51 protein-coding genes, 1 tRNA gene, 1 pseudogene and 1 riboswitch are annotated in these 53,094 nt (G+C 65.1%); of the genes and pseudogenes, 15 read left to right on the top strand and 38 right to left on the bottom strand.

The annotated features are described in order from the left end of the window. Positions 1 to 352: 352 nt before the first annotated feature. A complete protein-coding gene (locus AC0L3K_RS32900; protein WP_473367588.1) occupies positions 353 to 2,335 on the top strand; it encodes a carbohydrate porin in 1,983 nt (660 codons plus the stop codon). Positions 2,336 to 2,342: 7 nt separating this feature from the next. Here the strand turns inward: AC0L3K_RS32900 and AC0L3K_RS32895 are convergent, their stop codons facing one another. Next, entirely contained in the window at positions 2,343 to 3,074 is a 732-nt protein-coding gene (locus AC0L3K_RS32895) for a sulfite exporter TauE/SafE family protein (protein WP_354200109.1), read from the bottom strand. Between the two features lie 117 nt (positions 3,075 to 3,191). After that, entirely contained in the window at positions 3,192 to 5,267 is a 2,076-nt protein-coding gene (locus AC0L3K_RS32890; RefSeq protein ID WP_354200110.1) for a methyl-accepting chemotaxis protein, read from the bottom strand. 241 nt (positions 5,268 to 5,508) lie between these two features. Between AC0L3K_RS32890 and AC0L3K_RS32885 the strand changes: the two genes are divergently transcribed. Continuing rightward, the gene (locus AC0L3K_RS32885) at positions 5,509 to 6,804 is read left to right on the top strand and encodes a hemolysin family protein (protein ID WP_473367587.1); all 1,296 of its coding nucleotides are present in this window, start codon (positions 5,509 to 5,511) and stop codon (positions 6,802 to 6,804) included. A 74-nt stretch (positions 6,805 to 6,878) separates the two neighbouring features. Here AC0L3K_RS32885 and AC0L3K_RS32880 read toward each other — a convergent pair whose 3' ends face one another. The 3 genes from AC0L3K_RS32880 to AC0L3K_RS32870 form a co-directional block, all read right to left on the bottom strand. Beyond that, complete coding sequence (locus tag AC0L3K_RS32880; protein WP_219679104.1) at positions 6,879 to 7,121, bottom strand: PilZ domain-containing protein; 243 nt, start codon at positions 7,119 to 7,121, stop codon at positions 6,879 to 6,881. Positions 7,122 to 7,220: 99 nt separating this feature from the next. Beyond that, entirely contained in the window at positions 7,221 to 8,942 is a 1,722-nt protein-coding gene (locus tag AC0L3K_RS32875) for an FMN-binding glutamate synthase family protein (protein WP_473367586.1), read from the bottom strand. Positions 8,943 to 9,316: 374 nt separating this feature from the next. After that, the gene (locus AC0L3K_RS32870) at positions 9,317 to 10,090 is read right to left on the bottom strand and encodes a ferredoxin--NADP reductase (RefSeq protein ID WP_473367585.1); all 774 of its coding nucleotides are present in this window, start codon (positions 10,088 to 10,090) and stop codon (positions 9,317 to 9,319) included. Between the two features lie 400 nt (positions 10,091 to 10,490). Here AC0L3K_RS32870 and AC0L3K_RS32865 point away from each other — a divergent pair, with 400 nt between their 5' ends. Next, positions 10,491 to 11,294, top strand: a complete 804-nt coding sequence (locus tag AC0L3K_RS32865) for an ATP-grasp domain-containing protein (RefSeq protein WP_473367584.1) — start codon at positions 10,491 to 10,493, stop codon at positions 11,292 to 11,294. Positions 11,295 to 11,313: 19 nt separating this feature from the next. On the opposite strand, the gene AC0L3K_RS32860 is transcribed toward AC0L3K_RS32865, so the two are convergent. From AC0L3K_RS32860 to AC0L3K_RS32825, 8 genes and pseudogenes are all read right to left on the bottom strand, one after another. Continuing rightward, entirely contained in the window at positions 11,314 to 12,162 is an 849-nt protein-coding gene (locus AC0L3K_RS32860; RefSeq protein ID WP_354127000.1) for an amidohydrolase family protein, read from the bottom strand. A 99-nt stretch (positions 12,163 to 12,261) separates the two neighbouring features. Continuing rightward, a pseudogene (locus tag AC0L3K_RS32855) lies at positions 12,262 to 12,516 on the bottom strand (aldo/keto reductase); the annotation flags it as partial. Between the two features lie 102 nt (positions 12,517 to 12,618). Then, positions 12,619 to 13,551 carry a sugar-binding protein gene (locus AC0L3K_RS32850; RefSeq protein ID WP_247426944.1) on the bottom strand — a complete coding sequence of 311 codons (933 nt, stop codon included), beginning with the start codon at positions 13,549 to 13,551 and terminating at the stop codon, positions 12,619 to 12,621. 94 nt (positions 13,552 to 13,645) lie between these two features. Further along, positions 13,646 to 14,728: an ABC transporter permease gene (locus AC0L3K_RS32845; protein ID WP_354127001.1), complete on the bottom strand. Its 1,083-nt coding sequence runs from the start codon at positions 14,726 to 14,728 to the stop codon at positions 13,646 to 13,648. Beyond that, the gene (locus AC0L3K_RS32840; protein ID WP_354127002.1) at positions 14,728 to 15,486 is read right to left on the bottom strand and encodes an ATP-binding cassette domain-containing protein; all 759 of its coding nucleotides are present in this window, start codon (positions 15,484 to 15,486) and stop codon (positions 14,728 to 14,730) included. The genes AC0L3K_RS32845 and AC0L3K_RS32840 overlap by 1 nt, the downstream gene beginning before the upstream one ends. A gap of 12 nt (positions 15,487 to 15,498) precedes the next feature. Continuing rightward, positions 15,499 to 16,821 carry a xylose isomerase gene (xylA, locus tag AC0L3K_RS32835; protein WP_354127003.1) on the bottom strand — a complete coding sequence of 441 codons (1,323 nt, stop codon included), beginning with the start codon at positions 16,819 to 16,821 and terminating at the stop codon, positions 15,499 to 15,501. Next, a complete protein-coding gene (gene xylB, locus AC0L3K_RS32830) occupies positions 16,822 to 18,276 on the bottom strand; it encodes a xylulokinase (RefSeq protein WP_354127004.1) in 1,455 nt (484 codons plus the stop codon). It abuts the gene before it with no gap. An 83-nt stretch (positions 18,277 to 18,359) separates the two neighbouring features. Beyond that, positions 18,360 to 19,418 (bottom strand): LacI family DNA-binding transcriptional regulator, encoded by a 1,059-nt coding sequence (locus AC0L3K_RS32825; protein WP_219679087.1) that lies wholly within the window; start codon positions 19,416 to 19,418, stop codon positions 18,360 to 18,362. 112 nt (positions 19,419 to 19,530) lie between these two features. Between AC0L3K_RS32825 and AC0L3K_RS32820 the strand changes: the two genes are divergently transcribed. Then, entirely contained in the window at positions 19,531 to 20,058 is a 528-nt protein-coding gene (locus AC0L3K_RS32820) for a DUF1003 domain-containing protein (protein ID WP_007597837.1), read from the top strand. A gap of 1 nt (position 20,059) precedes the next feature. On the opposite strand, the gene AC0L3K_RS32815 is transcribed toward AC0L3K_RS32820, so the two are convergent. After that, positions 20,060 to 20,527 carry a GNAT family N-acetyltransferase gene (locus AC0L3K_RS32815; protein WP_007597839.1) on the bottom strand — a complete coding sequence of 156 codons (468 nt, stop codon included), beginning with the start codon at positions 20,525 to 20,527 and terminating at the stop codon, positions 20,060 to 20,062. Between the two features lie 10 nt (positions 20,528 to 20,537). Next, positions 20,538 to 21,119, bottom strand: a complete 582-nt coding sequence (locus AC0L3K_RS32810; RefSeq protein ID WP_219679084.1) for a helix-turn-helix domain-containing protein — start codon at positions 21,117 to 21,119, stop codon at positions 20,538 to 20,540. 169 nt (positions 21,120 to 21,288) lie between these two features. Here AC0L3K_RS32810 and AC0L3K_RS32805 point away from each other — a divergent pair, with 169 nt between their 5' ends. Beyond that, the gene (locus AC0L3K_RS32805) at positions 21,289 to 22,281 is read left to right on the top strand and encodes an alpha/beta fold hydrolase (protein WP_473367583.1); all 993 of its coding nucleotides are present in this window, start codon (positions 21,289 to 21,291) and stop codon (positions 22,279 to 22,281) included. Positions 22,282 to 22,285: 4 nt separating this feature from the next. Here the strand turns inward: AC0L3K_RS32805 and AC0L3K_RS32800 are convergent. Then, positions 22,286 to 22,359, bottom strand: a tRNA-Gly gene (locus tag AC0L3K_RS32800). Positions 22,360 to 22,530: 171 nt separating this feature from the next. On the opposite strand from AC0L3K_RS32800, the gene AC0L3K_RS32795 reads away from it, so the two are divergent. The 5 genes from AC0L3K_RS32795 (at position 22,531) to AC0L3K_RS32775 (ending at position 25,549) form a co-directional block, all read left to right on the top strand. Next, positions 22,531 to 23,109, top strand: coding sequence for a methylated-DNA--[protein]-cysteine S-methyltransferase (locus tag AC0L3K_RS32795; protein ID WP_354200141.1), 579 nt, complete (start codon positions 22,531 to 22,533; stop codon positions 23,107 to 23,109). A 9-nt stretch (positions 23,110 to 23,118) separates the two neighbouring features. Further along, positions 23,119 to 23,958 (top strand): helix-turn-helix transcriptional regulator, encoded by an 840-nt coding sequence (locus AC0L3K_RS32790; RefSeq protein ID WP_219679077.1) that lies wholly within the window; start codon positions 23,119 to 23,121, stop codon positions 23,956 to 23,958. Between the two features lie 56 nt (positions 23,959 to 24,014). Next, positions 24,015 to 24,374 carry a VOC family protein gene (locus AC0L3K_RS32785; RefSeq protein WP_007597847.1) on the top strand — a complete coding sequence of 120 codons (360 nt, stop codon included), beginning with the start codon at positions 24,015 to 24,017 and terminating at the stop codon, positions 24,372 to 24,374. Positions 24,375 to 24,564: 190 nt separating this feature from the next. Next, a complete protein-coding gene (locus AC0L3K_RS32780; RefSeq protein ID WP_473367582.1) occupies positions 24,565 to 24,966 on the top strand; it encodes an SRPBCC family protein in 402 nt (133 codons plus the stop codon). A gap of 100 nt (positions 24,967 to 25,066) precedes the next feature. After that, on the top strand, positions 25,067 to 25,549 hold the full coding sequence (locus AC0L3K_RS32775) for a hypothetical protein (RefSeq protein WP_007597850.1): 483 nt from the start codon (positions 25,067 to 25,069) through the stop codon (positions 25,547 to 25,549). Here the strand turns inward: AC0L3K_RS32775 and AC0L3K_RS32770 are convergent. The 4 genes from AC0L3K_RS32770 to AC0L3K_RS32755 form a co-directional block, all read right to left on the bottom strand. Beyond that, positions 25,546 to 26,991 (bottom strand): MATE family efflux transporter, encoded by a 1,446-nt coding sequence (locus AC0L3K_RS32770; RefSeq protein WP_354127008.1) that lies wholly within the window; start codon positions 26,989 to 26,991, stop codon positions 25,546 to 25,548. The genes AC0L3K_RS32775 and AC0L3K_RS32770 overlap by 4 nt on opposite strands. 321 nt (positions 26,992 to 27,312) lie before the next feature. Then, the gene (locus AC0L3K_RS32765; RefSeq protein ID WP_354162294.1) at positions 27,313 to 28,365 is read right to left on the bottom strand and encodes a hypothetical protein; all 1,053 of its coding nucleotides are present in this window, start codon (positions 28,363 to 28,365) and stop codon (positions 27,313 to 27,315) included. A 118-nt stretch (positions 28,366 to 28,483) separates the two neighbouring features. Beyond that, the gene (locus AC0L3K_RS32760; RefSeq protein WP_354127010.1) at positions 28,484 to 28,894 is read right to left on the bottom strand and encodes a PAS domain-containing protein; all 411 of its coding nucleotides are present in this window, start codon (positions 28,892 to 28,894) and stop codon (positions 28,484 to 28,486) included. Between the two features lie 177 nt (positions 28,895 to 29,071). Continuing rightward, complete coding sequence (locus AC0L3K_RS32755) at positions 29,072 to 30,208, bottom strand: 2'-deoxycytidine 5'-triphosphate deaminase (RefSeq protein ID WP_376707474.1); 1,137 nt, start codon at positions 30,206 to 30,208, stop codon at positions 29,072 to 29,074. Between the two features lie 80 nt (positions 30,209 to 30,288). Further along, positions 30,289 to 30,368, top strand: a riboswitch (SAM riboswitch). A gap of 70 nt (positions 30,369 to 30,438) precedes the next feature. Between AC0L3K_RS32755 and AC0L3K_RS32750 the strand changes: the two genes are divergently transcribed. Further along, on the top strand, positions 30,439 to 31,635 hold the full coding sequence (locus AC0L3K_RS32750; protein ID WP_219679065.1) for an O-succinylhomoserine sulfhydrylase: 1,197 nt from the start codon (positions 30,439 to 30,441) through the stop codon (positions 31,633 to 31,635). Positions 31,636 to 31,757: 122 nt separating this feature from the next. Here the strand turns inward: AC0L3K_RS32750 and AC0L3K_RS32745 are convergent, their stop codons facing one another. The 3 genes from AC0L3K_RS32745 to AC0L3K_RS32735 are packed head-to-tail and all read right to left on the bottom strand — an operon-like array spanning position 31,758 to position 34,807. Continuing rightward, the gene (locus tag AC0L3K_RS32745) at positions 31,758 to 32,750 is read right to left on the bottom strand and encodes an SGNH/GDSL hydrolase family protein (protein ID WP_354127012.1); all 993 of its coding nucleotides are present in this window, start codon (positions 32,748 to 32,750) and stop codon (positions 31,758 to 31,760) included. 12 nt (positions 32,751 to 32,762) lie between these two features. Further along, entirely contained in the window at positions 32,763 to 33,542 is a 780-nt protein-coding gene (locus AC0L3K_RS32740; RefSeq protein WP_007597862.1) for an SGNH/GDSL hydrolase family protein, read from the bottom strand. Continuing rightward, positions 33,542 to 34,807, bottom strand: coding sequence for an OpgC domain-containing protein (locus tag AC0L3K_RS32735; RefSeq protein ID WP_007597863.1), 1,266 nt, complete (start codon positions 34,805 to 34,807; stop codon positions 33,542 to 33,544). Before AC0L3K_RS32735 ends, AC0L3K_RS32740 begins: the two co-directional genes overlap by 1 nt. A 193-nt stretch (positions 34,808 to 35,000) precedes the next feature. Between AC0L3K_RS32735 and apaG the strand changes: the two genes are divergently transcribed. Beyond that, the gene (gene apaG, locus AC0L3K_RS32730) at positions 35,001 to 35,405 is read left to right on the top strand and encodes a Co2+/Mg2+ efflux protein ApaG (protein ID WP_088941063.1); all 405 of its coding nucleotides are present in this window, start codon (positions 35,001 to 35,003) and stop codon (positions 35,403 to 35,405) included. Positions 35,406 to 35,454: 49 nt separating this feature from the next. Here apaG and AC0L3K_RS32725 read toward each other — a convergent pair whose 3' ends face one another. The 3 genes from AC0L3K_RS32725 to AC0L3K_RS32715 form a co-directional block, all read right to left on the bottom strand. Continuing rightward, positions 35,455 to 36,474, bottom strand: a complete 1,020-nt coding sequence (locus AC0L3K_RS32725) for an Hsp33 family molecular chaperone (protein WP_035993783.1) — start codon at positions 36,472 to 36,474, stop codon at positions 35,455 to 35,457. 215 nt (positions 36,475 to 36,689) lie between these two features. Then, on the bottom strand, positions 36,690 to 37,637 hold the full coding sequence (gene argF / locus AC0L3K_RS32720) for an ornithine carbamoyltransferase (protein ID WP_354200145.1): 948 nt from the start codon (positions 37,635 to 37,637) through the stop codon (positions 36,690 to 36,692). After that, positions 37,637 to 38,839, bottom strand: a complete 1,203-nt coding sequence (locus AC0L3K_RS32715; RefSeq protein WP_354200146.1) for an aspartate aminotransferase family protein — start codon at positions 38,837 to 38,839, stop codon at positions 37,637 to 37,639. Before AC0L3K_RS32715 ends, argF begins: the two co-directional genes overlap by 1 nt. 455 nt (positions 38,840 to 39,294) lie before the next feature. Between AC0L3K_RS32715 and AC0L3K_RS32710 the strand changes: the two genes are divergently transcribed. Then, complete coding sequence (locus AC0L3K_RS32710) at positions 39,295 to 39,807, top strand: GcrA family cell cycle regulator (RefSeq protein WP_007597869.1); 513 nt, start codon at positions 39,295 to 39,297, stop codon at positions 39,805 to 39,807. Positions 39,808 to 40,026: 219 nt separating this feature from the next. On the opposite strand, the gene phoB is transcribed toward AC0L3K_RS32710, so the two are convergent. From phoB to AC0L3K_RS32670, 8 genes are all read right to left on the bottom strand, one after another. Further along, on the bottom strand, positions 40,027 to 40,734 hold the full coding sequence (phoB, locus tag AC0L3K_RS32705; RefSeq protein ID WP_007597871.1) for a phosphate regulon transcriptional regulator PhoB: 708 nt from the start codon (positions 40,732 to 40,734) through the stop codon (positions 40,027 to 40,029). A 23-nt stretch (positions 40,735 to 40,757) separates the two neighbouring features. Further along, on the bottom strand, positions 40,758 to 41,474 hold the full coding sequence (gene phoU / locus AC0L3K_RS32700; protein WP_007597873.1) for a phosphate signaling complex protein PhoU: 717 nt from the start codon (positions 41,472 to 41,474) through the stop codon (positions 40,758 to 40,760). An 11-nt stretch (positions 41,475 to 41,485) separates the two neighbouring features. Beyond that, the gene (gene pstB / locus AC0L3K_RS32695; RefSeq protein ID WP_007597875.1) at positions 41,486 to 42,307 is read right to left on the bottom strand and encodes a phosphate ABC transporter ATP-binding protein PstB; all 822 of its coding nucleotides are present in this window, start codon (positions 42,305 to 42,307) and stop codon (positions 41,486 to 41,488) included. Then, positions 42,304 to 43,149: a phosphate ABC transporter permease PstA gene (gene pstA, locus AC0L3K_RS32690; protein WP_007597877.1), complete on the bottom strand. Its 846-nt coding sequence runs from the start codon at positions 43,147 to 43,149 to the stop codon at positions 42,304 to 42,306. Before pstA ends, pstB begins: the two co-directional genes overlap by 4 nt. A gap of 4 nt (positions 43,150 to 43,153) precedes the next feature. After that, on the bottom strand, positions 43,154 to 44,143 hold the full coding sequence (pstC, locus tag AC0L3K_RS32685; RefSeq protein WP_007615692.1) for a phosphate ABC transporter permease subunit PstC: 990 nt from the start codon (positions 44,141 to 44,143) through the stop codon (positions 43,154 to 43,156). A 99-nt stretch (positions 44,144 to 44,242) separates the two neighbouring features. Then, positions 44,243 to 45,256 carry a phosphate ABC transporter substrate-binding protein PstS gene (pstS, locus tag AC0L3K_RS32680; protein ID WP_473367581.1) on the bottom strand — a complete coding sequence of 338 codons (1,014 nt, stop codon included), beginning with the start codon at positions 45,254 to 45,256 and terminating at the stop codon, positions 44,243 to 44,245. A 143-nt stretch (positions 45,257 to 45,399) separates the two neighbouring features. Continuing rightward, entirely contained in the window at positions 45,400 to 46,698 is a 1,299-nt protein-coding gene (locus tag AC0L3K_RS32675) for an ATP-binding protein (protein ID WP_473367580.1), read from the bottom strand. 33 nt (positions 46,699 to 46,731) lie between these two features. Then, entirely contained in the window at positions 46,732 to 47,787 is a 1,056-nt protein-coding gene (locus tag AC0L3K_RS32670; protein WP_007597887.1) for a putative bifunctional lysylphosphatidylglycerol flippase/synthetase, read from the bottom strand. 349 nt (positions 47,788 to 48,136) lie between these two features. Here AC0L3K_RS32670 and AC0L3K_RS32665 point away from each other — a divergent pair, with 349 nt between their 5' ends. Then, the gene (locus AC0L3K_RS32665) at positions 48,137 to 48,268 is read left to right on the top strand and encodes a hypothetical protein (RefSeq protein ID WP_283843401.1); all 132 of its coding nucleotides are present in this window, start codon (positions 48,137 to 48,139) and stop codon (positions 48,266 to 48,268) included. A gap of 27 nt (positions 48,269 to 48,295) precedes the next feature. Here AC0L3K_RS32665 and AC0L3K_RS32660 read toward each other — a convergent pair whose 3' ends face one another. From AC0L3K_RS32660 to AC0L3K_RS32645, 4 genes are all read right to left on the bottom strand, one after another. After that, positions 48,296 to 49,228, bottom strand: coding sequence for a haloalkane dehalogenase (locus AC0L3K_RS32660; RefSeq protein ID WP_473367579.1), 933 nt, complete (start codon positions 49,226 to 49,228; stop codon positions 48,296 to 48,298). Further along, entirely contained in the window at positions 49,225 to 49,815 is a 591-nt protein-coding gene (locus AC0L3K_RS32655; protein WP_007597889.1) for a TetR/AcrR family transcriptional regulator, read from the bottom strand. The genes AC0L3K_RS32660 and AC0L3K_RS32655 overlap by 4 nt, the downstream gene beginning before the upstream one ends. A 120-nt stretch (positions 49,816 to 49,935) precedes the next feature. Beyond that, positions 49,936 to 50,232 (bottom strand): hypothetical protein, encoded by a 297-nt coding sequence (locus AC0L3K_RS32650; RefSeq protein WP_007597890.1) that lies wholly within the window; start codon positions 50,230 to 50,232, stop codon positions 49,936 to 49,938. A gap of 2 nt (positions 50,233 to 50,234) precedes the next feature. Continuing rightward, positions 50,235 to 51,629, bottom strand: coding sequence for an OmpA family protein (locus AC0L3K_RS32645; protein ID WP_007597891.1), 1,395 nt, complete (start codon positions 51,627 to 51,629; stop codon positions 50,235 to 50,237). Between the two features lie 164 nt (positions 51,630 to 51,793). Between AC0L3K_RS32645 and AC0L3K_RS32640 the strand changes: the two genes are divergently transcribed. Beyond that, on the top strand, positions 51,794 to 52,852 hold the full coding sequence (locus AC0L3K_RS32640; protein ID WP_007597893.1) for a polysaccharide deacetylase family protein: 1,059 nt from the start codon (positions 51,794 to 51,796) through the stop codon (positions 52,850 to 52,852). Positions 52,853 to 53,094 lie beyond the last annotated feature (242 nt).

The raw sequence follows: 53,094 nt of genomic DNA, 5'->3' as shown, positions 1-53,094 counted from the left end.
ACCAAAAAAAAGCGCCCCCAAAAAAACTCTCCCCCCCCCCGGCGTCCCCCCCGGGGGGGGGTCATTTTTTTTTTTGCGCCTCGGAATTTGTTGCAGTCCCGTCACAGAGCGGTGCGAACCATCCTCTGCGGCAATCCGCATCAGTTGCTATTGCGAATTAATCGCAATAAGGTTCGCAGCAGGCTCAGGAGCTTGGGAAGAAATCGGGCCGGATCGAGATCATCTCGTTCGATCGCGGAGCACCTAATCCTGATGACAGGGTCGCCGCGAATCGGCAGGGATAGTGCGGCGAGTGGACACACTCGCTTTGGGGGCGTGCGTTTTGACGTTGAGGGGTCACCGTTACAGGTATTTGCGGACGGCCGCGGCGATTGCCTCGGGCGTCTTGGCTTTGCCCGCCGCCAGCCGCGCGGCTGATCTGCCGCTGAAGGCACCAGCGCTGAAGGCCGTCTATGACTGGACCGGCCTCTACATCGGTGCGCATGCCGGCTACAGCCTCGGCTCGTCGCGCTCCGCGCTGAACGACGGCACCGGCATCAACGACAGCGGCGTCTTCAGCGGCATGATCGGCGGCGTGCAGGCCGGCTACAATTACCGTCTCAATTCCGGCTGGCTTCTCGGCGTCGAAGGGGATTTTTCTTTTCCGAACTACATCACCTCCAACTCGATCGTTTCCGTCCTGGCGACACCCGCCAACACCGTCACGCAGCAATGGGACTACACCGCGAGCGTGCGCGGGCGCCTCGGCTACACCAGCGGTCCATGGCTGGTCTATGCCACCGGCGGCTTTGCTTGGATGGGTGAGCGCTATTTCGACACGCCAGCCGCAGGCGAAGCAGTCCCGAAAATCCTGAACACGCGGCCCGGCTGGATCGCGGGTGCTGGCATCGAATACGGTTTCGCGCCGCATTGGAGCGCACGGGTCGAATATCTCAACAGCCGCTTCGACGGCGGCAATGTCGCCTTCTCCACGGGCGCCCAATACAATTCTTCATCGCTCGACTTCCAGTCGGTCCGGCTTGGCCTCAACCGCAAGGTCGATTGGCCGGGCATGCCGAGCTACAATCCCAAGAGCTCGGGAATCGGCTCGCTGATCGACACGGAATCGGATCGCTGGGAGATCCACGGCCAGAGCACGTATCTGCCGCAAGGCTATCCTTCGTTCCCCGCCCTCTACACCGGGCCGAACTCGCTCTCGCCATCACGGCAGGCCAAGGCGACCTGGAGCAACAGCCTGTTCCTGAACGCAAAGCTGTGGGACGGCGGCGAGGTCTATTACAATCCCGAACTGCTGCAGGGATTTGGATTGAACGACACCGTCGGTGCGGCCGGCTTCCCGAATGGCGAAGCGCAGAAGTCGAACTTTCCCTATCCGCATTACAACACCTCGCGCCTGTTCGTGCGCCAGACGTTTGGCTTTGGCGGCGAGCAGGAAGAGCTCGCGAGCGGCCAGTTGCAGCTCGGACAGAAGGTCGACGTTTCCAGGCTCACGGTGCAGGCCGGCAAATTCCCCGTGATCGACGTGTTCGACGGCAACGCCTACGCCAAGGACACCCGCAAGGACTTCATGAACTGGTCGCTGTGGGCGCCAGGCGCCTTCGACTATTCCGCCGACAAGGTTGGCCTCACCTACGGCGTCACCGCCGAGCTGAACCAAAAGCAGTGGGCGTTGCGCGGCGGCTACTTCCTGATGGTCGCCGAGTCCAATTCGAATCATTTCGACACCAGGGTCGGCGAGCGCGGCCAGTACGTGCTCGAGCTCGAAACGCGCTTCTCGCTGCTTGGCCAGCCCGGCAAGCTCAGGACCATAGGCTGGCTCGACAGCGCCAATATGGGCAGCTTCCGCGAGACGCTGAACAATCCGGCGCTCAATCTCGACATTGCGCAGACCCGGCGCGGCCGTCTGAAGTATGGCTACGTGCTCAACCTCGAGCAGGCGATCACCGAGGATGTCGGTCTGTTCGGCCGTTGGAGCTGGAATGACGGCAAGACCGAGACGCTGGCCTTCACCGACATTCACCGCAGCCTGTCCGGTGGTCTTTCGATCAAGGGCACGAAATGGGGCCGGCCCGATGACGTGATTGGCGTCGGCGGCGCCATCAATGCCATCTCGCAGGATTATCGCGACTTCCTGGCCGCCGGCGGCCTCGGTGTTCTCATCGGCGATGGCGCGCTCAACTACCGCCGCGAGCGCATCCTCGAAACCTATTACGCCTATGCGCTGAACAAGAATCTCACCCTCACCGCCGACTACCAGCTGATCGTCAACCCCGCATACAACGCTGATCGCGGCCCGGTGTCGGTGTTCTCGGGACGGCTGCACGGCGAGTTCTGAGCGCGGCTCAGAACAACAGCGCGACGCCCGAGACGAACAGCAGCGCGAGCACGATCTTGCGGAACGCGGCCTCGTCGATGCGGCCGAACAGTTTCAGCCCGAGCCACGTTCCCGCAAAGAGAAATGGCAGGCCGAGCGCGAACAGCTTTGCGGTCTCGAGCGTGAGCGAACCTTTGGCGCCCAGCAGGAGCGCCGCAATGGCGAACACCACGACCGCGACGGGCTGAAAGGTGGCGCGCTGAACACCCTTGGGCAGGCCGCGCAGATTGCACCAGATGGTGACGATGATGCCGGCGAGGCCGGTCAGGCCACCAAGCACACCGTTGACGAAGCCGATCGTCATGTCTGCGGCCGGCGGCACGATTGTCGCGACCTTGAGCTGCGGCTTGAAGAACGCATAGAGGCTGTAGACGATCAGGATCGCCCCAACCGCGATGCGGACGCTCTTGGGATCGGCCGAGGTCAGGAGTGACACGCCGACCGGCACGCCCACGACGGCACCGATCATAAAGGGCCACAGCCGCCGCCAGTCGAGCGCCGCGCGCAACTTCCAGACCGAGTAGCCCTGAACCAGAAGGCCAAAGCCGACGATCAGGCTGGCGCTCTGAAGCGGCGTCAGCACGTAAAGCCACAGCGATGCCGCGACGAGGCCGAAGGCAAAGCCGGAAAGGCCGGCGACGAATGCGCCGGCAAAGGTGGCCAACAGGAAAAGCGGTAGTTCGATTGCGATCCCGTCCATTGCTCGCTCCAAACATCAGCGAGCAGCGCTTGCGTGGGATCACCACTTCACGGGGAGGCTGCGACATCCCCGGTGGTGCGAGCCTAGGTGAAGCCGCTTCCCTCCACAATGACCTTGTTACGCAGCCCGGATCGCGTCCAGGAACTTCCCGACCTCGATCTTGAGGCGGCTGCTCTCGCCGGACAGCGACTTCGCTGACGCGAGCACGGTGGAGGAGGCCGATCCGGTCTGGCTCGCGCCGCGCTGCACGTCGACGATGCTGGCGGAGACCTGCTGGGTGCCGCGCGCCGCCTGCTGCACGTTGCGGGAAATCTCCCGCGTCGCCGCGCCCTGCTCCTCGACCGCGGAGGCGATCGCCGATGCGATCTCGGACATGCGGGTGATGGTGTCGCTGATCGACTTGATGGCGCCGACCGAATCCTCCGTCGCGCTCTGGATTCCCGTGATCTGCTGGCTGATCTCGCCGGTGGCCTTGGCGGTCTGCTCGGCCAGCGCCTTGACCTCGGAGGCGACCACGGCGAAACCGCGCCCGGCCTCGCCGGCGCGCGCCGCCTCGATCGTTGCATTGAGCGCCAGAAGATTGGTCTGGCCCGCGATCTGGCTGATGAGCTCGACCACGTCGCCGATCCGGCCGGCAGCCTTGGCGAGCTCGCCGACATAGTCGTTGGTCCGCGCGGCCTGCTGCACCGCTTCGCTGGCCACCCGCGCGGAATCCTGGACCTGACGGCCGATCTCGTCGACCGAGGACGCCATTTCCTCCGCGGCCGCGGCAACGGTCTGCACGTTGGTGGAGGCCTGTTCGGAGGCGGCCGCGACCGTCGCGGTGACCTTTTCCGATTGATCGGCGGTACTCGTCAGCGTTCCCGCCGACACTTCCAGCTCCGACGATGCCGACGACACAGTGTTGATGACGTCGCCGATCAACGCTTCGAAATCGCGCGCGATCTGGTCCATGCGCTGGCTACGCTGGAGCTTCGCCTCGGCTTCGACCGCGGCGGCCTCGTCGGCGGCCTTCTTGGCGGAGAGCGAGTCCTTGAAGTGCTGGAGCGAGCCCGCCACCTGGCTGATCTCGTCATTGCGGCCCGTCACGGGAATCTCGACCTCGTGCTGCCCAGCCGCAAGCGTTGCGATCACGTCCGCGAGCCGGCCCAGCGGCGTCACCACGCGCCGGCGCAGCATCATGGTCACGCCACCGAGTGTCCCCAGCAGCGCCAGCACCGCCACGCCCGCGAGCGCGAGCATCGCCAGCGCGCCGTCGCGCGCGGCCACGGCGCGCTCGGCAGCTTCGACCAAGGCGGCATCGCGCACGCCGTAGAACATCTGGATCGCCGGTACGATGACGCTGGCCAGCTCTTCGGCATTGATGCCGTACTTGCCGTCGCCACGTGCCGCAGGCATTTCCTTGTCCACGACGAGCGCTGCCTTCCCGAAGTAAGAATCCGTCGCCGCCTTCAGCGCGGTGGCGATGCGGGGCGGGCTTCCGAGTTGGTCGATACCGGCCTCGATGCGCTCGCGGTCGGCCTCGACACGTCCCTGCATCCGATCCATCAGCGAAAATTCAGCCGCCGTGAGCGGTCGGCGTGCGCTCAGCGCCGGCGACAGCGAGGCGGCGCGGCTACCGGCCGAGACGCGCAGATCCTGCGCCGTTCGCGCCAGGCTCAACAGTGCCGCAAGCGAGGAATCGGCATTGATGACCTTCGCTTCGAGCCGGTTCATGATCGGCTCGATATTGCCGATGACCTCGGCAACGCCCGGAAGGAAGCCCTTGATCGCAGCGCTGTCGCGCGTCGCCAGCGGAACGCTCATCGCGCGATCTGCCGCGGTGGTGATATCCTTGAGCCGCCGCGCGGTACGGTCCAGGTTTTCGATCATTGGCCCGGAATCATCCAGCACCGTGATGGCGCGCCTTGCCCCCTCGAACGCGACATCGACCGCTTTCGCCGCCTTCGCGGCGGCTTCGATCTGGACCTGGGTCGCAGCGTTCTCCTGGAAAATCGGGGAAATGTAGGGGGCACGAAGGCTAGCAATGTGCTGACTGACCGTCAGGGTCGCACCAAAGGCGTCGACCGTCTTGATCGCGTCGGAGCGGTTCGCGAAGATGCGCGCCTGGGGTATCAGCACCTCGGCGCCAAGGATGACTGCAAAAACCGTCACCGTCAGCATCGACAGCGCAAAGAGCTTCCCGATCCGCATCTGATCCCCCGAATACATTCCTGCAAATGCCGAAAACTTAGCCGGTTGCCGCTAAGAGCCCGTTAAGCAACGGCATGCCCGTAGTTCCGCGGAGTATTGGGCTTCGAGTGCCTTCCGGACGGTGTCGCCGAAGTTCCTTCGCGATGCCGGATACGACAGAATCGTCGGCATTTCTCCCCCGAATACCTATATCAAGGCCTGTGTCGCCATCCGCGCCACACTCCATTACCTCGGAACATCAATGCTCTCCGCCGAACTCGCCATCGTCGTCGTCCTGATCGTCATCAACGGCTTGCTGTCCATGTCCGAGCTGGCCGTGGTCTCGTCACGTCCGGCCCGGCTGTCGATGCTCGCCGCCAAGGGCGTCCGCGGCGCCGAGCGGGCGCTGACGCTCGCGGCCGATCCCGGCAAATTCCTCTCGACGGTGCAGATCGGGATCACACTGGTCGGCGTCCTCTCCGGCGCGTTCTCGGGCGCGACGCTCGGACAGCGGCTGACGCAATGGCTGCTTGAGCTCGGCCTGTCCGCAGGAATTGCCGATATCGTCGGAGTGGGCCTGGTTGTCACGCTCATCACCTACGCCACCCTGATCGTCGGCGAGCTGGTGCCGAAGCAGGTGGCGCTGCGTGACCCCGAGAGCATCGCGGTCAGGGTTGCACCCGCGATGCACGTGCTTGCGAAGGTCTCGCTGCCGCTGGTCTTCCTGCTCGATCTCTCCGGCAAGCTGATCCTCACGCTGCTCGGCCATGGCGGCAAGTCCGAAGAGAAGGTCTCGGAAGACGAGATCCATCATCTCGTCAGCGAAGCCGAAAGCGCGGGCGTGCTCGAGTCAGGTGAAAAGGAGTTGATCGCGGGCGTGATGCGGCTCGGCGATCGGCCGGTCGGCGCGATCATGACGCCGCGCACGGAGGTCAACGAGATCGACCTGAACGATACGCCGGAGAGCATTCGAGCGACCATCGCCAAGAGTCCGCATTCACGCTTTCCCGTCTCCGACGGCGACCGCGACAAGCCGATTGGCGTGCTCCAGGCCAAGGACCTGCTGGTCGCCTTCATGAACGAGCGCACGCCGGATTTGCGCGTGCTGGTTCGCGAGGCGCCGGGCATTCCCGCCTCGGCCGATGCCCGCGACGTGCTGGCGATCCTGAAGGCTGCGCCGGTGCATGTGGGCCTCGTCTACGACGAATACGGCGCCTTCGAAGGCATCGTGACGACGGCTGACATTCTGGAATCGATCGTCGGCGCCTTCCATTCCGAGGAAGGCCCACCGGAACCGGCCTACGTCAAGCGCGCGGACGATTCGCTGCTGGTCTCAGGCTGGATGCCGGTCGACGAATTCGGCGAGCTGCTCGGCATCGAACTGCCGCCGCACCGCTACAACACCGTCGCCGGCCTCGTGCTGCAACAGTTCAACGTGCTGCCTGATGTCGGCGACGCCTTCGACTTCGGCGACTGGCACATCGAGGTGGTCGATCTCGACGGACGGAGGATCGACAAGATTCTCGCGAGCCGGCGGAGCGAAGTAGAAACGGGGTGAGCGAGCGGCGACGTGTTGAAATGCAGATCGCCGCACTAAGCTTCACGTCGTCCCGGCCTAGTGCGCTGGAGCCCTCACCCGAACCTCACCCCGATCCGCTTTTCCTTGCGCCAGATCACGGTGCAGGCGAGATGTGTTCCGTCGGCCTGGACGAACAGGCTGAAACGGTCGGGGATGCCGACGGGACTGCTGACGTCGAGCGCGGCGCCGGTATCGGACAGGTTGCGGATGGTGCAGTCGATCGCGCCGCCGCCGCCGAACTCGATCGTTCCGGCCTTCAGCACGCGATGCCTTGCCTTGTCGCGCCGCTCATCCATGGCGACAATCTACACCCAAAGCTGAACCAAACGTTAAACGCAGCCCTCGTTGCGATGCTTTTGCGCGCGGGGCCTGCGGCCTTGCAAGTGGACCGGCGCCTACAGCGCCGGCTGGAACGTCTCTGTCCGCGCCATCCGCCAGGCGTCGCGGAAGCGCGGGTCTTCGGTGCCTTCGAGCAGTTCGCCCGGACGCAGCGACGGATAAAGCTGCGCGAACGATTTCACGTCCGTCGTCGAGGTGCGCTGCGAGAAATGGATCGGGCGCAGCTGCTGCGGATGTTCGAGACCGGCCGCGGCGATCAGCTCGGTCAGCGAGTGCAGCGTCGCAAGGTGATAATTGTGCACGCGGTCGATCTTGAGCGGCACATAGAGCGCACGCGCACGCGTCGGGTCCTGCGTCGCGACGCCGGTCGGGCAGCGGTCGGTGTGGCAGCTCAGCGACTGGATACAGCCGAGCGAGAACATGAAGCCGCGTGCCGAATTGCAGTAGTCCGCACCGATCGACATGGCACGTGCCATGTCGAACGCGGTGGCGATCTTGCCGGAGGCGCCGATCTTGATGCGGTCGCGTGCGTTGATGCCTATCAGAGCGTTGTGGACGAAATTGACGCCCTCCCGCATCGGCATGCCCAAATGGTCCATGAACTCGAGCGGCGCGGCGCCGGTGCCGCCCTCGTTGCCGTCGACCACGATGAAGTCAGGATAGATGCCGGTCTCGATCATTGCCTTGCAGATCGCCAAAAATTCCCAGGGATGGCCGATGCACAGCTTGAAGCCGGTCGGCTTGCCGCCGGCGAGCTTTCGCATCTCGCCGATGAACTGCATCATGCCGACAGGTGTCGAGAAGGCGCGATGCGAGGCCGGCGAGATACAATCCTCACCCATCGCGACGCCGCGGATCTTGGAAATCTCCTCCGAGACTTTCGCCGCCGGCAGCACGCCGCCATGACCGGGCTTGGCGCCCTGGCTGATCTTGAGCTCGACCATCTTGATCTGGTCCTGGCTCGCGACGCGCGCGAAGGCTTCGGGATCGAAGGCGCCGTCGAGATGGCGGCAGCCGAAATAGCCCGAACCGATCTCCCAGATGATGTCGCCGCCCATCTCCGCGTGATAGGGGCTGAAGCCGCCCTCGCCGGTGTCGTGCGCGAAGCCGCCCTTCTTGGCGCCGGCATTCAGCGCGCGCACGGCGTTCGGGCTGAGCGCGCCAAAACTCATCGCGGAGATGTTGAACACCGAAGCCGAATACGGCTTGGCGCAATCCGGTCCGCCGATGGTGACGCGGAATTTCTCCTCGGCATGCGTCTTCGGCGAGACCGAGTGATGCATCCACTCATAACCCTCGCGGTAGACGTCCTCCTGGGTGCCGAACGGACGCTTGTCGAGCTGCATCTTGGCGCGCTGATAGACCACCGCACGAATGTCGCGCGAGAACGGCATGCCGTCCTTCTCGCTCTCGAAGAAATACTGCCGCATCTCCGGGCGAATTTCTTCGAGCAGGAAGCGGATATGCGCCGAGATCGGGTAGTTGCGCAGGACGGCGTGGCCCTTCTGCATGAGGTCGCGGACGCCCAGCAGCGTCAACGCGCCGAAGATCAGAATCGGGATCAGCAGGATGTCGAAGATCTTGCGGTCGGCGATGCCGATGCCGATTAGCAGCGCGGTGACCACCGCGCAGATCGTCAGGACGATGAAGCGCGGGGAGAATGGCAGCAGCAGGGTTTCCATGATCCCCTCTTCCACCAGCGGCAGCCGTTTGGCGGATATGTTGGCCGATAAGTGAGGCGATTCCTGCGTCTTATTCTCGTCGGCCACGATTCCCATCCTCTCGCCAGCATGAGGCGGTACGATACGCCCGCGCCTGTCATACGGATATGACGCGGCGGTTGTTTCAGGCTAGCGAATTCGGCGGGGACAAATCAATCAGCCCGATGGGCGGGCTGGTGCGGTGCAGCAGAGCCCGGAATGGATGGCCATTAACCGGTCAAGGTGCTTTACCCAGGCAAGCGTGCGGGGGGTTGGGCCGGCCCCCCCCCCCCGGGCCCCCCCCCCCCCCCCGCCGGGTGGGGGACCAAAAGTGCGGGGGGGTTGGCGGGGCCCCCGCCCCCCTCGCGGGCCCCGCCCCCCCCACCCCCCCCCCCCGCGCCCCCCCCCCCCCCCCCCCCCCCCCCCCCCCCCCCCCCCCACGCCGAGAGGGCCTACCGCTCGACGAAGGCCTTTTCGATCACGAAATGGCCGGGCTTGTTGCCGGAGCCCTCGACGAAGTCGCGGCCCTCGAACATCAGTTTCAGCTCTTCGAGCATCGCCGGGCTGCCGCACATCATGATGCGGTCGGTCGCAATGTCGAGCGGACGCTGGCCGATGTCGTTGAAGATCTGCTCGGAGCTGATGAGATCGGTGATGCGGCCGCGGTTCTTGAACGGCTCGCGGGTCACGGTCGGGTAGTAGATGAGCTTGTCCGCAAGCAACTCCCCGAACAGTTCGTCCTCGCGAAGACCGGCGACGAGCTTCTCGCCATAGGCGAGCTCGGAGACCTGACGGCAGCCATGCACCAGCACGATGCTGTCGAACTGGTCGTAAACCTCGGGGTCCTTGATCAGGCTGGCGAAGGGCGCCAAGCCCGTGCCGGTCGAGAGCAGCATCAGCCGCTTGCCGGGGATGAGGTTGTCGGTGATCAGCGTGCCGGTCGCCTTGCGGCCGACCAGGATGGTGTCGCCTTCCTTGATCTTCTGGAGACGCGACGTCAGCGGGCCGTCCTGAACCTTGATCGAGAAGAACTCGAGCTCTTCCTCGTGATTGGCGCTCGCCATGCTGTAGGCGCGGAGCAGCGGGCGGCCCTCAACCTCGAGGCCGATCATCGCGAACTGGCCGTTCTGGAAGCGGAAGCCGGAATCCCGGGTCGCGCGAAAGCTGAACAGGGTGTCGGTCCAGTGCTGGACGGAAAGAACCTTCTCTCGGTAAAACGCGCTCATGATTTTCGATATTCCGAATAATTGCGGTTTTAGGGCAAAAGCGTTGCCCGGCCCCTGAAAGCGGAGCGGACACCATTGCCATGGCGGAGGATTTCGCGTGTGTGATCTACGCCATTGAGACCAATAATCAACCTCGTTCCGGATGCAATTGATGCCGGTCAAACCGGCATTTGCGGCGGAAATGGTCACACCATTAATGGATCTGCCGTCCGGCGCATGCGGAGGGCAATTTCTTTTCCCTCCGGGGCTCGAATACAGCACTTAATTTCCGTAGTGCTCGCGAGAATTTCATTAAGAATAGCTCTGATTTCACCCCCGTTTGGCGCCGTTTCCCGGATTTTTGCGGCTTTTGGCGCCAAGATCGACTGGAACTGACGACTGGGACTGGCGACTGAGACACATGGCGAGCGGCGAGCGGATCTTCGTGCAGGCGATCAAGCGCTATTGCGCGACCCACGGCATCGCGCTCGATGTCCGCGCCGATGGCTGGCTGCTCGCGATGCGCCGGGGCGAGCAGCGCCACTTCGCGTTCGGCTACGACATCGGCCTCAACAGCGCCATCGCGCACCGCCTGGCCAACGACAAATCGGCCGCCGCCGAGGTGCTGGCGCTCGAGGGCGTGCCCTGCATTCCCCATCGCCTCTTCCTCAATCCGAAGTTGGGCGGGAAGGTTGTCGGCGTCGCCTGGCGAGAGACCATGCTGGCGTTGCTTCACGACAATCCGCAAGGCGTGGTGGTGAAGCCGAACGACGGGACGTCGGGACGATCCGTCTTCAGGGTAACGACGGAAACAGAGCTCGATCATGCGGTTGGCGAAGCCTTTTCGATGAGCGCCGGACTCGTGATCTCACCCTATGTCGTGATCGAGGATGAAGTTCGCGTGGTACTGCTCGACGATGTGCCACTCGTCGTCTACAGCAAGCAGCTTGGCCCGGATTGGCGGCACAATCTCGATGCGGGTGCAACGCCCGTGCTGATGCGGGACGACGATCTACGCGCAGCCTGCGCAAAGCTCGCCATCGATGCCGCCAATGCCATCGGCATCACCTTCGCATCGATCGACCTCGTGCACGTCGACGGCGTCTGGCGTGTGCTCGAGATCAACTCAGGCGTGATGATGGAGACGCTGGCGAAGCTGCATCCGGAGCTGGTGCAGACGACGTACGATGCGGCGCTGGATCGGGTGTTCGGGGACGAACACTGAGCGACACGCGCTGGCGACTTCAGCTCACCGCCAGCCGATACGCAGCCTTGGCATTCACGCCGAACGCCTTCTCCCGCACCTGCGGCCCGAGCTCCATCAGGCACGCCTCCAGCGCGCCCTTGATCTCGCCATAGCTTCCCGCGAGCAAACATACTGGCCAGTCCGAGCCGAAGATCAGGCGATTCTCGCCAAAGCAGGTCGCGGCGTGCGCGACGAATGGAAACAGCCGCTCCGCATTCCAGTCGCTCCACACCGCTTCCGTCGCCAGCCCCGAGACCTTGCACCAGACATTGCCGCAGGCCGCGAGTGCCGCGATGCCATTGGACCATTCAGTGCTTCCGCCATCGGCGATCGGCGGCTTGGCTGCGTGGTCGAGCACGAAGCGCGCCTGCGGGAACGCTTGTGCTGTTGCGATCGCGGCCGGCAGCTCGCGGGTGCGGACCAGGAAATCGTAGGCGAGATCGTGCGCGAACACGGCCGTGAGGCCGCGCTGGACGTCCTCGCGCAACAGCCAATCCGGGTCGGCCTCGTCATGGACCTGGTGGCGGATGCCGACCAGCTTGTCGCCGCCGGGCGAAGCACGCAACTGCTCCAGCGTCTCGCCAAGTTCAGCGTCGGTCAGATCGGCCCAGCCGACGATGCCAATCACTGAGGGCGTCGCATGCGCGATCCTCAAAAATTCCTCGGTCTCCGCCAGTGCGGAGCGGCACTGCACCAGGATGCTCGCGTCGATGCCGTTGGCTTTCAAGAGCGGCGCGAGATCGGCCGGACCGAAGGCACGCCGGAGCGGCGTGAGCTCGGGCGCGTCCATCCAGGGATAGTCGGCGCGCGCGGGATCCCAGAAATGCTGGTGAGCGTCGACGATCATGCCTTACGCTCCGCCCGGCAATGGTGCGCGGGCATCGACGAGTTTTCGCCCACGCAGCTCCCAGCTCATCTGCGTGCCGTGCTTGCGGCAGAGCACGTCGAGCAGGCGATCGACCTTGGTCGAGATGGCGAAGGAGTCACGGGGTTGTTGCCGCAGGAATGCGCCAAGGCGTCGCTCCGCGAGGCCAAAGCCGTAGAGCGGCGCGGTGTCGAAGAAGCGGATTCCGAGCGACCAGGCGCGGGCGATGGTCGCTTCCGCATCGGCATCGCTGACGGGGGTGAACAATCCGCCGAGCGGGGCGGAACCGAGGCCGAGTGAGGTGACATCGAGAGAGCCGAGCCGCGACCTTTTCATTCCCACTGCCTCAACAGTCTTCCCAATAACCAAAATCATCTCTCCCGCTTGCGACAAGCGCAAGCGGGAGAGGCACGCAGGAGCGCGGGGCTGGCGACGCTCCTACTTCAACATCTGCGCAACGTTGTCCTTGGTGACGAGATCGAGGCCGGTATAAACGATCTCCGGCACCTTCTCGCCCTTCTTGATGGCGAGCAGCGTGTCCATCGCCTTCTCGCCCATCTCGAACGGACGCTGGCCGACCAGCGCATTGGCATAGCCATCGCGCAACAGCTCGAGCTGCATCTTCAGCGTATCGGCCACGACAAGCGTGAACTTGCCGGAATCGATATCCTTCTTGTACCTGGACGCGAAGGCCTTGAAGCCTTCGGGGGCGAACATCGGCCAGCCGCCGATGGGAACGATCGCGGCGAGGTCGGGCGTCGCGGTGCGCATGTCAGTCATCTGCTGAACCGCCAGCGCGGGATCGTCATTGCAGAACGTGGGAGAGCCCGCGACCTCGGTCCATTTCGAGCCCTTCAACGCCTCGCGGACGCCGTCGACGCGCTCGGCGAGGTTCTTGGCGCCGGGACCACCCGAGACCATGGCGTATTTGCCACCGTCGGGCCGCAGCTTCAGGAGCTGCTTGCCGAGGGCGACGCCGAACTCCTTGTTGTTGGTGCCGATATAGGCGATGCGCTTGGCGCCGGGCGCATCGGCGTCGAAGGTGATGACGGGGATGCCGGCCGCGGTCGCCGCGTCGATCGACTTGGTCATCGCCGCAACGTCGGCAACCGAAATGGCGAGGCCGTCGACCTTCTGGGTGACGAAGTCCTGGATGATCTGGGCCTGCGTCGCCGGCTCGTGCTCGACCGGCCCCTTGTAGATGCACTCGATATTGCCGAGCTCCTTGGCACGCTTCAGGCAGCCGTCGCGCGCGAAATCGAAGAACGGATTGTTCATCGCCTTGGGCACGATCACGAACCGGTAGTTTGCGGCAAACGCCGGCGTAGCCATCATCGCGACCGCGATGCCGGCAAGTAGAAATTTCCTCATCGTCTCCTCCACCCTTCTTTGGCGCCTGTCCTCTCAAGATCGTCCGGGAAGCGGACAGGCGGCATTTTCGTTGCCGTCCCGGAACGATTTCGTTTCAGATCATCCGCGAGCGGATGCGGTCGACCAATACGGCCAGGATGATGATCACGCCCACCAGCGTCTGCTGCCAGTAGGAGCTGACCTGGGCGAGCACGAGGCCGTTGCGGATCACCTCGAGCAGCACGCAGCCGACGATGGCGCCGAGTGGACCGCCGATCCCGCCGGCGAGATTGGCACCGCCGATGACGGCCGCAGCGATCACGTTGAGCTCGTAGGACGTCGCCATGTTGGCCGGCGCCGACCCGAGCCAGCCGGAGATGATGATGCCCTGGAGGCCAGCGGCGAGCGCGCAGATCACATAGACCTCGATCTTCACCCGCACGACCGGGATGCCGGTGAGTTCGGCCGCCTTCTCGTTGCCGCCGAGCGCGAACACGTGACGGCCGAACGAGCTGTGGTGCAGCACCACGGCCATCGCCAGCGCGAGGACGATCAGATAAATGAACGGCACGGGCACGCCGAGCACGTCGCCCGAGGTGAGCGCGTAGAAATAATCGGCATCCGGCCCACCTGGAAAGCTGCCGCGTCCGTTGGAGACGACATAGCCGAGCCCGCGCACGATCGAGAGCATGCCGAGCGTGGTGACGAACGGCGACAGGCCGAGCACCGCGATACAGAAGCCGTTGACGAGGCCGGCGAGCAGCGCGACGCCGAGGCCGGCGAGAAGCGAGACCACCAGGATCAGGCCGGGGACATTGGCGAGCACGGTCTTGCCGTCGGCCGCCATGTGCACGAACAGGGAGCCTGCCGGCGAGCCGGGCGCCGACAGCTCGGTCATCACCATCGAGGTGACCATGGCGGAGAAGCACATCATCGAGCCCACCGACAGATCGATGCCGCCGGTGATGATTACGAAGGTGACGCCGAGCGTCGCAATGGCGATGAAGGAGAAATTCTTCGCCACGTTCTGCATGTTGCCTTCGGTGAAGAAGTACGGGCTGGCGAAATGCATGACCACCAGCAGCACGGCGAGTGCGAGCAGGACATAGCCGGTCTGGGACGCGAAGATGCCGCGCTGCCACCATCTGATCTTGCCGATGTTCGAAAAGGTGATCGGGGATTCCAAGGGCATGGCCATCACGCCGCCTCCTTCGCGCCGGTGATCAGGGCGGTGACCTCCTCGGGAGAGGTCTGGTGGATGGGCTTGTCGGCCCGCTTTTCGCCGCGGCGCATGACGATGACGCGATCGCACACCGCGAACACGTCGGGCATGCGATGCGAGATCAGCATCACGGCAACGCCCTGCTCCTTCAGCCGGTGGATCAGGCCGAGCACCTGCTCGACCTGGCGGACCGAGATCGCGGCCGTGGGCTCGTCCATCATGACCAGCTTCGCGTTGGAGAGCCGCGTCCGCGCGATCGCAACCGCCTGGCGCTGACCGCCCGACATCTGCTTGACGAGATCGTCGGGGCGCGTCTCCGAGCGCAGCTCGCCGAACAGCTCCAACGCACGCGCAGCCATCGCTTTGTGGTCGAGCAACGCGAACGGCCCTATCCTGCGCTTCAGCTCGCGGCCGAGAAAGACGTTGGCTGCCGCCGTGAGATTGTCGGCGAGCGCAAGGTCCTGATAGACCACCTCGATGCCGACGCCGCGGGCATCGATGGGCCGGTTGAAATGAACCGCGCTGCCGGCGAAGCGGATTTCGCCGTGGCTGGGGCGGAAATTGCCGGCGATGATCTTGACCAGCGTCGACTTGCCCGCGCCGTTGTCGCCCATCAGGCCGACGACCTCGCCGGGAAGGACCTGCATGTCGACATCATGCAGCGCGCGGATCGCGCCGAACTCCTTGCCGATGCCGGTCAGCTCGAGGACCGGTGTTGCTTGTGCATTTGTCATCAGCGGCCTTCCTCAGACGTAGCGGTTGACGAGGGATTCAAGATATTCCTGCCGGCCCGAGCGCGGCTGTGGGTCAAAGCCCGGGCCGTGCGCGCGGTCGGCAAGTTCGGCGAGCGAGCGCTGGCCGCCGAGAATGGCGCGGCCCTCGGGCCCGGCCCATCCCTCGTAGCGTTTCGCGAGCGGCGCAGTGAGCACGCCGGAATCCAGCATGTCCGCGGCGGCGAGCAACGCCCGCGCGCAGGCGTCCATCGAACCGACATGGGCATGGATCAGATCGTCGGGATCGATCGACTGGCGGCGGATCTTGGCGTCGAAATTGAGCCCGCCGGAGCTGAAGCCGCCGCGGCTCAGGAGCTCGTGGAACACCAGGGCAAGCTCGGGCACGTTCATCGCGAACTGGTCGGTGTCCCAGCCGAGCAGATCGTCGCCGCGGTTGATGTCGAGCGAGCCGAACACACCCAGCGCCTCCGCGAGCGCGACCTCGTGATGGAAGGAGTGGCCGGCGAGGATGGCGTGGTTCTGCTCGATGTTGAGCTTGACGTCCTTCAGCAGGTCGTAACGCGCGAGGAAGCCGTAGCAGGTGGCGACGTCGAAATCATATTGATGCTTGGTCGGCTCCTTCGGCTTCGGCTCGATCAGGATTGGTCCCTTGAAGCCGATCTTGTGCTTGTGCTCGACGACCAGCGAGACGAAGCGGCCGAGCTGGTCGAGCTCGCGCTTGAGATCGGTGTTGAGCAGCGTCTCGTAACCCTCGCGCCCGCCCCACAGCACGTAGTTCTCGCCGCCGAGACGGTGCGTCACCTCCAGCGCGGCGCGGACCTGGCCGGCGGCATAGGTGAAGATCTCGGGGTCCGGATTGGTGGCCGCGCCCGCCATGTAGCGGCGATGCGTGAACAAATTGGCGGTGCCCCAGAGCAGGCGCACTTTGCTCGAGGCCATCTTCGCTTCGAACAGATCGGCGATGGCATTGAGGTTGGCGACGGATTCGCCAAGCGAGTTACCTTCCGGCGCCGCATCGACGTCGTGGAAGGTGAAGAAGGGCACGTCGAGCAGACGAAACAGTTCGAAGGCGACGTCAGCCTTGGCGCGCGCCTGCGCCATCGCATCGGCGCCGTGATGCCAGGGTCGCAGGAACGTCTCGCCGCCAAAGGGATCGCCGCCGGGCCAGCACAACGAATGCCAATAGCAGACCGCAAAGCGCAGATGGTCCTCCATCCTGCGGCCATGGACGAGGCGGTCCTTATCGTACCAGCGGAAGGCAGGCGCGTTTCCCGCATCCCCGCCGGCGAAGGCGACAGGTACGCTTGTATCGAAGAATTTCGCTGACGCAGTCACTTAGGCACACTCCTTCAACGCGGGATAAAGTTCGCGCCAGCGGCGATAGGCCTCGTCATAGGCCGCAGCCACGGATGCGCGAGGCGTAAAGCTCGCGAGCCGGCGCGGACGGGTGCAAACCGCAGCCGCGTCTTCGCCGGTGGCGGCGAGCCGTCCGAGCCTGGCGGCGCCGAGCGCCGCCCCGACCTCGCCCTCCTCGACGCGGTGGACGGGAATGCCGAGCACATCTGCGCAGATCTGCGCCCACAGCGGCGAGCGCGAGCCGCCGCCGACGAGATCGACCTCGGCAAGCGGTCCGCCGGCCGCGCTCAGCGCCGCCAGATTGTCGCGCGCGGCGAAGGCGACGCCTTCGAGCACGGCCTGAACGATCTGGGAGCGCCCGGTCGCACCGCGCAGGCCGACAAAGGCACCGCTGGCGGCGGCATCGTTGTGCGGCGTGCGCTCGCCGTCGAGATAGGGCAGGAATTTGACCGGACTCGGTCCATCGACGCGCTCGCCGAGCGGCGCCAGCAGCGCTGCGGCCGGAACCTCCATCACGCCGGCGAGCCAGGCCAGCGAAGCCGCAGCCGACAGCATCACGCCCATCTGATGCCAGCGGCCGGGCAGCGCGTGACAGAACGCATGGACCGCCGAGGCCGGCGCCGGCGCGAACCGATCAGTGACGCGGAACACCACGCCGGATGTGCCAAGCGACAGGAAGGCATCGCCCGGCGCGATGGCGCCGAGCCCGATCGCGCTCGCGGCATTGTCGCCGGCGCCGCCGGCGACCACGACATTCTTTGCCATGCCCCAGCGTTGGGCGTAATCCGGCGCGAGCGTCGCGCTGACCTCGCTGCCCTCGACCAGGCGCGGCATGTGGTGGAGATCGAGCCCGGTGGCATGCAGCAGCAGCGCCGACCAGCGGCGCAGACCGACGTCGAGCCACAGCGTGCCGGCCGCGTCCGACATGTCCTCGATCATCTCGCCGGTCAGTCGATAGCGCACATAGGCCTTCGGCAGCAGCACCTTTGCGACGCGCGCGAAGATTTTTGGCTCATGCCTGGCGACCCAGAGCAGCTTCGGCGCGGTGAAGCCGGGCATGGCCAGATTACCGGCGATGGTGTGCAACGAGGGGCAGCGCCGCTCCAGCGCGACGCATTCGGCGTGCGAGCGGCCGTCGTTCCAGAGGATCGCGGGACGCAGCGGCCGTCCGTCCTCGTCCAGCAGCGTCGCGCCATGCATCTGGCCGGATAGCCCGATGCCGCGCATCCGCGCGACCTCGCGCGGATGGCGGGCGGCAAGATCGTCGACCGCGCCGACCGCCGCATCGACCCAGCCATCGGGATCCTGCTCGGACCACAGCGGCGCGGGATGCGACAGCGCGAGCTCTCGCGCCGCCGTCGCGACAACCGCGCCGGCTTCGCTGACGAGCACCGCTTTCACACCTGATGTGCCGATGTCGATTCCGAGAAACACGCCGTCCTCCCTTTCGCCTGTTGCGGTGCGCGAACTCAAGGTCGCCTTATCCGCAACGGGGTCGTTTTGAATTCCACCTGCCGTTAAGGCAGATTGTCTCGCATCACGATGTCGATCCTGATCTTCTCCTGTTCGCGCAAGATCGGCTCGCCACGGGCGAGCGCGAGCAGCACGCGCACGGCGGCGCGCGCTTCGTGTCCGGGGTTCTGCGAGATCGCGGCATGCATCACGCCCTGCAGCAGCAGCCGGCGCGTCAGCGCGGTGAGGTCGTGTCCGACGAACACCACCTGCCTGTCGCGGCCGGCATCGCTCAAGGCCTTCTCATTCAACGCGTTGGCGACGCCTTGCGTGCCGGCGCCGACATTATAAAGACCCACAATATCGGTATGCCTGCCCAGCAGCCGCGCCAACAATTGTTCCGAACGCGCGTCCTCGTCGCGTCCTTCGAGCACCGGCAGCACGCTGAGGCCGGGGAATTCCGACGCCATCACCTGGTTGAAGCCAAAAATGCGCTCGGCATGGTCGCGCAGGCCCTGCGAGCCCGCGACGATCGCGACCTTGCCGGACTTTTGTCCGACCAGCCGCCCGACCAGCGCGCCGGCGGTGCGCCCCGCGGCAATATTGTCGATACCGACATAATGGTGCCGGCGCGACGACGGCACGTCCGAGACCAGCGTCACGACCTTGGCGCCGGCATCGACGAGATCGTCGATGGCGGCGCGGACGCCGGGATGGTCCAGCGCGACCACGGCGATGCCGTCGTAATCATCCGAGAGCCCTTCAAGGGAAGCGGCGAGCACGGACGGATCGAAGACGTCGGTCGCGACCGTCTCGACGCCGAGGCGGCGGGACGACAGCCAGCCCGACATCTCGCCGAGATAGTCCTGGATCTGCTGCATGAACGGGTTCGGCCCCGACGGCATCACGAAGGCGAAACGGCGGGCGCGGCCGCGGGCGAGCTCGGCGGCGGCCACGTGCGGCTGGAACGAATTGCGCTCGATCGCCTCCTTGACGCGCCGGACCGTATCCGGCCGCACGCCCGGACGATTGTGCAGGACGCGGTCCACCGTCGCGAGGCTGACGCCGGCCTGGCGGGCGATGTCCTTCAGCGTCAGCGCAGTCGTGGTGAGCGTCTCGGCCATGGCTGAAGGCTAGCAGAGGTGTTTTGAGGTACGCAACTCATTTTGAGGGGCGGCGAGCATTTTCGCTCGGCTGAGCCCAGGAACAGCTTTTCCCGTCCGCCGTTGCTGCCCCGTGCATAACGATATCACCCATGATCCCGGTGAGGGATTGAGCCCGACGCTCGAGCGCAACATCCAGGCCCTGGTCGAGCGCCGCCGCCGCGAGCAGCGCGGTGCCAGGGGTCAGGAAAAACTTGCCGATGCGATCACGGCGTTCACCGGCAGCATGGCGTTCGTCTATCTCCATGTCGCGGTGTTCGGCTTCTGGATCATCGCCAATCTGCACTGGCTGCCGGGAATCCCGGCCTGGGACGAGAGCTTCGTGGTGCTGGCGATGATTGCTTCGGTCGAGGCGATCTTCCTGTCGACATTCGTGCTGATCTCGCAGAACCGCATGAGCGCAGCAGCGGACAAGCGCGCCGATCTCGATCTCCAGATCAGCCTTCTCGCCGAGCACGAATTGACCAAGGTTGCCCGCCTGCTCACGCAGATCGCCGAGCGGCTCGACGTCCAGCCCGATTCGAAGCGCGATCTGGAGGAGGCAAGCCGGGACATCGCCCCCGAGCGCGTGCTCGACAGGATCGAGGAGACGCGCTCCTGAGCTATCGGCTCGCCGACAGATCCAGGGTCAGGAACAGGCTGTTGGGATCCTCGACATAGCCCTGGAACGGGCCGCAGAGGACAAAGCCATGCGCCTGGTAGAGCGCGTGCGCCGGCTTGAAATAGTCCCAGGAGCCGGTTTCGAGGCTGAGCCGCGCCATGCCGCGCGCGCGGGCTTCCGTGATGATGTGGCGGAGCATCTCACCGCCAAAGCCGCGCCGCCGCGTGGTCTGGAGCGTGTGCATCGACTTCACCTCGCCATGCGCTCCCGACAGCGACTTCAGCGCACCGGTGGCGACCAGCGTGTCGCCGTCCCAGCCGGTCCAGAACGCGACTTCCGGGGCACGAAGCCCGGCGAGATCAAGCGCATGCGCACTGCCCGGCGCGGTCTGTGCTCGCGCCGCCGCAACGTGATGGTCGAGCAGCGCGATGACGCGCGGATCAAAGGTGTCGCCGGTGCGGATCTGCATCGTCAGGGCCTCACATCTTGCCGTAGGACGCGCCGCGGCGCGTGATGATGACGTAGCGCGCGTCCTGTCTGGTCTCGTTCTCGAAGATCACCGCGCGCATCACGTCGAAGTCGAGACAGTCGCCTTCGCGCAGGCGAACCGCCTTGGCGTCGATGTGCACGGCGATCGCGCCCTCCAGCATCAGCAGCTGCTGGGTGAAGGCGTTGCGCCCCCAGGGGCTGTACGGCACCCGCGCGCCGGCCGGCAAATCGACGACGATAACCTCGATGCCGCTCGCCGCGTCCGTCGGCGAGGCGTGACGGCGGCGATAGCCGCTGTCGGGATCGCGCCAGTGCGGTTGGTCGGCGAGCCGCACCAGCCGCTCCGGCGGCTTCTCGGCCAGCGCCACCACGTCGCTCAAGGACACATCGAGCGCCGCGCAGAGCTTGTTGAGCAGCGACGCCGTCGCACTGCTCTGCGCCCGCTCCACCCGCCCGATCATGGCCCGGCTGACGCCGGAGCGCGTGGCAAGCTCATTCAGCGTCATGCCGGCTTGCGTCCGCACCGTCTTCAATCGGCGACCGATCGCGCGGTCGAGCTTTTGCTGGTCCATGATCTCTGATCCAAACGTTGCCCGTCGCAGGGACCGCATCCGCCGGACGAGAAGATTAGGCCGGAGCAGCGGCGTATGCCGGGATCGAGGGGCTAATATATTGGAATCTTTGCGCGCCGGGCAGCAACGTCTAGGATGGGCGCAATCACGATGCAGCGGGAGGTGTGGCATGAACGGACCGACGCAACGGATCATCAAGGCAAACGGCATCAGCCTCAACGTCGCCGAACAGGGCGAAGGGCCGCTGGTGCTGCTCTGCCACGGCTTTCCGGAAAGCTGGTATTCCTGGCGTCACCAACTCGCGGCGCTGGCCGCGGCCGGCTACCACGCTGTCGCGCCCGACATGCGCGGCTACGGCAAGAGCGACAAGCCCGAGGCGATCGACCAGTACACGATCCTCCACATGGTCGGCGACCTCGTCGGCGTGCTCGACGCTTTCGAGGCGAAGGACGCCGTCATCGTCGGGCACGACTGGGGCGCGACGATCGCCTGGCACACCGCGCGCCTGCGGCCCGATCGCTTCCGCGCCGCCGCCATTCTCAGCGTGCCCTATCGACCGCGCGGTCCGGTGCCGCCGACGAGTGTAATGCCACAGACGTCGGACGCGCAGTTCTATCAACTGTATTTCCAGGAGCCGGGTGTCGCCGAAGCGGAATTCGAAAGGGATCCGCGCGCAACGCTCGGCGCCATGCTCTATGGCGGTTCCGGCGAGGGCGCGGCGGTGATCCGCGCCAATGCCGAGCGTCAAGGGCGGACCGCCGGTGTCGGCATGGTCTCTCGCAAGGACGGCTTGCTGCCGAAAATGCAGGTGCCGCTGCCGCCGTGGCTGAGTAGCGCGGACCTCGACTATTACGGTGCCGAATTTGCCCACAGTGGGTTTCGCGGACCGCTCAACTACTATCGCAACATCGATCGCAACTGGGAGCTGATGGGCGCCTTCGAGGGCGTCAAGGTGGTCGTGCCCGCGCTCTTCATCGCCGGCGACCACGATATGGTCGTTTCCTTCCCCGGCGCCGGAGAGCAGATCGCCAACATGAAGCAGTCTGTGCCGCAACTGCGCGAGATCAAGATGTTGCCGGGCTGCGGACACTGGACGCAGCAGGAACGGCCGGCGGAGGTGAATGCGGCGATCGTGGAATTTCTGCGGAGCCTGCCGAACTAAAGGATGGAGCGGGCGAAGGGAATCGAACCCTCGTATGCAGCTTGGGAAGCTGCCGTTCTACCATTGAACTACGCCCGCGGATGCGCAGCCTGCGCCCGCTCTGATTAGCCGAGACGGCGCATCTCGCCAAGCGCTTTGGCGCAGGCCGCCTGACCCTTCTTAAGTTTCCGGTAAGATTTTGGGTGCGCCGGATTGTGGCGGTGTTATGATCGCCTGTCTGGGGAGACGTGCACTGAGTGGGGCGTGTGCATGGTGGGGCGTGGCTACGCGATATTCGACACGACCATAGGGCGCTGCGGCATCATCTGGAGCAGCACCGGGGTCGTCGCCGTGCAATTGCCGGAGGCGCGGGAGATCGACACCCGCCGCCGGATTTTCCAGGTCCATCCCGAGGCGCGCGAGCAGCGGCCTTCCGCGAACGCCGCGTTTGCGATCGAGGGCATCGTGGGCTTGCTGCAAGGCAGCGATGCCGATTTTTCCGAGGTCAGCCTGGATGCGAGCGGGGTGCCCGGCTTCAACCGGCGGGTCTATGAAGCCGCCTGCGCCATCCCGCGCGGGGAGACGCGCACCTACCACGAGATCGCCAAGGCGCTGGGCGCCTCCGGCGCCGCGCATTCTGTGGCACAGGCGATCGCGAAAAATCCCTACATGCTGATCGTGCCGTGCCACCGGGTGCTGGAGGCCGGCAATTACACCGACCGGCTCTCGCCCTATGGCGGGGTGATCTCCAAGCGGCGGCTGCTGTCGCTGGAGGGCGCCCATCCGATCGCCAGCAAGACGCTGTTCGACGTGCTGCTGCCCGTTGCCTCGCCGAGACCCTCCACCTAGATAGGTGGCATGGACGCGACCACGCTGCTGACGACCCCCTCGATGACCGTCTCGGAGTTTCGCTGCGACGCGGGACCGGACGACAGCCCGTTTGCGGAGTGTCGCACCGGCCATTCCATTGCCTATGTCCGCGCGGGAAGCTTTGGCTGTCATTGCCGCGCCGGCTTCTTCGATCTGGTGGCGGGCTCGATGCTGGTCGGCGCGCCGGGCGAGGAATACACCTGCACGCATGAGCATGTCGCCGGCGACGTCTGCCTGTCCTTTTTCCTCGGCGAGGATCTGGTCGACGCGCTCGGCGGCCGGCGAGACGTCTGGCAGGTCGGCGCGACGCCGCCGCTGCCCGAGCTGATGGTGCTGGGCGAGCTCGCCCAGACGGCGGCAGATGGCAACAGCGACCTCGGTCTCGACGAGGTCGGCCAGATCCTCGCCGGCCGTTTCGTCGATGTCGTCTCGGGCAAGGCGCGCAAGCCGACGACGCCGACCGCGCGCGACCGCCGCCGCGCCGTGGAAGCCGCGCTGTGGATCGACGCCAATTCGCATGCCGAGGTCGACCTCGAACAGGCCGCGCGGCAGGCAGGGCTCAGCCCGTTCCATTTCCTGCGGCTGTTCTCCGCCGTGCTCGGCGTCACCCCGCATCAATATCTGGTGCGCTCGCGCCTGCGGCATGCGGCGCGGCTGCTGACCGACGACGACATCGCAGTCACTGACATCGCCTATGACGTCGGCTTCGGCGATCTCTCCAACTTCGTCCGCACCTTTCACCGCGCCGCCGGCGTCTCGCCGACCAAGTTCCGTCAGGCCTCGAAGGGAGAGCGCAAGATTCTCCAAGAGCAGCTCGCCCTCAACTGACTAGGTTCGTCTCCGGCGCGCGCCGATTGCGGCGCGGTTTGGAAATGGAGACGACCATGTACGACCATATCGGATTGCGCGTTGCCGACCTCGACGCCGCAACGCGCTTCTACACCGCAGTGCTGGCGCCGCTCGGTTATGTCCTGTGCTCAAGCGGCGACGGTTATGCCGGCTTCGGACCGCAGGGCGCGCCGGCGCTGTGGCTGCACCTGAACAAGGGGCGGAAAGCCGATGGCGCGCATATCGCGTTTCGCGCTGGGGATCATGATTCGGTCAAGGCATTCCATAGCGAGGGCCTGAAGAGCGGCGGCCGAGACAATGGCGGCGCCGGCCCGCGCAAGGATTACAGCCCGACTTACTACGCGGCGTTTTTGATCGATCCCGATGGCAACAATGTCGAGGCGGTTTGCACGTGAGTACGGCAGGCCTCACCACACACATTGTCATGCCCCGGCTTGACCGGGGCATCCAGTACGCCGCAGCTTCTCGATTCATCACAGCGGCCTCTGGAATACTGGATCGCCCGATCAAGTCGGGCGATGACAGCTGAGATGACGGCGCTATCGCTCGCTTCTCTACATCACAGGATTCAACCAGGATTCAACAATGGCCTCCATCCACAACGACATTCCCCTCAACGCCCCGGCGCGCGACGTCTGGGATGCGGTGCGTGATTTCGGCGCGCTGCATCGGCGGCTGGCGCCGGGCTTCGTCACGGCCTGCGCGCTCGACGGCGACGCGCGCGTCGTCACCTTCGCCAATGGATCGGTGGCGCGCGAGGTGCTGGTCGATTGCGACGATGCGCGGCAGCGGCTGGTCTACGCGATCAACAACGAGCGGCTGAAGCATTACAGCGCCTCGGTGCAGGTGATCGCCGGGGGCGAGGCGAGAAGCCGCCTGGTCTGGATCATCGACATGCTGCCGAATGAGCTCGCGCCCTATGTGCAGGGACAGACCAAGGACGCTGTCGCCGCCATACACCGAGCGTTTCCAGCGGCGGCTGCGTGATATTTCTCACAGAGCCCCGCCCCTGTCCGCCGTAACCATGGCGGCGTGCGCCCGGTTGGCTCCGCTCTCCCGGCGGCGCCACGCACGCGAGGAGCAGGCCATGAGAGGTGCGGACAAGGTGATCTGCCAGGCGGCCGCCGTGCTGCTGATGTTTTCGATTTCGAGCGCGCCGGCAAAGGCGCAATTCCTCGGCGGCGGCGGTGCCGGCGGCGAGGACATGATGACCCAGATGGCGCCGATGCTGGAGATGATGAAGGCCAAGATGGGCAAGCGCCGCTTCGGCATGATGATGCAGACCATGGGCCCAATGATGAGCCGCATGATGGAGAATGGCGGCGGCGGAATTGGCGGCCTCGGCGGCGGCAATCTCGGCGGCGGTTTCGGGGCGCCCAATTACGGCGGCTACGCACCGATGGGCGGAGGCGGATATATGCTGACTGGAATGAGCGGCATGGGCGGCGGCGATATCATGGGCATGCTCGGCGGCGCCGGTGGCGGCGACATGATGGCGATGATTCCGCAACTGATGCGGCTCGCCAATGTCGGCGGCGGTGGCGGCCATCGCCGCCACAGGCATCGCTAGTCCGCAGCGGCCGACAGAGCCGGCCTGATCGCAGGTTTGGTTTGGCGCGGTCCCCAGCGCGTCAGCACCACGCTGGAGGACGAGAGCAGGCCGAGCACGACCATCGAGCTCGCCGCCAGCCAGAAGAAGCTTTGCGCGGTGGCATCGTGCGTCGACAGCCACCAGCCGACCGCCGAGATGTAGATCAGCCGCGCGGTCTGCGCCAGCACCGGGCCGATTACCTTGGCAGCGCCCTGCGACGAGAAATACATCGTCGAGGCAAGGCCGATGAAGGCGTAGAACGGCGCCACCGTCGACAAATATTGATGGCTGGTGGCGCGCACGGTCGCGCTGTCGGTGAAGATGTTGACCCAGAGATCGGGGAAGATCGCGACCAGGCAAGCCGGTGCACCGACGGCGACGAAGGCGCTCGCGGCCGCGATCCAGGCGATGCGCCGCGCGCGGGCGATGCGACCGGCGCCGACCGCCATGCCGATCATCGGCACCGAGGCGATGCCGAACGAGAACGCGATCGAGGTCAGCAGGAATTCCAGCCGCGCACCGATGCCGTAGCCGGCGAGGATCGCGGTGCCGAATTTCGCAAGCATGTGGGTGAAGATCGAGATCGTCAGCACCGATTGCAGCGGCGAGAAGCAGGCGATGGCGCCGACCTTCAGGATGTCGAAAAACATCGCCCATTGGATCCGAAGTCCGCGCAGTTTCGGCGTCACGCGGGCGCGGCCGGAGAACAGGTACCAGCCCATCACGCCGATGTTCATGCAATAGGCAATCAGCGCGCCGGCGGCGACGCCGCGCATGCCGAATTGCGGCACCGGACCGAGCCCGAGGCCGAGCGTGCCGCCAAGCACGATCTGCCAGGCCGCAGAATTGAGGATCAACAGCGACGGCAGCTTCATGTTGCCGGTGCCGCGGAGGACCCCGGCCATGGTGTTGAGTAGCCAGGGCAGCACGGCGCCGCCGAAAAACACCTGGGTGTAGGCGATCGCATGCGTCAGCACGTCGCCGCGGCCACCGAGCATTTCCAGAACGCGCGGTCCGAAGATCAGCATGCCCAGCATGAAGACGAGGCCGAAGCTGATTCCGATCAGCAGCGCGTGCGCGGCGAGCGTCCCGGCACGCTCGCGATCGCCGGCGCCGAGCGCGCGCGCGATGGCGGAGGCCACCGCGCCGCCCATCGCACCGCCCGACATGGTCATGGTCAGGATCACTGTCGGAAACACCAGCGCCATCGCGGCCAGCGCTTCCACACCAAGACGTCCGATATAGGAGGTCTCCGCAATCACCGTGCAAGTGCCGGCTGAGAGCGCGACGACGTTGGGCCAGGCCAGTCCGAGCAGCGTGCGCAGGATCGGCCCGTCCATCAGCGCGCTCCTCACAGGGCGCGGGGGCGGCGGCAGCGGACGCTCTTGTTCATCGACCGGGATTTCGGCGATGTCTGACATGTCCTCTCCGGGCGAAAGCGCCATTTGCGGCGCGGCAATGCTTGGGTGTACCAATGAATTGGTTCGCGCGCAGGGCGCAACGACAGGCTTGTTAGCACGATGCGCAGCGATTCCTCCTGCGCTAGGTGCAGGCGTGCCCTGCGGCAGCGCATTTCAGCCCGTGGAATTGCGGCTCTCAGTCTCCGTGGGGCCATCCTTCGAGACGCCCGCGTCGCGGGCTCCTCAGGATGAGGTCTTGTTTCGCGGTGACATGTCGGACCCTCATGGTGAGGAGCCCGCGAAGCTGGCGTCTCGAACCACGAGGCCAACGCCCGCGCGGCATTACCCAATCGTCCAGAGCAATGGCGGACGGCCGCGCGATGTCGGGGACAGGTGCACTCCGATGTGCCGCCCGCATCCGGCCGCGAGCCCTTCGAACAACCCCGCCAGCACCTTGGTGCAGGCAGGGTGGTCATCGGCGACGCCGTCCATCAACTTCCAGCTCTGCTGACGGATTTCGAACATGCCTTCGGATTGCGTCGTCTCAGCCACATCGTCCTGCGCGACCAACAGCGCGTTGAGGAACGTCGCGAATTCGCTCGCACCGCCGCGGCCCATCGACAGCGCCGCAGCGACCTCATCGAAATATTGCATCCCGATCAGCTTGCCCGTGAGGTGCAGGAGATAGCCGGCATCCTCCGGACCGAACAGCTGCACCATCACGGGCGCGGCTGTGCGCACATATTCCATCGCATAGTTGCGATAGGCTTTTTCCAGTCGCGGTCTTGGCCAGCTTGCGACTGGCAACGCCGGAGCCGCGGCGGCATCGAACAGCGGCGCTTCGAGATGCCGCGCGAACACGAGGCGCTGGTCGAGCTCGAGCGGCTGGTCATATTGGTGATAGTAGCCTTCGAGCCCGTCCTGGCCGTCGACGCTCTGCTTGGTGCAGACGAACCCTAATCTGGTATCGCCAAGCGCCACACCGTTGTTGGCGTGCCAGCCGCGCAGCATCGCGCGCGAGACTTCGCCCGGCACGCCGCAGATGGCAGTGCCCTTCCAGATCCAGCGCGGCGGCGGATAACGGATCCAGGCTTTGCGATCGCTCTCATGCATGTATTCGACGTGCACGCCGCCGATCCAGTTGGAGAGGTAGTGATATTGCGCGGCCGCCACGGCGGGCGGCAGATGGGTCAACCCGAGCTTCTCCAGCCCCGGCAGAAAGCGCTCCTGCTGCTGGCGGCGGAACACGCGAAAGACGAACTCCGCAGCATCCACCGTGCCGCGACGCGTGACCACGGTGAGGATCAGGCCGGTGAAATAGGCGTGATAGAGATCGGCAACCGCGCGCCAGCGTTTCCATTGAGCTTCCTGCGCGGGGTCTGATGCGGCGGTCATGTTCGCTCCCGATCGTTGTTTTGATCGAGTGTGTCACTGCATCCGGTGACGGACAAGCTAAGCCGCACGCAGGGCGCCCTGCACGCCGCCAATTCCGCATCGCGAATTTTGCGCAGGCTTAATTTTGCGCAGCTTTGGCGGCACGCTCGCGCTCGACGCGCTCGGTCACGTCGCGCGCCATCGCCACCGATCCCTGCACCACGCCAGCGGCGTCCCGCACCAGCGCGAAGGTCATCTCGATGTAGAGCTTGCGTCCGTCCTTGTGCAGCGCGCGGGTCAGTGTCGGTTTGCCCGCAAGCTTCATCGCGCCGCTGGCAAGCGCGGCCTCGAAGCCTTTCCAGTGCGCGGCACGCAGATGTTCGGGAATGATGAGGTCGAGATTCTGACCCAGCGCTTCGTCCGCGGAGAATCCGAACAGTGCGGACGATGCGCGATTCCACCGCATGATCGTGCCGGAGCGATCCGAATAGATCAGCGCGTCTGCGACGTCGTCGAGGATTTTTGCGTCGAGTTCGGATTGATCTGTCATTTCGCCACCTCGGACGTAGCCCGGATTCGCTTCTTATCCTGACACAGATTCGGTGTCATCGCCCGACTTGATCGGGCGATCCAGTATTCCAGAGGCGGATGTGATCGAACCGATAGGCTGCGGCGTACTGGATGCCCCGGTCAAGCCGGGGCATGACAGCGGAAGGTGAGCCTATCCCTACACCCGGAAATGCTTGCTCAGCTTCAGCCCCTGGGCCTGGTAATTTGAGCCGATGCGCTGGCCGTACATGGCGTCGGGGCGCGCCAGCATCTTTTCATAGACGAGGCGGCCGACGATCTGGCCGTGCTCGAGGATGAACGGCACCTCGCGCGAGCGCACTTCGAGCACGGCGCGCGACCCCAACCCGCCGGCGCCGGCATAGCCGAAGCCGGGATCGAAGAATCCGGCATAATGCACACGGAACTCGCCGACCAGCGGATCGAACGGCACCATCTCCGCGGCGTAATCGGGCGGCACCTGCACCGCCTCTTTCGACGCCAGGATATAGAACTCGCCGGGATCGAGGATCAGGCTGCCGTCGGGACGGGCCGAGATCGGCTCCCAGAACTCCTCGACGGAATAGCCGGCGCGGCGATCGACGTCGATCACGCCGGTGTGGCGCTTGGCGCGGTAGCCGACGAAGCCGCCGCTCTTCTCGCCGGAGAGATCTACGGAGACGGCGACGCCGCCGGTGAGATCGGCATCGTCGATATCGACGAGACGTTCGGTCGCGTGCAGCGCCTCGAGGTCGTCGATGTTGAGGATGGCATCGCCGGTGCGGAAGCGTACCTGGCTCAGGCGCGAGCCCTCGCTGACCAGCACCGGGAACGTCTTGGGGCTGATCTCGGCATAGAGCGGGCCGTGATAGCCGGCACCGATCATGTCGAAGCGGCGGGTGCCGTCGGCGATCACGCGGGTGAAGACGTCGAGCCGACCGGTCGAGCTCTTCGGGTTGGCGGCCGCGACGATCTCCGGCGGCAGCGCGAGGCTTTCGAGCAGCGGCACGATGTAGACGCAGTTGGTCTCCAGCACCGCGCCGTCGGCGAGGCTGAACTCGTGCAGCTTCAATTCGTCGATGCGCTCGGCAACGGTGGCGCCGGGACCAGGCAGGAAGCTGGCACGAACGCGATAGGCGATGTCGCCAAGACGCAAATCGAGGCTCGCCGGCTGGATCTGGCTTTCGACGAAGTCGTAAGCGGGCAGGATGAGACCGCCCTCCGCCATCGCCGCGATCATGCGGTCGGGCAGGATACCATTGGCGTCGGCGGCGACCGTGAACGTCAACCGGGGGTCCTCATCAGGGATCAAACACATCCCGACATGCGGGAAATATGAGCGTTTTACGGCTATCCGATGGACGTCTTGACGGAAAGGGCATTGCGGAATATGAGCATGACTTATCCCGTGGTGATTTGAGCCGGCCGGCTTGCAGCCACGTTAAATAAGTCGCTAAACAGGCCGGGGACCTCTGTGATCCCGGCCCGTGGAAATATTCCAGGCCGGTTTTTTTGTGGCCATTTTCGATGGTCACTTCAGGAGGTCCTATGTCGAAGTCCCCGCCGCCAACCGCGCAATACCGTCCCGAAACTCGCCTGGTTCATTCCGGCACCCTGCGCTCGCAATATGGCGAGACCTCGGAGTCGCTGTTCCTGACCCAGGGCTACGTCTACAACAGCGCCGAGGAGTGCGAGGCGCGGTTCAAGGGCGAGGACCCCGGCTTCATCTATTCACGCTACTCCAATCCGACCATCGCGATGTTCGAGCGCCGCATGATCGAGCTCGAAGGCGCCGAAGCGGCACGTTCCGCCGCGACCGGCATGGCCGCGGTGACGACGGCGATCCTGGCGCCGCTGAAGGCCGGCGATCACGTCGTGGCCTCGCGCGCGCTGTTCGGTTCGTGTCTCTACGTCGTGCAGGATTTGCTGCCGCGCTACGGCATCGAGACCACGCTGGTCGACGGCCTCGATCTTGACCAGTGGCAGCGCGCCATGAAGCCGAACACCAAGACGTTTTTCCTGGAGAGCCCGACCAATCCGACGCTCGACGTGCTCGACATTCCCGGCATTGCCGAGATCGCGCACAGCGGCGGCGCGCGGCTCGTCGTCGACAACGTGTTCGCCACGCCGATCTGGCAGAGCCCGCTCGCGCTCGGCGCCGACGTCGTGGTCTATTCCGCGACCAAGCACATCGACGGCCAGGGCCGCTGTCTCGGCGGCATCATCCTGTCCTCGGAGGCGTTCATCGCCGAGCACATCCACAATTTCATGCGCCAGACCGGCCCGTCGATCTCGCCGTTCAACGCCTGGGTGCTGCTCAAGGGCCTGGAGACGCTCGCCGTGCGCGTGCGCGCGCAGACCGAGACGGCCGCGCGCATCGCGGACGTGCTGGCGAGCCATCCGAAGATTTCGCGGCTGGTGTTTCCCGGCCGCGCCGATCATCCGCAGGCGGCATTGGTGAAGAAGCAGATGCGCGGCGGCTCGACGCTGGTCGGCCTCGAGGTCAAGGGCGGCAAGCAGGCGGCGTTCCGCGTGCTCAACGAGCTCAAGCTTGCCAAGATCTCGAACAATCTCGGCGACGCCAAGAGCCTCGTCACGCACCCCGCCACCACGACGCATCAGCGCCTCAAGCCGGAGGACCGCGCCGCGCTCGGCATCAGCGAGGGATTCATCCGCTTCTCGGCGGGGCTGGAGCACGCGGATGATCTAATCGAGGATCTGACCGCGGCGCTGGAGAAGGCGTAGCCACACACTCGGAATCGTAGGGTGGGCAAAGCGAAGCGTGCCCACCCTTCACGATCGCGGTGCCGATAGATGGTGGGCACGGCGCGCGAAGAGCGCGCCTTTGCCCACCCTACGGCACCAAGCTACATCGGCCGGTACGTCCGCACGTCCGCGGGCACGTTCACGCCGAGCTTGATCTGGCCGACGGAGCGGATGATGTCGTCGCCGAGGAGCTGGGCGAAGCAGGCGTAGCCCCAATCGTTCATGTGCAGGCCGTCGGCGATCACAAAGCTCTCGACCGGAAGCGATTGCTTCTCGTGCCAGTCGCGCATCACCTCGAAGCGCGGGAAGATGCCGACGTGACGGAGCTCAGCGACCTTGCCGAGCAGCTTCACCATCTTGCCGGCGCTCTCGGCGCGCTGGTTGACGGCTGGCGAATACTGCGGATCGACCAGCACGACGTCGGTGCCGCCGGCAGCCTGGATGCGGCTGATGCCGTCCTCGACGAGCTTGGCGGTATCGCCGGGATCGAGATTGCGCAGCACCGCATTGGTGCCGACCTGCCAGATCACCAGATCCGGATGCACGTCGATCACCTCCTTCTGAAGGCGCTTCATCATCTCGGGCGCGTCCTCGCCGCCGACGCCGGCATTGACGACGGTGATGTCGGCTGTCGGATAGTGCCGGTGCAGCTGCGCGGCAAGACGATTGGGATAGTTGAACTCCGGCGAGCTCGCACCGAATCCCGCGGTCGAGGACGAGCCGAATGCGACGATGACGACGGGCTGGCCGGCGACGAGCTTGCCCGCGACATGCGGCAGCGAGCCCATCGCCTTAGCGCCGCCCTTCGGCGACAGGCAGGGCACGCGGCTGAAGACGTCGCCGGCGGATTTCGCGACCTGCTTCACCTTGTCGATGGCGCGCGCCGTGATGCCGCGCTGGTCGGGGGACGTCGCTGCGACGGTCGTCTGGGACGGTGAAGCGGGAGCCGGATTAGCCGACTGCTGCGGGGCCGGCGTTGCCTGCGCGCCCTGCGTCTGCGCGTGCGATTGCCAGGCCGGACTCAGCAACAGCAGCACCGCTGCTGCAGGCGCAGCCAGCCATGCCGTCAGGCAAAAAGGGCGGAGAGAACTCATTAACGCTAGACCTCAATTTTGCTGCTGGGCCGGCTCCAGATGCGCAGCGTCGATCACGAACTGTGCCAACGCCCGGCCAAGGCAATCATGGACCTGCTTCGCCAGCTCAGGCCCGCGCGACGGGCTGAACAGGTCGAACTGCCCCTGGTCATTCCACTGCCGCATGATCGCGAAACGATCGAACAGCGGAATATCGTGCTCCTGCGCCACCACCCGCATATTGTCGAGGTATGGCGGCACCGAGATCATGGTTTCGGTACGCGGACTGTACTGCAAGTTCATCAAGACGACGTCAGCCCCTGCCTTTTGCAGCGCAACAACCCCTCCGGTCACTGCGCCGCGAAAATCATCGGGATCGATGGCTCGGATAGCATCGACAGTCCCGGTCTGCCAGATAACCAAAGTAGGTGCTTTTGCTTCCATCAGCTTAACGAAACTGGCGGCCGCCTCCTCGGCCGTTTTCTTGCTCTGTATTTCTACGGAGACGTGGACTATCTCGGACGGCGACAGCTTGTCCTTCAGAATGGCCTGCATCCGCGCCGGATAAGAGGCGTCCTCGGAAGCCGGAATTGTGGTCGAGCGACTGCCGATGACCAGGATTTCGAGCGGCTTGCCGGCCTTCACGGCATCGGCGACCTTGGGAAGCTGGCTTTCGCTGGTGAGCAGATAGGACGGCACTTCACAGGCTGCGGGCGCGGCTGAAGCAGCCGGCGCAGCATCGTCCGCGCGCGCCGGAGGCGCGGCGAGACCACCGCACAGCAGGATCAGGCTCAGGAAAACCTTCGCCTTCATCAGCCCCCTCCCGCCATATCGGCGCTGCCGACGGCGCTTTTGGTTTTCGAACCGCTCTTGTCAGCCACCCGCTTGTACCACGAAATCAGCCAGGCCATGGCCCACATGATCAGAATTCCGGAGAGACTAATTAGCGCATGCATGACCGGGCCGCCCGAGACCTCGGCCAGGATGAAATGGCCGGCAAAGGCGAGGAAGACGCCGAGACAGAATATCTCCAGGGAATGCGAGCCGCACAGGATCAGCGGCCGCAGCCATGGCGATTTCAGGCCCGGCCAGTCCCGCGGCAGGACGCGTACGGTGAGCGCGGCCAGCGCCAGGAAATGCGTGAAGCGCAGCACGTCCAGGTCGGCCTTGTCGATCGGATACATCCACTGCTCGAGCCGCTTCGGCATGAAATGGGAGAGCTGCGGCACATACCAGGTCAGCGTCACGTAGAATGCCGCGACCAGATAGGCGATCGCGATCCACATCGTCACCCGCGAAGCCAGAATGCGCGACATGCGTCGCGCACCCCCGAGCGCGCACCATGCCCCGAACACGAACAGCAATTGCCAGGCGAAGGGATTGAAGGCCCAGAAGCCGTTCGGATAGGCGGACAGATAGAGGTCGTATTCCCAGGTCACCGCGTAGAGCGCGACCGAGAGGCCGAGCGTCACGTCGGGGCGCCATTTCATCAGCCACAGGATCAAGGGCAGCGCCAGCATCAGCACGATATAGAGCGGCAGCACGTCCATGTTGACCGGACGGAAGCGCAGCAGCAGCGCCTGCACGATCGTCACGTCGGGCTGCTTGAGGAAATCCATGATGCCCATCTCTTCGGTGTAGAGCGGGTTCTCGAACCTGGTCGCGACGTAGGAGATTTCGGCAAGGAAGATCGTGAACAGGAAGACGTGGGCGACATAGATCTGCCAGACGCGCCGCAGGATGCGCGCGGTGGCGACGACAATGCCGGACTCCAGCATCGCCCGACCGTACACGAAGGCGGCGGTATAGCCGGAGATGAAGATGAAGATCTCGGTGGCGTCGCTGAAGCCGTAATTGCGGATCGTGAACCAGGTCAGAAGGCTCGGCGGCAAATGGTCGATGAAGATCAGCCACAGCGCAAGGCCGCGGAACAGGTCGAGCCGGAGTTCGCGCTCCCCGATGGCGGGCAGCGAAATGGCCGGCGCGGCCGCGCGCCGCTTTGCCCCCGCGGACTTGACCTCCACAGGTTTAGCGGTTCCCGCGATCGTCGATCCCGTCACTTGGTCGGCAATAGTCATCGGGGGCCTAAAAACCCTTCCGCAAATCGCGACGTGGCAAGGAGTGTACCGGTCCGGCCGTCATCTCGCAAAGCCACCGGATCACATGCAAGTACGTTTGGACCTACACTTGGACGTGTACTTCCCTGCGAATTCAGGCGGGACGATGTCGCCAAGGCCGCCTCCGGCGTTTGGTTCCCGGGCGGTTTTCGGTATGATGGCAATCATGTACCGCGCCGTGACCCGCCAGATCGAAGTGACCGTCGAGCCGAACTTTGTTCCGGAGCAGTCGTCGGCCGACCGCTCCCGTTATTTCTGGGCCTACACCATCGTCATCACCAATTCCGGCGATGAGACCGTGCAGCTCAAGACGCGGCACTGGATCATCACCGATGCCACCGGCCGGCAGCAGGAGGTGAAAGGCGAGGGCGTCGTCGGCGAGCAGCCGACGCTCGCGCCCGGCGAACGCTTCGAATACACCTCCGGCGTGCCGCTCACGACCGCCTCGGGCTTCATGACCGGCCGCTACCAGATGGTCAGCGCAAGCGGCGAACGCTTCGAGATCGACGTGCCGACGTTCTCGCTGGACAGCCCGGATAACAAGCGGGTGTTGAACTAGCGCTGGAAATGGTGGGCACGCTTCGCTTTGCCCACCCTACGGCACCGCGCTACGCGTCCTCGACGCCCGCCTCATCCGGTGTGAACTCGTACACCGAGCTGCAGAACTCGCAGGTCACGACGACCTTGTCGTCCTTGACCATTGCGGCACGGTCGTCGGACGAAAAGCTCTTCAGCATCGATGCCACCGCATCGCGCGAGCAGGAGCATTGCGCCTTCAAGGGCAGCGGATTGAACACGCGCACGCCGCGTTCGTGGAAGAGACGGTAGAGCAACCGCTCGCCGGACAGCTCGGGATCGATCAGCTCGACGTCTTCGACGGTTTCGATCAGCGAGCGCGCCTCGACCCAGGCATCGTCTTCAGCGACGGCATGGACCTCGACGCCCTCGGGCGCATCGCCGGGATGCAGATCGGCCTGCCGCGCGCGCTCGGGCGCCTTCGGCAGGAACTGCATCAGCATGCCGCCGGCACGCCAGCGATGCTTGCCGCCGTCGTTCGAACGCCACTCCTCGCCCACGGCGAGACGCACGCGTGTCGGGATCTGCTCGGAGCGCAGGAAATATTCGTGAGCGGCGTCTTCGAGGCTGCCGCCGTCGAGCGCGACCAGGCCCTGGTAGCGGCTCATGTCGGGGCCCTGGTCGATGGTCATGGCCAGATGACCGTGGCCCAGCAGCGCGCCGGAAGTCTTGCCGGAATCCTGGACTTCGCCGAGGCGCGCGGCATCATAGCGCGCATAGGCGCGCAGGCGATCCGGCGCCTGATAGTCCACGACCAGGAACGACACAGGACCGTCGGTCTGGGCCTGGAGGATGAAGCGGCCTTCGAACTTCAGCGACGAGCCGAGCAGCGTGGTCAGCACGATGGCCTCGCCGAGCAGCTTGCCGACCGGCGCCGGATAATCGTGCTTGGTCAGGATCTCGTCGAGCGCCGGACCAAGCCGCACCAGGCGACCGCGCACGTCGAGCGCGTCGACCTCGTAGGGCAGCACGGCGTCATCGATGGGAACCGCGGATGGCGCGCGAACCGGGCCTTCGGGCCCGGTTTTCATGTCAGGGGATTGGGAAACCATGGCGCTTTATCTGGGGTCGGAAGGCGAAATTGGAAGGGGGCGGCTGCATCCGGAATGCAGAACGGATCGTACGCAAGCACGGCAAACTCGGTGTGGGGGGGGGGGGGGGCCCCCCCCCCGCCCCCCCCCGCCCCCCCCCCCCCCCCCCCCCCCCCCGGGGGGGGCGCCCCCCCCCCCCCCCCCCCGACGATCCAAAGCTACTTCACCGGCCCGCGTTACTTCACCGCGTCGAAGCACCAGGCCAGAATGCCCTTCTGCGCGTGCAGGCGGTTTTCGGCCTCGTCGAATACGACGGATTGCGGACCGTCGATCACCTCGTCGGTGACCTCCTCGCCGCGATGGGCGGGCAGGCAGTGCATGAACAGCGCATCGGGCTTGGCCAGCGACATCAGCTGGGCATTGACCTGATAGGGCTTGAGCACGTTGTGGCGGTGCTCGCCTTCCTTGTCGCCCATCGACACCCAGGTGTCGGTCACGACACAATCGGCGCCGCGCACGGCAGCTTCGGCATCCGTGCCGAGCATGATCGGCGCGCCGGTCGCCTTGATGAAGTCGCGCATCGCCTTTTTCGGTGCGAGCTCCGGGGGCGTCGCGACATTGAGCTGGAACTTGAAGCGCTCGGCGGCGTGCGCCCAGGACGCCAGCACGTTATTGTCGTCGCCGGTCCAGGCCACCGTCTTGCCCTCGATCGGGCCGCGATGTTCCTCGTAGGTCATGAGGTCGGCCATGACCTGGCAGGGATGCGAGCGCCGCGTCAGGCCGTTGATGACGGGCACGGTGGCGTTTGCCGCAAGCTCCAGCAGCGCATCGTGATTGAGGATGCGGATCATGATGGCGTCGACATAGCGCGACAGCACGCGCGCGGTGTCGGCGATGGTCTCGCCGCGACCGAGCTGCATCTCGGCGCCTGTGAGCATGATGGGCTCGCCGCCGAGCTGGCGCATGGCGACATCGAACGACACCCGCGTCCGCGTCGAGGGGCGCTCGAAGATCATCGCCAGCGTCTTGCCTTCGAGCGGCCTGACCGGCTGATGCGCCTTCTGCTTCGCCTTCATCGCGGAGGACGCGGCCAGCATGCGCTTGAGCTCCGACAGCGGCAGCTCGTTGATATCGAGGAAGTGCTTCGGTGTTTTCTTGGGCGTTTTATCGGGCGACGTGCTCATCAGCTTGCCGCCCGCTTGTTGCCAGACAACGCCGCGCAGGCGCGCTCGAGCCGCCCGACGCTGTCCTCGATCTCGGCTTCGGTGACGATCAAAGGCGGCAGGAAACGCACGACATTGTCGCCGGCACCGACGGTGAGCAGTTTTTGGTCGCGCAAGGCGGCAACGAGATCGCCGGAGGGCACCACGGCCTTGATGCCGATCAGGAGGCCCTCGCCGCGCACTTCGCTGACGACATCGCCATGACGGTCGATCACGGAAGCGAGCTTCTGCTTGAGCAGCAGCGACATCCTCTGCACGTGGTCGAAGAAGCCGGGCTTGAGCATGACGTCGAGCACGGCATTCGCCGCCGCGATCGCGAGCGGATTGCCGCCGAAGGTCGAGCCGTGCGAGCCCGGCGTCATGCCGGACGCCGCTTCCGCGGTCGCAAGGCAGGCGCCGATCGGGAAGCCGCCGCCGAGCGCCTTGGCCAGCGACATCACGTCGGGTTCGACGCCAAGGCGGCGGTACGCGAATAGATCGCCGGTGCGGCCCATGCCGGTCTGCACCTCGTCGAAGGCGAGCAACAGGCCGCGCTCGTCGCAGAGCTGGCGCAACGCCCTCAGGAAGGCGGGCGTTGCCGAACGCACACCGCCCTCGCCCTGGATCGGCTCGATCAGGATGCCGGCGGTCTGCGGACCGATCGCCTTTTTCACTGCCTCGAGATCGCCATGCGCAACCTGGTCGAAGCCCTCCATGGGTGGGCCGAAACCTTCGAGATATTTTGCCGAACCCGTCGCGGCCAGCGTCGCCAGCGTGCGGCCATGGAAGGCGCCTTCGAAGGTGATCATGCGATAGCGGTCTGGATGGCCCTTCGCGGCGTGATAGCGGCGCACGACCTTGATCACGCATTCCAGCGCTTCGGCGCCGGAATTGCAGAAGAACACGAAGTCCGCGAAACTTTCATTGCACAGGCGCGCGGCAAGCTTTTCGCCGTCCGGGCTCTGGAACAGGTTCGACATGTGCCAGAGCTTCGTGGCCTGTTCCTGCAACGCCGCGACCAGCGCCGGATGGGCATGGCCGAGCGCATTCACCGCCACCCCGGAGGTGAAATCGAGATAGCGCTCGCCATTGGTCGCGATCAGCCAGCAGCCTTCGCCACGCTCGAAACCGAGGTCGGACCTGGCGAAAACGGGGAGCAAATGCGGCGCTGCGCTGTTAGTCATGACGGTCACTTGAATGTTGCGGACGGTGTGAGCGTGCATTACGCAACGCACCATCGACCGGCCCGGAAAACGAAACGTGCCGCCTCTTGAGGGCGGCACGTGCGACTATCTTAGGCCTGGTGAAACGGGTGTCAATGCCGCCCGGAAAGCCTCGCGAAACGCTGAATCCGTAGTCTTGCGGTGCCGATTTTGCGGGATTTAGCCACGGAACATGTGGAAGCGAGTCGGCGGACTCTTGCGCGGGAGTCACGCCATATTGTAGCGTTTGGATTGTCAGATACGACATCTCGTGCAGTGGTTCTGATCTTTAAGTCCTTATGTACCGGCGTAAACGTTCGGGCGTTCAAGACGCGCCCGGCGAGCCTTAAGGGATTCTGGCGGCACGGGTTTTTGAAGGCTTAGGCATTCGCTGCGAGGCCCCAGGATGGCTGGCGCGCAGCGAGGGAAAGGGTGCAATGACGGTTTTGACCTGGTCCGATGATCGCGTCGAGCAGCTGAAAAAGCTCTGGGAGGCCGGACTTTCGGCCAGCCAGATCGCGGCGGAGCTCGGCAATGTGACCCGCAATGCCGTGATCGGCAAAGTGCACAGGCTCGGCCTCTCGGGCCGCGCCAAGAGCCCATCATCGGCAGCGCCCCGGCCGCGCAAGGCGCGCCCCGCGCAGCACATGATGCGGGTGAGCCGCCCGATCTCGCGCGGCAACACCGCGCTGGCGCAGGCCTTCGAGGTCGAGGCTGAGCCGGATCCGGTCACCTACGACAACGTGGTGCCGATGAGCCAGCGGCTGTCGCTGCTCGAATTGAACGAGGCGACCTGCCACTGGCCGGTCGGCGATCCCTCGAGCCCGGACTTCTTCTTCTGCGGTGGACGGGCGCTGTCCGGCCTGCCCTATTGCGCCCAGCACTCGCGTGTTGCGTACCAGCCGGCGTCGGATCGGCGCCGCGCACCGGTGAAGCCGGGTCCGCGGTAATCACGGCAAGTCGTCGCGCAAAGACAGTTCAATAATTTCAGTGTCGTCCTGGCGAAAGCCAGGACCCATACTCCGAGCACGAAGTAGTCGTGCGAAAGGGGTAACTCGGAGTCTTCGCCAAACCACTCCCTGTGGTTATGGGTCCCGGATCAGCGCTCGCTTGTCCGGGACGACATCGGAGAATGCAGGGACAGCTCGCCAACAAACAAGCCTGCAACCCTACACCTGCTCCGCCTTCGCAAACCGATCATCCAGCGCGTAGCCGGCGCCGCGGACGGTGCGGATCGGGTCTTGCTCGCGGCCGAGATTGAGCAGCTTGCGCAGGCGGCCGATATGCACGTCGACGGTACGCTCGTCGATATAGATGTCGCGGCCCCAGACGCTGTCGAGCAGTTGCTCGCGCGAGAACACCCGGCCCGGGTGCTCCAGGAAGAACTCCAGCAGGCGATATTCGGTCGGACCGAGATCGATCGGCCGGCCTGAGCGCGCCACGCGGCGCTTGTCACGGTCGAGCTCGATGTCGCCAAAAGCAAGCACGGTGGCGAGCCGCTCGGGGCTCGCGCGCCGCAGCAGGCCCTTCACGCGCGCCAGCAGCTCCGGCACCGAGAACGGCTTGACGATGTAATCGTCGGCGCCGGTCGCAAGACCCCGCACCCGCTCGCTCTCCTCGCCGCGCGCGGTGAGCATGATGATCGGGAGCTGCTTGGTCTCGGGACGGGTGCGAAGCCGCCGGCACAGTTCGATGCCCGACAGGCCCGGCAGCATCCAGTCGAGCACGATCAGATCGGGGATGTGCTCCTTGAGGCGGGTGTCGGCGTCGTCGCCGCGCATCACCGTCTCGACGTCATAGCCGTCGCCTTCGAGGTTGTAGCGGAGAAGCTCGGTCAGGGCTTCCTCGTCCTCAACCACCATAATGCGTGCGCCCATCGGGTCGTCGCTCCCTTAAGTCTTCAGGTGTTCGGTACCGTGTTGGCGAAGGTCGTCATGTCGCCCTTCGGCCGCTTGTCGGTGATCGCCTGGCCCTCGATCATGTAGAACACGGTCTCGGCGATGTTGGTGGCGTGGTCGCCGATCCGCTCGATGTTCTTGGCGCAGAACATCAGGTGAATACAGAACGAGATGTTGCGCGGATCCTCCATCATGTAGGTGAGGAGCTCGCGGAACAACGAGGTGCAGATGGCGTCGACTTCCTCGTCGCCCTTCCACACCGCCATCGCCGCCGGCAAATCATGCGCGGCATAGGCGTCCAGCACCGACTTGACCTGCTGCTGCACGAGGTCGGTCATGTGCTCGAGGCCGCGGAACAGCTTGAGCGGATGGAAGTCCGTTTCCAGCGCCGCGACGCGCTTGCCCATGTTCTTGGCGAGGTCGCCGATGCGCTCGAGATCAGTCGCGACGCGCATGGCGCCGACGATCTCGCGCAGATCGACCGCCATCGGCTGGCGGCGGGCGATGGTGAGCACCGCACGCTCCTCGATGCGCTTCTGCAGCGCGTCGAGCTCGGTGTCGATGGCAACGACGCGCTGGCCGAGCGGGACGTCGCGGCGGATCAGCGCGTCGACGGACTCGACGATCATGCGCTCGGCGATGCCGCCCATCTCGGCGACCAGGCGGGTGAGTTCCTGGAGGTCGGTGTCGAAAGCCTTTGCGGTATGTTCGGAAGCCATGTCGCGTCTCCTCAGCCGAACCGGCCGGTGATGTAATCCTGCGTGCGCCGGTCGGTCGGCGACGTGAAGATCTTGCTGGTGTCGTCGAACTCGATCAGCTCGCCGAGATACATGAAGGCGGTCTTGTCGGAGACGCGCGCCGCCTGCTGCATGTTGTGGGTGACGATCGCGATCGTGTAATCCTCGGACAGCTCCTGGATCAGCTCCTCGACCTTGGCGGTCGAGATCGGGTCGAGCGCCGAACAGGGTTCGTCGAACAGGATCACCTCGGGCCGCACCGCGACGGTGCGGGCGATGCAGAGGCGCTGCTGCTGGCCGCCGGAGAGCGACAGGCCGGAGGCGTTGAGCTTGTCCTTGACCTCGTTCCACAGCGCGCCGCCGCGCAGCGCCTTCTCGACGCGGCCGTCCATTTCGGACTTCGAGATCTTCTCATACAGGCGGATGCCGAACGCGATGTTCTCGTAGATCGTCATCGGGAACGGCGTCGGCTTCTGGAACACCATGCCGACGCGGGCGCGCAGCAAATTGAGGTCCAGCTTGCCGTCGAGGATGTTGGTCTGGTCGAGCATCAGCTGACCAGTGGCGCGCTGGCCGGGATAGAGGTCGTACATCCGGTTGAAGATGCGCAGCAGGGTCGACTTGCCGCAGCCCGACGGACCGATGAACGCCGTGACGCGATTGGCGCCCAGCGTCAGGTTGATGTTCTTCAGCGCGTGGTGCTCGCCGTAATAGAAGTTCAGGTTGCGCACGGTCACCTTCGGGGGCGCCTCCGGCAGCACCGGCGCGTGGGGCAGCCCACCGGCCGCGCTCATCGATACGGAAAGATCACTCATTTTGCGGTCCTCTCGGCGCCAAGGATGCGCGCGCCAATATTAAGGGCAAGAACGGTCAGGGTGATGAGCAGCGCCCCGCTCCAGGCCAATTGCTTCCAATAGGCATAGGGGCTCTGCACGAAGTTGTTGATGGTGACAGGCAGGTTCGCCATCGTCTTATTCAGGCCGAGGCTGAAGAACTGGTTCGACAGCGCGGTGAACAGCAGCGGCGCAGTTTCACCGGCGACGCGAGCGGTTGCGAGCAGCACGCCGGTGATGAGGCCGGAGCGCGCGGCGCGATAAGCGATCCGCTTGATCACCAGCGAACGCGGCAGGCCGAGCGCCGAGGCCGCCTCGCGCAGCGCGTTCGGCACCAGCAGCAGCATGTCCTCGGTCGTGCGCAGCACCACCGGGATCACGATGACCGCGAGCGCGAGCGAGCCTGCGATCGCCGAGAAGCCGCGCATCGGCACCACCACCGCGCCGTAGATGAACAGGCCGATGATGATCGAGGGCGCCGAGAGCAGGATGTCGTTGATGAAGCGGATCACCGAGGTCAGCCGGTCATTGCGGCCGTATTCGGCGAGATAGGTGCCGGCGAACATGCCGAGCGGCGCGCCAATGCCGACGCCGATCACGGTCATGATCAGCGAGCCGACGATGGCGTTGAGCAGGCCGCCCTCGTTCGATCCGGGAGGCGGCGTGTTCTCGGTGAACAGCTGGACATTGAGTCCCGCCAGTCCATTGTAGAGCAGCGTGATCAGGATCAGCGCGAGCCAGGTGACGCCGAAGGCCGTTGCGGCGATGCAGAGCCCGCGAACGACGATGTCCTTGCGGCGGCGGCGTGAATAGATCGGATTCATGGCGCTAGTTCCCCGCCTTCTTTTCCAGCCGCATCAGCATCAGCCGCGCCGCTGCAAGCACGAAGAAGGTCAGCACGAACAGCAGGAGACCGAGCAGGATCAGGCCGGACTGGTGCAGGCCGTCGCTCTCGGCGAACTCGGATGCGATCGCCGCCGAGATCGTGGTGCCCGGCGCGAAGATCGACGACGAGATCCGGAACGAGTTGCCGATGATGAAGGTCACCGCCATGGTCTCGCCGAGCGCCCGGCCGAGCGCCAGCATGACGCCGCCGATGACGCCGACGCGGGTGTAGGGGATCACCACGCTGCGGACGACTTCCCAGGTGGTGCAGCCAACGCCGTAGGCGGCTTCCTTCAGGACCGGAGGCACGGTCTTGAACACGTCGACCGAGATCGAGGTGATGAAGGGCAGCACCATGATGGCGAGGATCAGCGCGGCATTGAACAGGCTGAGATAGGACGGGGGACCTGCGAAGATCGCGCCCAGCACGGGCACGCCGTCGAAGATCTTGATCATGAAGGGCTGGAACGTGTTGGCGAGGAACGGACCCAACACGAAGAAGCCCCACATGCCGTAGATGATCGAGGGGATGCCGGCGAGCAGCTCGATCGCCATGCCGATCGGGCGGCGCAGCCATTGCGGGCAGAGCTCGGTGAGGAAGATCGCAATGCCGAGACCCACGGGGATGGCGATCAGCATCGCGATGAAGGAGGTGACGAGCGTGCCGTACATCGGCCCGAGCGCGCCGAGCACCGGCGGATCAGCGGACGGCGCCCAGCGCTGCGTCCACAGGAAAGAGACTCCGAATTCCTTCATCGCGGGGAAGGCGCCGACGATCAGCGAAATGATGATGCCGCCGAGGATCAGAAGCACCGAGATCGCGGAGAGCCGCGTGATCCAGTAGAAGGTAACGTCGCCGAGCTTGAACGCGCTCAAGGCCTTGGCGCGATCATAAGGTCCGGCGTCGTCGATTACATCGCTCTGAACGGCCATCTCTGCCACGCCGATCCCCTGTACTAAAATAGTATACGTTTTTTGTTGGTCCGTGCCCCGGATGCGGCTCAGCGCATCCGGGGCACGAGCGTCGCGAACCTAGCTCTTGATTTCGGCAGCCCAGGTCTTCTCGATCAGCTGAACGACCGGGTCCGGCATCGGGATGTAGTCGAGCTCTTCAGCCGCCTTGCCGCCGTTCTTGAAGGCCCAGCGGAAGAACTTGATGGCTTCCTGCGAGGCCGCCTTGTCGGTGGCGTCCTTGTGCATGAGGATGAAGGTCGCCGCCGTGATCGGCCAGGACTTCTCGCCGGGCTGGTCGGTCAGGATGACGTAGTAGCCGGGAGCCTTGGCCCAGTCGGCGTTGGAGGCGGCCGCCTGGAAGGCTTCGACGGTGGGCTGCACCGGCTTGCCGGCCTTGTTGACGAGGCCGGTGTAGGTCAGCTTGTTCTGCTTGGCATAGGCGTACTCGACGTAGCCGATCGAGTTCTTGGTCTGGCTGATGTTGCCGGACACGCCTTCGTTGCCCTTGGCGCCGACGCCGACCGGCCACTCGACCGCGGTACCCTCACCGACCTTGCTCTTCCAGTCCGCGCTGGCCTTGGCGAGGTAGTTGGTGAAGTTGAAGGTGGTGCCAGAGCCGTCCGAACGGCGGACCACGGTGATGGCCTCCGAGGGCAGCTTCACGTTCGGGTTGAGCTTTTTGATCGCGGCGTCATCCCATTTGGTGATCTTGCCGAGATAGATGCTGGCCAGCGTCTCGCCGTCGAACACCATCTCGCCGGGCTTCACGCCCTCGATGTTGACGACGGGAACGATGGCACCCATCACCATCGGCCACTGGACGAGGCCGTCCTTCTCGAGCTGCTCGGCCTTGAGCGGCGCGTCGCTGGCGCCGAAGGTCACGGTCTTGGCCTGGATCTGCTTGATGCCGCCGCCGGAGCCGATCGACTGGTAGTTCAGACCGTTGCCGGTCTCCTTCTTATAGGCGTCAGCCCATTTGGAATAGATCGGGAACGGGAACGTCGCACCGGCACCGGTGATATCGGCAGCAAAGGCCGCCGTCGTCGATGCGGCGACCATGCCAGCAGCGACGAGTGTTTTGAGGAAATTCATGCTGGTCTCCATACAGGGGAGCGAAGCGCCATCCGCGCCCGATCGCGCTCCCCGTGCCGCCCCTTTAGGAGCGGACAGCTGAGCTTTTACGAAGGTTTGGTGACAGTCGGATGACAGCGTTAAGCAGCTGAAATCGCTGGAATTTAGCTCAGAGCCGCAGGCTTGCCCTGGGGGAAACAGGCGGTGAAAGTGGCGCCCTGTTTGGGCACGCTTTCGATCAAAAGCCGGCCGCGATGGCGGTTAAGAATATGTTTCACCAGGGATAATCCGAGGCCGGTGCCGCCCTGCGAGCGGCTATCGCCGACATCGACCCGGTAGAACCGTTCGGTTAGCCGCGGCAGGTGCTCCGGCGCGATGCCGGGGCCGAAATCCCGGACCAGGACCCGGATTTCCTGAGTTCCATCAGGGGCGGCGCCTGGCATCAGCGACACGATGACGCGACCGCCCGCGGCGCCGTATTTGAGCGCGTTCTCGATCAAATTCTCGAACAGGCGGAGCAGCTCCTCGCGGTCCCCCGCGATCAGTACCGGGGTCTCAGGGAGCTGGGTCTCGACCCCGACCTGGCGTTCCCGCGCCAGCGGCTCGAGCCCGTCGGCGACCTGCAAGATGATCGGCAGCAGGTCGACCAGGGTGTCGGGCCGCACATGGGCGGACAGTTCCACCCGCGACAGCGACAGCAGATCGTCGATCAGGCGCGCCATCCGGGTGGCCTGGTTGTGCATGATGCCGAGGAAGCGCTCGCGCGCCTTGGGATCGTCCTTGGCCTGGCCCTGGAGCGTGTCGATGAAGCCGGACAGCGCGGCCAGCGGCGTGCGCAGCTCGTGGCTGGCATTGGCGACGAAATCGGCCCGCATCTCCTCGACCCGACGCAGCGGCGTCTGGTCGTGGAAGGTCATCAGCATGCATTTGTCGGCGCCGCCGAAGGTGGTCGGCACCGGCACCGGCGTGATGGTCAGCTCCATCCAGCGATCGACCGGGACATGGTCGAGATAGGTCGCGCGCCGCGGCTCGGTGGTCGCGATCGACTCGCGCAGCGCCGTGATGATCTCGGGCGAGCGCAGCGCGAACTGGGCAAGCTCATTCCGGCGCAGCGCCGGCGCGAGCTGGGCGGCAGCAGCGTTGAGATGGATGACGCGGCCGGCGCGGTCGAGCAGCACCGCGGGATCGGGCATGCCGGCGACCACCGCGGCGACCGCCGCGCTCTCGACCGGATTGACGCGGCGGGTCTCTTCGCGCGAGGCGGCAGTATCGTGCAGGCGCCACGGGATCAGCGCTGCGGCCGCGACGCAGAAGAACACTGCGATGGCATGCAGTGCCGACAATTCGCCCAGCGAGACCACCACCGACAGCGCCAGCGCCGCGGCGATCAGGATGACGGTCGAGTGCCGCAGCCGGTCGGACCAGGGCTGGGAGGAGGGAGAAGATGGGGCGTCGATCGCCATCGGGGCGGGCTTCTCCAAAGGACGTTGCGCCGGTCAGGCGCCGCTGTCGCTGCGCTTTCTCACGTAAGCGGCTTTAGGCGCGGGCCCGGGGTCGAGCTTGAGCGCCGCCTGCTGCAGGCGCTTCGATCGTGCGCCGATGATAACTTCGCGAAACGTCAGCAAGATTACAGATATGACGAAAGGGGACAGATAATAGAGGACGCGGAACAGCAGCATCCCGCCCAGCAGCTCCTCGCGGTCCATCTGCCAGAGCCCGACCAGCATGGCCGCGTCGAACACGCCAAGGCCTCCGGGCGAATGGCTGGCAAAGCCGAGCAGCGTGGCCGAGACGAAGATCACCGCGACCACCACGAAGCCGAGATTGGGCTCGTCCGGGACCAGCACGTACATCGCCAGCGCGCAGAAGCCGAGATCGATGATGCCGATCGCGATCTGGAGCAGCGTCAGCGGGCCGCCCGGCAGCATCACGGTCCAGGGCCCGCGGCCGACCATCCGGGGCTGGGTCCAGACCCAGACCACGTAGGCGACCAGCCCGACGATGATCATCATCGCCAGCATCCGGTTCAGCCACGGCGGAAGCATGTCGATCGAGGCCGCGGCCTCCGGATGATAGGAGATGCCGAGGCCCAGCACCGCGGCATTGCCGAGCCAGAAGGTCAGGCCGGCGAGGAAGCAGATCTTTGCGACGTCGATCGCGTTCAGGCCGTAGGCGGAATAGATGCGGTAGCGCACCGCGCCGCCGGTGAAGACGCTGGCGCCGACATTGTGGCCGATCGAATAGCTGGTGAAGGCGGCGAGCGCGTTGATGCGATAGGGGACGTGGGCGTGGCCGATCGCGCGCACGGCGAACAGGTCGTAGAAGGTCAGCGTGAAATAGCCCGCGGCGACGAACAAAGCCGCCAGCGCAATCTGGCTCGGCTCGGTGCTCTTGATCGCTTCGAGGACTTCGTTGACATCGATGCCGCGCAGCATGTGGTAGAGCACATAGCAAGCGATGCCGATGACAGCGACGCTGATCACAACTCCAAGCTTATGCAGGATTTGCTTCTGGCGCAGAAACGTCATCGCTCTGCGTATGGCTTCCAGCATCTAGACCTCGAACAACGCTTCAGCGGCCGGGGTGGCCAGCGAACAGGCGGACGACGCACGGGCACTCGACGAATCCTCGTCAGCGGCTCCGGCATCGCGCATGCCCCCTGCCCCTCCACTAGCGCGTTTTGGGGCGGAGTGGAATTCGACAATTCGAACAAAAAGTCGTGGCTTCAAGGTTTTAGGCAGGTTGCGGGCTCCTGATGCACGGTTTGGCGCTTTCGGCGGCAAGCCTGACGCGAATCTCCATGGCAATCCTGCGCAGACGCCATGAAGTTTTGATGATTTCGGCCGTACAATGTTCCGTCACGGCTTAAGTCGAAATCAATCTATGGGCGGGATTCCGCTGTTGAAAGAGGGTCGCTCCGCGCGCGGCCGCTGCGGCGCGCACGATTACGTGGCCGACGGCTCGCGCTCGATCATCCGGTTGCACTGCGACATCACAGACGTCATCGCGGCCGCCGGCCAGCGGCCGCGATGAGCATGTCGTTCGGAGGTAGCGTTCTGCTCAGGCCGCAAGCTGCGGGCGCACCGCCTCGATGCCCGCGATCCAGCCGGCGACGGAGCGCCCGATCGCCTCGGGGTGATCCTCCTGGAGGAAATGCAGGCCGGCGCCGAGACGAACCAGCGCGCAGTGCTTCAGGGAGGCTGCAAACCGTTCGGCAAATTCCGGTGCGACCAGAGCTCCGGGCTCGCCGGTGAACAGGAGCTTTGGATAGGACGACGCGGTCAGCGCTGCATGCGCGGACTGGAGCGCCTCATAGACGTCAGCAGGCTCGCCTGCGATCGGCAGTTCGCGCGGAAGCGCAAGAACGGGCCGGCGGCTCTCCGGTGTCAGGAACGGCGTGCGATAGGGCGCCATCTCGTCCTCGCTGAGCTTGCGCACGATGCCGCCCGGCAGCACGCGCTCGACGAAGGCATTCGCCTCGAGGATCATCGCCTCGCCCTCGCCCGGCGTCCTGAATTTACGGAAGGCCGCCCGCGCCGCCTCGGCATGCTCCTGCTCTTCGGCAACCTCGGTGTCGTGGAAGTCCTGCCAGGTCGGCATCGGACGGATGAACTCCATGAAAGCGAGGCCGCGCACAAAATCCGGCCGGCGCTCCGCAAGATGAAATGCGAGCGCCGTGCCCCAATCCTGCGCGACCAGATATGCCGACGTAAGGCCGCGCTGTTCGATGAAGGCATCGAGATAGCGGACGTGGTCGAAGAAGCGGTAGTCGATGTCGGGCTTGTCGGACTGACCGAAGCCGATGTTGTCGGGCGCGAGGCAATGCGCGACCGGTGACACCAAGGGCATGATGTTGCGCCAGATGTACGAGGAAGTCGGATTGCCGTGCAGGAAGAGCGCGACCGGCGCGTTCTGCGCGCCTGCCTCACGATAGGCCATGCTGCTTCCGAGGACGGACGCTTTGCGAATCTTGATCTCGATCTGCTTGGTCATGTCAGCTCCTTGAACACGGTTTGGAATGCGATGGTCTTGAAACGTTCGAGCGCTTTGGGATTGCGGTCGACCTTCATGCGCAGGATCGCGCCCTGCCAGGACGCGAGCAGGAAGTCGGCGAGCTCCTCAGGCTCGAAATCGGAGGCAATCTCGCCGCTGGTTTGGGCATCCCTGATGCAGGCGGCGAACGGCATGCGCCATTCAGCAAAGATGGCCGCGAGGCGCCCGCGCAGCATCTCGCTGCTGCCGGTCGCCTCCAGACTGAGATCGCCAATCAGGCAGCCGCGGCCGTAGCCGTCCGCTTCGAGCCGGCCAGTGATGATGTCCAGGTAGCGCTTCAGCCGCGCCCGCGGGGTCAGCGAGGTGTCGTCGAGCGCCTCGGCGACCAGCGCCCTTGTGATCTCGAAGTAGCGGTCGAGCACCTCGGAGGCGAATGCTTCCTTTGAGCGGAAATGATTGGTGAAGGACCCCTGCGGCGCGCCCGCAGCAGTGGTGACGTCGCGCACGCTGGTGCCGTGATAGCCGGTCCGAAACATGACCTTCAGGCCGGCGTCGAGAATGGCGTCTTTGAGTGAGGGCTTTGGCATGGCGTTATAATACGTACGTACGTATTGATGTCAAGCGCCACGTCCTCGCCCTTGAAATCTGATGGCGGAGCAGGTGATGAGCGCGATAGCGGGCGCGCGTTTGCCTCTCAGCTCAGCCGCTCAGGCCGGCGGCATGCTGCGCGCGACCACCCGATCGCGCAGCCAGGCGCCAATGGCGCCGCCGACGAGATAGCAGGCGAACATGATCAGGCCGAGGTCGAGCCAGTAGCCGAAGCGGCCGGGGACCACATGCGCGAACGAGGCCGCGACCAGGCCGGCAACAAACACGGCGAGCCAGCGCGCGGTCACCTTCGAGGTGCCGTTGCCGCGTTGGACCACCGAGATCCAGCCCATGCAGAAGCCGAGTAGCAGCGAGCCGATCAGCCAGCCCAGATGGAACGAGACGAGATAGGGCATCGTCACCTCACCAGAAATTCGATGCGGCGGTTCTGCGCCTTGGCGTCTTCGCTGTCATTACCGGCGACCGGCTGCGTGCTGCCGTAGCCGACCGCGGTGAAGCGGCTGGCAGGCAGGCCGGCCTTGACCAGATAGTCGATCACCGCCTGCGCGCGCTTCTCCGAGAGTGCCTGGTTGAAGGAATCCTCGCCGTCGGCATCGGTATGCCCGGCGACCTCGATATTGGTGGTGGGACAGCGCAATGCCGTCTCGATCAGATGATCGAGAATGCCGGCGGAATCCGGATCGATCTCGGCGCGCTTCGCCCCGAAGCGAATCTTGGCCTTGGCCAAAAGCTCGGAGAACAATTGCTGGCACACGGTGCCGTCGACCGGCCCGGCCGCGGGTTTCACCGTGATTTCCGGCTTGTACTGCCAGTTTTTCGGAAAATCCTTGCCGAGGCTTGCGCGGATGTCGTTGGCGGCACCTTCATAGAGCGCATCGCCCGACAGCTTCACCTCGCGGTCGGACACGACGAGCGTGCCGGTCGACAGTCGCGACAGCGCGCCGAGCGCCGCGACCACGGCGGGGCTGAAGGAGCCGGGCGCGCCGACGCTGGCCTTGAGATTGTCGACGATTTTTTCGTTGAAGAATTTCCGCGACGCGCTGGTGGCGATGGCCGCGTGGACATTGTTGTCGGGAACATAGCCGGTCAGCGTCACCGTCGCAGCCACCGGATCCTTGTAGGCCTGGAAGACGTAAGGCGGCGCCTTGACGTCGTTGGCGGCGATCGAAAAGCCCTCGGGCAGGTTTTTCAGCGCCGCTGCGACCGCTTCGCGGCCGCCGAGATCGCGCGCCATCCCCGACAGAGTGACTTTGGTGTCCGTGATCGTGATCTTGCCGTCCTTGAGCTTGCCGATCTGATCGAGCAGCAGCATCGCAGCCGCCTCGAACCGCGGCGGTGCACCGCGCGCCAAACCCATCTGATCGGCCACCTCGGTACCGGCGACCTCCTTGCGGGCCGCCTCAGTCAGGCGGCCCTTCATCGACGGCAGGGGCGCGGAGCCTGACAGCGTGACCCGCACCACGTCGCGTTCGGCGTTCCAGACGAAGGGCTTTGCCTCGGGCACAAGGCGGGTCCGGTCGTCGACCAGGCGCACGCCGGGCACGGTCTCGACCGCCACAACAGCGTCGCGGCGACCCTCCTCGGAAAACGCGTCCGCAGCCAGGCTGACGTCGCGGCCGTCCACCGCGATCCGGGTCTTGTCCAGAACGGTGTCCTTCAGAGCCGCCGAGCTGCGGGCGGAAAGGTCCGCCTCGACCGGCAAAGTGTTATTCCAGGCCGCAAATCCCCACATGACGGCCAGGGGGATGAGCCCCGGCCACCATTTGCTGGCCCACCTGAAAAGCTTCTGCATTCGACGACCCGAACTCTGGAACCGGAGACAAAACAAACCCTTGGCGGGCTGTCAAACCGGAAATGACGCCCTTCCGAAGGCCGGGCGTGGACAATTGGAATAACTTTTTCTTCAAGGGTTCTTCCGTAAGTTGAAGGCGGAATGCCAAAGTCCGCCAGCGGGTCATGAAACAACTCCGTAACAACGTCATCCGCGCCGGGCTGGAAGCACTCTATTTCAGCGGCGCCCACCACCTGTTGCGGCCGCTTTTGTCGGGCGTCGGCGCCATTTTCATGCTGCATCACGTGCGGCCGGCCCGCGCGGCGGCGTTCCAGCCGAACAGGCATCTCGAAGTCACCCCCGAATTCCTGCGCGCGACCCTGCGTCATCTGCGCTCGCGCGAGATCGACATCGTCAGCATGGACGAGCTGCATGAGCGGCTGGTGCGGCGCCGGTTCGACCGCCGCTTCGCCGCCTTCACGCTCGACGATGGCTATCGCGACAATCTCGATTTTGCGCTGCCGGTTCTGCGCGAATTTGACGCGCCTCTGGCGGTCTATGTCGCCAGCGATTTCGCGGAGGGCACGGGCCGGCTGTGGTGGGAGGCGCTGGAGGCCGTCATCGCCAAGACCGAGCAGATCGAGGTGACGATCGGCAATGCCGCGCTGCGGCTCGATGCGACGACGCCAGCCGCCAAGCAGGCGGCGTTCGACCGCCTGCACGACTGGTTGCGCGCGCTGCCCGGCGAGCACGATCTCAAGCGCGAGATCGAGGCGCTCTGCACGAAATACGGCGTCGACATGGCCGCGCTGTGCCGCAGCCTCTGCCTGTCCTGGGAGGAGGTGAAGACATTTGCCGCCGATCCCCTGGTCACGATCGGCGCGCATTCCGTCAGCCATTGCAATCTCGCCAAGCAAAGCGAAGCGATCGCCACGCAGGAGATGGCCGTGAGCCGCGCGCGAATCGAGCAGGCGCTGGGCCGCAACGTTCAACATCTGGCCTATCCCTATGGCGATCGCGAGGCGGCGGGCGAGCGTGAATTCGTGCTCGCTGCATCCGCCGGCTTCAAGACCGCGGTGACGACGCGGCCCGGCATGCTGTTCGCCGAAAACGCCGGCCACATGACCGCGCTGCCACGGGTCTCGCTCAACGGCAATTACCAGGACACGCGGATTCTGCCGGTGCTGACCTCGGGCGCTGCGACCGCGATGTGGAACGGCTTCCGCAGGATCGCGGCGGCGTAGTTTCGAATCTCCGCTGTCGTCCCGAATTCAGCCGTCGTCCTGGCGAAAGCCAGGACCCATTGACACCGCTGTCCATTTTGCGACGCGCTCGGGCCACAGCTCATTCAAACAACTCTATCCTGGGGTAATGGGTCCTGGCTTTCGCCAGGACGACGATGCGGCGCCTTCCTTGACTCCCCTCCCCACCCCCCCCCCCACCCCCGCAAACAAAAAGATGCACCAAATTTAAAAGAATGTTGTAG

Source organism: Bradyrhizobium sp. MI1.10, from assembly GCF_055811035.1.
The sequence above is the reverse complement of the archived record's forward strand: the minus strand, read 5'-3'. Positions and strand labels throughout refer to the sequence as shown.

What these genes read in the sequence shown, in the direction of transcription:
- AC0L3K_RS32895 (WP_354200109.1), bottom strand. Translation starts at nt 3,074, where the DNA reads ATGGACGGGATCGCAATCGAACTACCGCTTTTCCTGTTGGCCACCTTT.
- AC0L3K_RS32890 (WP_354200110.1), bottom strand. Translation starts at nt 5,267, where the DNA reads ATGCGGATCGGGAAGCTCTTTGCGCTGTCGATGCTGACGGTGACGGTT.
- AC0L3K_RS32885 (WP_473367587.1), top strand. Translation starts at nt 5,509, where the DNA reads ATGCTCTCCGCCGAACTCGCCATCGTCGTCGTCCTGATCGTCATCAAC.
- AC0L3K_RS32880 (WP_219679104.1), bottom strand. Translation starts at nt 7,121, where the DNA reads ATGGATGAGCGGCGCGACAAGGCAAGGCATCGCGTGCTGAAGGCCGGA.
- AC0L3K_RS32875 (WP_473367586.1), bottom strand. Translation starts at nt 8,942, where the DNA reads ATGGGAATCGTGGCCGACGAGAATAAGACGCAGGAATCGCCTCACTTA.
- AC0L3K_RS32870 (WP_473367585.1), bottom strand. Translation starts at nt 10,090, where the DNA reads ATGAGCGCGTTTTACCGAGAGAAGGTTCTTTCCGTCCAGCACTGGACC.
- AC0L3K_RS32865 (WP_473367584.1), top strand. Translation starts at nt 10,491, where the DNA reads ATGGCGAGCGGCGAGCGGATCTTCGTGCAGGCGATCAAGCGCTATTGC.
- AC0L3K_RS32860 (WP_354127000.1), bottom strand. Translation starts at nt 12,162, where the DNA reads ATGATCGTCGACGCTCACCAGCATTTCTGGGATCCCGCGCGCGCCGAC.
- AC0L3K_RS32850 (WP_247426944.1), bottom strand. Translation starts at nt 13,551, where the DNA reads ATGAGGAAATTTCTACTTGCCGGCATCGCGGTCGCGATGATGGCTACG.
- AC0L3K_RS32845 (WP_354127001.1), bottom strand. Translation starts at nt 14,728, where the DNA reads ATGGCCATGCCCTTGGAATCCCCGATCACCTTTTCGAACATCGGCAAG.
- AC0L3K_RS32840 (WP_354127002.1), bottom strand. Translation starts at nt 15,486, where the DNA reads ATGACAAATGCACAAGCAACACCGGTCCTCGAGCTGACCGGCATCGGC.
- AC0L3K_RS32825 (WP_219679087.1), bottom strand. Translation starts at nt 19,418, where the DNA reads ATGGCCGAGACGCTCACCACGACTGCGCTGACGCTGAAGGACATCGCC.
- AC0L3K_RS32815 (WP_007597839.1), bottom strand. Translation starts at nt 20,527, where the DNA reads ATGCAGATCCGCACCGGCGACACCTTTGATCCGCGCGTCATCGCGCTG.
- AC0L3K_RS32810 (WP_219679084.1), bottom strand. Translation starts at nt 21,119, where the DNA reads ATGGACCAGCAAAAGCTCGACCGCGCGATCGGTCGCCGATTGAAGACG.
- AC0L3K_RS32805 (WP_473367583.1), top strand. Translation starts at nt 21,289, where the DNA reads ATGAACGGACCGACGCAACGGATCATCAAGGCAAACGGCATCAGCCTC.
- AC0L3K_RS32795 (WP_354200141.1), top strand. Translation starts at nt 22,531, where the DNA reads ATGGTGGGGCGTGGCTACGCGATATTCGACACGACCATAGGGCGCTGC.
- AC0L3K_RS32790 (WP_219679077.1), top strand. Translation starts at nt 23,119, where the DNA reads ATGGACGCGACCACGCTGCTGACGACCCCCTCGATGACCGTCTCGGAG.
- AC0L3K_RS32785 (WP_007597847.1), top strand. Translation starts at nt 24,015, where the DNA reads ATGTACGACCATATCGGATTGCGCGTTGCCGACCTCGACGCCGCAACG.
- AC0L3K_RS32780 (WP_473367582.1), top strand. Translation starts at nt 24,565, where the DNA reads ATGGCCTCCATCCACAACGACATTCCCCTCAACGCCCCGGCGCGCGAC.
- AC0L3K_RS32775 (WP_007597850.1), top strand. Translation starts at nt 25,067, where the DNA reads ATGAGAGGTGCGGACAAGGTGATCTGCCAGGCGGCCGCCGTGCTGCTG.
- AC0L3K_RS32770 (WP_354127008.1), bottom strand. Translation starts at nt 26,991, where the DNA reads ATGTCAGACATCGCCGAAATCCCGGTCGATGAACAAGAGCGTCCGCTG.
- AC0L3K_RS32765 (WP_354162294.1), bottom strand. Translation starts at nt 28,365, where the DNA reads ATGACCGCCGCATCAGACCCCGCGCAGGAAGCTCAATGGAAACGCTGG.
- AC0L3K_RS32760 (WP_354127010.1), bottom strand. Translation starts at nt 28,894, where the DNA reads ATGACAGATCAATCCGAACTCGACGCAAAAATCCTCGACGACGTCGCA.
- AC0L3K_RS32755 (WP_376707474.1), bottom strand. Translation starts at nt 30,208, where the DNA reads ATGTGTTTGATCCCTGATGAGGACCCCCGGTTGACGTTCACGGTCGCC.
- AC0L3K_RS32750 (WP_219679065.1), top strand. Translation starts at nt 30,439, where the DNA reads ATGTCGAAGTCCCCGCCGCCAACCGCGCAATACCGTCCCGAAACTCGC.
- AC0L3K_RS32745 (WP_354127012.1), bottom strand. Translation starts at nt 32,750, where the DNA reads ATGAGTTCTCTCCGCCCTTTTTGCCTGACGGCATGGCTGGCTGCGCCT.
- AC0L3K_RS32740 (WP_007597862.1), bottom strand. Translation starts at nt 33,542, where the DNA reads ATGAAGGCGAAGGTTTTCCTGAGCCTGATCCTGCTGTGCGGTGGTCTC.
- AC0L3K_RS32735 (WP_007597863.1), bottom strand. Translation starts at nt 34,807, where the DNA reads ATGACTATTGCCGACCAAGTGACGGGATCGACGATCGCGGGAACCGCT.
- apaG (WP_088941063.1), top strand. Translation starts at nt 35,001, where the DNA reads ATGATGGCAATCATGTACCGCGCCGTGACCCGCCAGATCGAAGTGACC.
- AC0L3K_RS32725 (WP_035993783.1), bottom strand. Translation starts at nt 36,474, where the DNA reads ATGGTTTCCCAATCCCCTGACATGAAAACCGGGCCCGAAGGCCCGGTT.
- argF (WP_354200145.1), bottom strand. Translation starts at nt 37,637, where the DNA reads ATGAGCACGTCGCCCGATAAAACGCCCAAGAAAACACCGAAGCACTTC.
- AC0L3K_RS32715 (WP_354200146.1), bottom strand. Translation starts at nt 38,839, where the DNA reads ATGACTAACAGCGCAGCGCCGCATTTGCTCCCCGTTTTCGCCAGGTCC.
- AC0L3K_RS32710 (WP_007597869.1), top strand. Translation starts at nt 39,295, where the DNA reads ATGACGGTTTTGACCTGGTCCGATGATCGCGTCGAGCAGCTGAAAAAG.
- phoB (WP_007597871.1), bottom strand. Translation starts at nt 40,734, where the DNA reads ATGGGCGCACGCATTATGGTGGTTGAGGACGAGGAAGCCCTGACCGAG.
- phoU (WP_007597873.1), bottom strand. Translation starts at nt 41,474, where the DNA reads ATGGCTTCCGAACATACCGCAAAGGCTTTCGACACCGACCTCCAGGAA.
- pstB (WP_007597875.1), bottom strand. Translation starts at nt 42,307, where the DNA reads ATGAGTGATCTTTCCGTATCGATGAGCGCGGCCGGTGGGCTGCCCCAC.
- pstA (WP_007597877.1), bottom strand. Translation starts at nt 43,149, where the DNA reads ATGAATCCGATCTATTCACGCCGCCGCCGCAAGGACATCGTCGTTCGC.
- pstC (WP_007615692.1), bottom strand. Translation starts at nt 44,143, where the DNA reads ATGGCCGTTCAGAGCGATGTAATCGACGACGCCGGACCTTATGATCGC.
- pstS (WP_473367581.1), bottom strand. Translation starts at nt 45,256, where the DNA reads ATGAATTTCCTCAAAACACTCGTCGCTGCTGGCATGGTCGCCGCATCG.
- AC0L3K_RS32675 (WP_473367580.1), bottom strand. Translation starts at nt 46,698, where the DNA reads ATGGCGATCGACGCCCCATCTTCTCCCTCCTCCCAGCCCTGGTCCGAC.
- AC0L3K_RS32670 (WP_007597887.1), bottom strand. Translation starts at nt 47,787, where the DNA reads ATGCTGGAAGCCATACGCAGAGCGATGACGTTTCTGCGCCAGAAGCAA.
- AC0L3K_RS32660 (WP_473367579.1), bottom strand. Translation starts at nt 49,228, where the DNA reads ATGACCAAGCAGATCGAGATCAAGATTCGCAAAGCGTCCGTCCTCGGA.
- AC0L3K_RS32655 (WP_007597889.1), bottom strand. Translation starts at nt 49,815, where the DNA reads ATGCCAAAGCCCTCACTCAAAGACGCCATTCTCGACGCCGGCCTGAAG.
- AC0L3K_RS32650 (WP_007597890.1), bottom strand. Translation starts at nt 50,232, where the DNA reads ATGCCCTATCTCGTCTCGTTCCATCTGGGCTGGCTGATCGGCTCGCTG.
- AC0L3K_RS32645 (WP_007597891.1), bottom strand. Translation starts at nt 51,629, where the DNA reads ATGCAGAAGCTTTTCAGGTGGGCCAGCAAATGGTGGCCGGGGCTCATC.
- AC0L3K_RS32640 (WP_007597893.1), top strand. Translation starts at nt 51,794, where the DNA reads ATGAAACAACTCCGTAACAACGTCATCCGCGCCGGGCTGGAAGCACTC.